We start from the raw sequence: 57,671 nt of genomic DNA, 5'->3' as shown, positions 1-57,671 counted from the left end.
CATCCAGCCTTGCACGGAGTTGAAACCCTGATTGATAAAACCAAGTTTATCAGAAGGATTACTGCCTGGAAGAAAGTTATTAACGGCTAAGAAAACCGGATTTTGAGTTATTGTACTAGAATCAGTACCACTAATAACTCCGTGAATTTTGCTGAGAAAGTCAGGCCCCAATGGCAGAATTCCATCTAGACAAACTAAAGCTACCATCCGCATTAGAGATGCATTTTGATAGTTGTTAGTCAGGGAATTAGCAAACTCTTGGGGATTAGGTTGAGGAATACCGTTTAGTTTGCAAAAGGCAATGATTTCGACGGCAATTTTCAATAATAAGTCAATAGATTGAGTGACATCAGCTTTAGGAGTAATTTTACCTAAAAAGGAGAGAAAGCCGATTTTTTCACTAACTTTATTCGCTAAAGCCGCCGCTGCCATCGCTGTGTCTGCCTTATCAATTGTTTGATAAAGTTTGATTGCGAACCCGTAGCCTTGTTGAGGATCTTCGTATAAGGTGACAGCGCGATCGCGGATTTTCTGAATTACCTTAGCATCAGTTTCTCCAGTAATGGTGCGGATACTATTGTCAAACCCCGTTAAATTGCTCCATTCACCTGGTGCTACATAATCAAGAGCTTTTAAAACTTTGACAGTAATATTGTCAGTCGGTAACTCGTCAACCAACTGAATAATTGATTTATCCATCAGCCGATCCTTAAAACTCCAGATATTGTTACAACACGGTTCAGAACAGCCCATATCTAGCGCTGGGCAATTACTAAACCGTATTTATAGAGTTCCCCAACCCGATCAAAAAATAACGATGTTAGTAACAGACGCTACACCTTAAGATATTGCATAGGCGATCGCATCCCAGACAAAACCCAAATGGATTGTGTATTATTTCGCCAAAACTACGCTTTGACGCACAGCACGCTTGCGATCGCTTTTACGAGTACCTCCAGCCATCTGATATTCATGGCTATTATTACCATATTTATAAGCAATACCACGCAAAATTTTCTCAGAATAGTCTGCTAAATCCTGTTCATTTTCGACGAGTTGGGTTAGTAAGACATCGATAGTAGAGAGGGTAGTATTGTATGCTTCTAGAGATTGCCGCATTCTTTCGATTTTCTCAGTATAATCTTTGACTGTTAGCCCCTCTCCGACATCGAGAGTTTGACTAATAGATTTAACGCTTGCTAGACGTAGTTCAGCTTTGCCAAGAGTACGTGAATTGCGTTTTCGCCTTCCCATAATTAATACTCATTTTCTTAATTTTTCATAACTCTATAGTGGACAATTGTTGAAAAGGTTGTCATACGTGGAATTGTTGATTTTTCTAAAAAAGCCTAAAATTTATTTGCCTTATCCTAATTAGTAATTACGAACTATGAATTACAAATTATGAATTGATATAATGTCAAAGCGGAAACTGCTACAGCTTGCGCGAAACACGGAAACGTTAAAGCAGAAGTTGCTGCAAGCAAAGCGGAAGCTGCTACAGCTTGCGCAAAACACGGAAACGTGAAAGCGAAAGTTGCTGCAAGCAAAGCGGAAGTTGCTACAGCTTGCGCAAAACACGGAAACGTTAAAGCGGAAGTTGCTGCAAGCAAAGCGGAAGTTGCTGCAAGATCGGACGCCAATTGATATTAGAGGTTGTTTGACAAGTGCTTAGGTATGATTTTAGGCACTCATTGATCCCCCCTAGCCCCCCTTAAAAATGGGGAAAGACTTCTTAAAGTCCCCCTTTTTAAGGGGGATTTAGGGGGATCTAAAACTTTTTGCTACCAACAACAGGACTTTTTAAACATCCTCTTAGAAAGCGATGGCTACGCCCGTCGCAGGCATCGCAATAACAGTAATTAATTTCCCTAAACAAAACTTCCCTGAGCAAAACGTTCCCTGAGCGAAGTCGTTCGCGTAGCGTCTTGCAAGGAAAGGAACATTCTAATTGCTTTTAGTACCAATGCCATCGCAGAGAGTGCGATCGCTTACATTGGGATTTGCACTTTTTACTCAGCACTTTTTACTCAGCACTCTTCATTTTTTACCCCTTATCTTTTTCCCCACTTCTGCAAGAAGTCTACTGTGCAACCCAAAACAACGGTTAATTTATCAATTAAATGTATTTAATAGCTGAAAGCAGCTATTATAAGAATCTATAAGCAATCAAATCTTAATTCTTTCATCTGGGTTGGAAAAGCATTGAGTGCCAGTCAAGAGACTTGATGAAATCAGTATAACTATTGATTGTAACTAAAACCGCTATGAACCCTAGTTTTTTAACTGCCCATACTCCAACCACGATCGCTATTGTTGGCGGAGGTTTTAGTGGTTCTCTAGTCGCTACCCACCTATTGAAAACTGCTACCCAACCCCTCACCATTAAGCTGATTGAGCGCAGCGATCAAATTGGCAAGGGAATCGCCTACAGCACCGATACCAACTGTCATTTGCTGAATGTATCGGCAGGTAACATGAGTGCATTTGCCCACGATCCAGGGCATTTGTTACGTTGGCTTCAGCACAACCGCAATGAGTTGACAGCATTTTTTTCAGAAGAAGTCAATGCCAGTACCTTCATACCTCGTAAAGTCTATGGTTTATACATTCAATCGGTTTTAGCAGAAGCAGAAGCCACAGCGCCCAGTGATGTGCGACTAGAACGCTTCACCGATGAAGTGGTAGGGGTACAGCCTGAAAAAAAAAGTGTAATGATTTCTCTGCGTAGTGGTCGCTGTTTTGCCGCAGACAGAGTTGTGTTGGCATTGGGGAACTCACCTTCTGCACCCCTCGCTATTCAAAACCCAAATAGTAATGATGAAAGTTATCTGCGAAATGCTTGGTCAGCCGATGCTTTAGCAGACCTTGATGCTGATGCACCTGTGTTGCTAATTGGTACGGGACTGACGATGGTGGACATGGTTTTATCTCTGAGCGATCGCCAGCATAGAGGTAAAATTTATGCTGTGTCCCGACGAGGATTATTCCCGCTCAAACATCAAGCGGCTCAACCTTATCCCTGCTTCTTAACGCTAGAAAATTCACCAAAAAGTGTGCGCGACTGGTTACGTCGGCTACGTACCGAGGTGGAAATTGCGGCTACCCAAGGCTACGACTGGCGGGCAGTAATTGATTCTCTGCGTCCGATGAATCAGAAAATCTGGCAAAAACTACCAACCGAAGAACAACAACGTTTCTTGCGTTATCTGACACCCTATTGGGATGTGCATCGTCACCGCATTGCTCCAAAAGTGGCGGATGTTGTCACCCAAATGCTGGATTCTGCTCAACTCACCATTGCCGCCGGGCGGATTCGAGAATATCAAGCTTTGCCGGACGGTGTAGCTGTTACCGTCTGCCAGCGCAAAACCCAAACTAATCATATCTTGCACGTCCGCCGAGTGGTGAATTGTACAGGGGTAGCAGCAGATTATCGCCGATCGTCTCATCCTTTGATTACTGATTTGCGATCGCAGAAATTAATTCGCCCCAATGCCATCGGTTTAGGATTAGATACAGATACCTACGGTGCTTTATATGCAGCAGACGGTAACGTTTCGGCGCTGTTTTATACCTTGGGAACCCCACGCAAGGGCGACTTGTGGGAAACTATCGCTGTACCAGAATTACGGGGACAGGCACAGGAATTATCTAAGGCGTTATTGCAGTCGCTACCAGTGCGTGTGCGTCCTATTCCGACGATGCCTTTGTTAAGCGATCGCAGTGCAGAGATACCGCAGTCAACTTTCCTATTTCGGCAGTTTTTTGACCCTGCAACTAGTAGTTATACTTACTTAATTGGCGATCGGCAGACAGGAGATGCTGTTCTAGTCGATCCTGTATTAGAGCAAGTTGACCGCGATTTGGAATCATTGGATGAACTGGGATTAAAGCTACGCTACTGTCTAGAAACCCACCTCCATGCCGATCATATTACAGGGGCAGGCAAACTTAGGCAAAAAACAGGCGCTCAAGCGATCGTTCCCCAGAATACTGCTGTGACAAAAGCCGATCGCTCCCTTGTCGGTGGCGAAATCTTAGAGGTGGGATCGGTAATCATCGAAACAATTTTCACACCAGGACACAGCGCCAGTCACATAGCATATTTGGTGAACAAAACCCATCTGTTAACTGGTGATGCCTTATTTATTCGTGGTTGTGGACGCACAGATTTTCAGGGGGGCGATCCTGGAACTTTATACGATGTCGTGACACAACGCTTATTCACCTTGCCAGATGATACCTTGGTATACCCTGCTCATGATTATAAAGGGCGCACTGTTTCCACTATTGGTGAAGAAAAGCGGCTTAATCCCAGATTTAGCGATCGCAGTCGCAGCCAATTCATTACCATCATGAATAATCTCAAATTGAGTTATCCCCAGAAGATGAATGCAACAGTACCGGCGAATGAATACTGTGGTGATTTTATTCCTCAAGAAAGCTTAGACCAAGCTACGAGTTCGGCAACAGATGAAGAACAGAAACAAATAGAACTCACAGTTATGACTAATACAGAAATATACAATGATTACTTTGCTATGTATATCTAGAGCAGAGTGAAAATCAAAATTTTTCCACCCAGGGACTTTCGTCAAAATGAGTAACATAGATATTTTTGCAGCTACAAGAGTTTCAACCCTCTACCTGCTCTATCTCTACACTTGTTCCTTGGTCTAGTTCTATGAACTTTGGCCCGGCAATCAAAACTACAATCATCATTAAAATACTCGTCACCATAATGATGCTCACGACGCTGGGATCTTCAAAATTACTTGTAGCTACTAATAATGCGGCGGCAAAATTACGTTGAGCTGTTCCCACTCCTAGCACTCGTTGGGTATCGATACCAGGACCGCCCAAAAGATAACCTACGCTAAAGGAGAAGACTATGAAAACGGCACAAACGAAAATTGCACCTGTTTGTAATAAGCTAATAATATCGTTAGTGTGAACTATCAGCCTGACTACCAGACCTAAAAGCAATCCAGCATTAGATAATTTGAACAAAATCGGCTGGATAGTGGGGGCGATCGCACTCAATTTTGCTTTGATGAATAACCCAACGATCAATGGGCTAACCATCATTAACAATAAGGGTTTGGCAATGTCCCAGGAGTTAATTTGCACACCTTCCACCACTAAGGGTAGTACAATCGGCATATAAAAAATTGTGCCCAGCATTAGCAACATCATTAATCCCACCGAGAAAGCGATATTGCCTTTGACTATGTGGGCAAGTTTCGGTAGTGCTGGAGGCCCTGATGCTACTGCCATAATCAGTAAGCCATCTCTTAGTGGTTCGCTTAAATGTACTACTTGCAATAGTAAATATACAAAAACTGGCACTAGTACAAAATTTGTTAGTAGCGATGATATGACTAAGCGGGGGTTGCGGAGTGGTTCCCAAATCTGTTGTACGGTGAGACTTAACCCTGCACCCAGCATGGTGAACACGATAAATGTGAAAAGTGCGAGTTTATCAATTAGTGACAAGATTTCGTTCATGATTTTTTTTCACGCAGAGACGCAAAGGGGCAGGGGAGCAGAGGAGCAGGGGGGCAGAGGGGCAGAGGGGAATGAGGAATAAATTACCCTTTAACCCTTCCCCTTTCCCCAATCCTTAGTCCCTATTACTTCAATTCCAGGGTGACTTGCTGTAAGTTGCCGGTGAATGCAAAGGGTGTTTGGTAAGTATCTACCGCAGGTGTGCCAGTATCTTGACCAACATCAAAGGTTTCATCTAAACCAAATCGGTAGCCTACAGTTTTATCAATGTGGCCTTCGGCAACCTGTCGATCGTTGATTGAGAGCTTACCAGTACCACCTGCTCCCGGAGCGCCACCATCATAAGTAAAGTCAAATTTAATTTGGGATTTACCGATCGCAATTGGTTGGGAAGATTGAATGATTGTGCGATCGCTATTTAACAAGTTGTAAGCAAAGGTGGGTTTACCTTCTTGCAAGAAGAAACTCCAACCCGCAAAACGTCCGCCTTGGGTAACTAAAACGCCTTCAGTACCAGATGAAGCAGCATCCACATCGGCAGTGATGCTAAAGGAGCGATTCTTAATATTGGGAGCGCTACCTTCGGGAATCCCTGCAACAGATGTGTAATAAGTAAACCTATTACGTCCTGTGATTAGGTTGGAACGGATTTTGACATCAAACCGTTGAAGTAAGCGATCGTCTAAGGGCAGAACTTTGTATTTCTCTGCTTCCTTCAGAAATAGATTTTGTAGTTGCGCTAACTTGTCAGGGTTCTGCTTGGCTAAATCGTTGGCTTCACTGAAGTCTTTGGTAATATCGTATAGTTCCCAATTATCTTCATCGAAGGTGGTTTTCGAGACACGCTCCCAAGGTAAGCGTCCATGACGGGCGGCTGCTACCCAACCTCGATCGTAAATGCCACGATTGCCAAACATCTCAAAATATTGGGTTTTGTGATGGGATGCTACAGCAGGATCGTCAAAGCTATAAACAAGGCTAGTACCTTCGATGGGTTGTTGTTTTACACCGTTGACTACCTCTGGTTCTTTAATCCCCACAGCTTCTAGAATTGTAGGGGCAATATCAATTACATGATGGAATTGGCTTCGCAATCCACCACGATTTTTGATGCGATCGCCCCAAGCTACAACTAAACCATTGCGGGTTCCGCCGAAGTGAGAAGCAATTTGTTTTGTCCATTGGAAGGGGCTATCCACTGCCCAAGCCCAAGCTGCATGAAAATGATTGAAGGTTTTTGGCCCACCTAAATCATCAAAAGCCGCGAGAACTTCTTGAGGACTTTCTGCTACGCCATTAAAGACTTTTAATTCATTAACACTACCTGTTAAGCCGCCTTCAGCACTCGCACCATTATCGCCGGCGATGAAAAAGACTAAGGTGTTATCCAATTCACCCAGTTGGTCTATAGCGTCAATGACTCTACCAATTTGTGCATCGGTATGGCTGAGGAAACCTGCAAATACTTCCGCCTGACGCGCATAAACTTTCTGCTCGGTGGGAGTGAGGGAATCCCAAGCTGGGAGTTCTGCCGGGCGAGGGGTCAGCTTCGTATCGGCGGGAATTACACCAAGAGCTAGCTGACGAGCAAAAATGTCTTCGCGTAATTTATCCCAACCTCGATCGAATTTACCCTTGTACTTGTCGATCCATTCTTTGGGCGCATGGTGTGGGGCATGGGTAGCGCCAGTGGCAAAGTAGGTAAAGAAGGGTTTATCTGGAGCGATCGCTTGTTGGGTACGAATCCACTTAATCGCATGGTCTGCTAGATCGGGGGTGAGGTGATAATCAGGGCGATGTCTACGACGGGCTGCGCCTACGCTTGGTTTCTGAATATGTTGAGTATTTTCTACCAAAGCTGGACTCCATTGATTGGTATCACCGCCCAGAAATCCATAGAAGTACTCAAAACCTAAACCTGTCGGCCAGCGATCGAATGGGCCTGCTGCACTGGTTTCATAGTCTGGGGTATTGTGCCATTTGCCAAAGGCCGCCGTGTTATATCCATAGTCTCGCAATACTTCAGCGATCGTTGCCGCACTTCTAGGTAAAATCGCAGTATAACCTGGATAGCCTGTGGCTAACTCCTCAACCACACCTGTATTCACAGAATGGTGATTGCGTCCCGTGAGCAATGCGGCTCTGGTAGGAGAGCAGAGTGCTGTAGTGTGGAATTGGTTATAACGCAATCCCCTTGCTGCTAGACGGTCTAAATTAGGCGTATCGATCGAACCGCCAAAGGTGCTGGTTTGTCCAAAACCGACATCATCAAGCAACACCAGCAACACGTTTGGTGCATTTTCTGGAGCCTTAATTGGTTTGGGGAAGTCTGGTTCGGATTCTTTGTAAGTAATGCCAATTTTGCCTTTAAAAGATGGTTGGGGTAATGGCAATTTGTCGCCGTAGTCCGCCCAAGCAGGTAGAGGTAAGAGACTAGAAAATATTAGCGTCAGGGCTGTCAAAAAGGCGATCGCACCAGAAGCTAACTTGAGAGATGCATACAAAGAATCTCTCTTGTGAGGATCAGTCAGTTGTGCCATTATTGTTGCTCATCAAAGATAGTGTGCTGGAAGGCAAATTTTTAACTAGCCGAAACCCGATATGAGTAGTTCCCGTATCGGGTGATTCTGACTCCCGCGCCGCCGGGCGGAAGCGGCTACAGTAATTGGGAGCGCAGAGATACGATCCCCCCTTGATTACGTGTAGTTGTGATTCATCGGGCTTTTTGGGATCAAAGCTTTGATTTAAGGCAATAGGATTAATTTGATCGGATTTGCGATCGCGTCCGACTTGAAAGAAATCAGTAGTCCATTCCCACACATTGCCAGTCATGTCATAGAGTCCATAACCATTGGGTGCAAAAGAACCGATGGGAGCAATGCCCAAGTGACCATCGGCTTTGGTGTTGAAAAAGGGAAAAATTCCTTGCCAAGTGTTGGCTCTATGTTCAGAATATTCATCGCCCCAAGCATAGATTGCACCATCCAAGCCACCACGGGCGGCGTATTCCCATTGGGCTTCGGTGGGTAGGGATTTTCCTGACCATTTAGCGTAGGCTAGAGCATCTTCGTAAGCTATATGAACAACTGGATAGTTGGATTTGCTAGCGATTCCACTGTCTGGCCCAAAAGGATGTTGCCAATTCGCGCCAGTAGTCCAATGCCACCAACTCAGAAAGGAAACTTGCTTGACACCCGGTTTTGCCATCTCAAATACTAGGGAACCTGGTAATCGCTGCTCATCGGGTAAATCGGGAAACTGTTCTTGAGATAAGGGACGCTCTGCAACTGTCACATATCCTGTGGCTTTGACAAATTCATCAAATTGTGTATTTGTTACCTCATATTTATCAATACAGAAGTTAGTCACCGTTATATCTCCAGGCGATCGCTCCTCCACAAAACTGGAATTATCAGACCCCATTTTGAACGTTCCTCCTGAAATCATCGCCATACCTTTGGGACAGGGATTGATTGTGGCTGCCAATGCGGTTGTATTGATGAATAAGAGTGCGATCGCTATTCCCTGAATGAATATTAGTGTGAGAAAGCAATATTTTTTTCCATCCCTAATATTCTCAATTTTGTTACTTTTAATTGAATGCCTGTAGTTCATCAATAAGATTCAACTTTTCTTAAAACTTATATTATTTTCAATCATCAGTTGTTTGAATGAACTTGAGAAGAAGTTATTTTTTCTCCTTCGTAAGCTAGGGCTTGGTCGCCTGCTTGGGCAAATGTTTGGGCGAGTTCAAGCAGTTTTTGTCGTTCTTGCTCGTTAACGATACCAGTCGGAGGCGGCATTCGTTTTTCTTTAATTTGGCGCACCGTTTCGTGTCGTAAAGAGAGCGCTTGATTTGGATAACTCAGCAATAATAAAGGATTCTGCTTCGCTGCGTTATCTGGACTATGGCAAACAATACAAGCGTGTTGACGTAGATTAACTTCAAATGCACGATAAGCAGCATCAACTTTAGCAACGTGTGGGTTTGATGGAGAAAACAAACGGGTATATAGTGTTACATAAGGTTGCTTTTTGCCATGAGCATCATTCCAAACCCAGCTACCATCCCATACATGATTTACTACTGGTCTTTGTGAGTCAACCACAGCTGAACGTAGCGCCCCTTTTAGCTTTTTCTGTTCTATAAACAGAAGTAATTCAGTACTTTGCTGGTAAGAATTCCACTTTTTCGATGAGTGCCAAAAAGGATAAGGATAAGCACCAATATCAAGCTGATTGCGGAACTGAATGGGAAGGTGAATCACAATTAAATTGTTTACCTGTTCAACTTTTGGTTCACCTTTGAACATAAAAGTGGGTAGGTATATGCGACGCCAAACTAATGGATCAAATTTAGTTGTTTGATTATCTTTGAGATTGTAATTACCTACTTTGCTTTGAGCGCCCCACAAAAAGGGTGCATTCATGGTTTCGCGGAGAGTTGTTAGGTTACAGCGCTTCCGGCTATTATGCAATACAGTTTTTCTCCTTGCCCTCTCCTATCAAAGCTTTCAGATTTGGGAATGTACCTCATAGCTGCCGTAAGTGCTGTAACGAGTTTGTCAGCGCATGAGTTGAAGGCAGCTAAATTTTTAGCATCAGAGACAACGGGACAAGCAGCAATAATTTCTTTACCTAATTTCTTAGCTAGTTCTATGTCCGGCGATGCTTCTTTTGCTAATACTATATTTTTGGGATTGAGTGCTTGTGTTGTAGATATCAAGAACGCGTTCGTCGAAGACGTTAGCAAAGCTATCGCTACCGCTATGCTCAATAACATAGATCGCGACCGAGAGTAAAATCTCCGAAGATTAGACATTGTAAAACTCTGAGACTAAATAGGATTTAAGTAAATATAGAGACGCGATATTTCGCGTCTCTATATTTTCTAAACAGTTAAAGCCTTAAATTGTGATTTTTGTACCATCAAACTTGGTGAAGGTGAAACCTGCAAATTTTTCGCGGAACGTTAGCTTTTCATCTCTGAGAATGCTGATGGCGATCGCTTCGCCAAGGGCCAACGACGCTGCTGCATCTGTGCGCCAGTGAATCCCAGCACTATCACGACCCAAGCCAATATTTGCCGCCAGTTTGTTCAATTCGCCGCCCACGGTCAGCAGTGGGCCTTGATAGGGAATCAACTTGGTGGGATCTTTGGGATCGGCTACCACCGGATTCGGAATCACATAACTCTCATCAAATAGTGCTTTCAAAATCGTGACACTGGCACCTGCGGACACCGAAGCACCTCCTGGATAAGAAGAGTGGAATGGTGCCCCTTCAGGAAAAGCTTGCGGTAGCAGATAGGATTTGTTTTTGCTGAAGAAGCGGTCTAGTACTTCTGAGTTAAAAACATCGGGGTGAATCGGATAGTTTGTTTTATTCACCTTGTTGTTGTGAACCAACCCACCATAAGCCTCTGCTCGCAGACGACGGTGAACATAGTACTTCTGCCAATAAGCCGCTCTGATTGCATGTGGAGCAACCCAAGCGATGAGAGATTGTGAATACCCTGGACCAAATGTCGCACTACCACCCGCTTGGGTCTTCGAGTTGTTATAAGGATTACCGGGATTGTAAGGTGAGCCAACGCCACCAGCTAGGAGGTTATCAATGGCTGGCTTGGCGAGTAGAATTAGAGCAGCATTTGCATAGACGGGTGGTGGCGTGTGGGCAATCTCTGACTGGTCGCGCCCGTTGATAAAGTAGCGACGGGTTGAGTCAAACTTAATCGTTCGACCAGAATCGCCACCATTTTGCACCAGCAACCACTCGTTATAGTTGGTTTGAAAACTGTTTTCGGGAATAGCTAGGGGAACACGGTTAAGCTGAACATAACTCTGTGTTCCTGCGGGCACAGGACGCAGTAAAAACTGGGAGACGTATGGCCCAACATCTACCCCTGGTAACGTGTAGTAAGTTGTTCCACCAGAGCCATTAACGTAAATCGCGGTGCCTCGAAATAGGAGTTCGGGTGTAACTCGTCCATTCTGTTTAGGCCCTTTGAATGCTGACAACCGATTCAGATCCTGAACTGCTGCCAGAATCAGCGGGTTAGTTGTATTATTGCGGAACTCGCTAAAGGGTACATCCTGCAACAGTTGTTGCCAAGCAATTTCGAGGAATTCAGCCGCCTGCTCTGCACTATCGAGGGTCGGTGGCACTGGAATTGTCAATTGGGTCGGATTCAGCCCACTCAAGCTAACCGCTAATGGACCGAGCGGTTGTACCAGCTTCCGTTTGCCACCCAGGATGATATTTTCATACTCATTGGGATCATCGGAGGTCAACGCATTAATAAAAGATTGATAAGCCTTCAGATCCACTTCGCCCAGCTTGTTATGGGGTAATCCTCGTGTATCCGTCGCAATTTTGTTAGCATACTTCGCCTCATCTCCATTGGTGGGATGAGGAGGAATAGGAATTTCCGAATTAACCTTGGCTGCTCTTATACGTACTTGAAAAGCTCTATTACGAAAGTTGCTATAGTTAAACGTTGCAGGAGTAAACGTTGCAGGAGGTCTTTGGGCCTGGACAATATTTCCTCCTTTCTTCAAGGAAAGGGATGAGCTGAAAACCCCTGCCACAACACTAGCTGCACTAAACAAACCGGCGCGACCGAGAAATGAGCGTCTGCTGGTACGACTACCAAAAAAACGTTTGCTAGCTACACGGGGTTGTTTCAGTTTATCTATTTCGCTATTAACCTGAGTATCTTGCTCGGAACCTTGATGAGAATTTGAATCTAATTGCATGAGATGTTCTCCACTAGAAAAAATAATGCAAAAATTTAGTCATAAGTGAATACATGAGCGTCTGAAAACTAGAACAACCAGCCACACACAAAATGCCCACCTCTAGAGAAACAGGGTAATCTAACGAGATTTGGTGATGATATCTGGGGTTACTTTACTGGAAGGTAACTTACATAGGAGTGATATCAGGTTCGGTTAAACATTTAATAATATCTGTAGGTTGGGTTGAAGAACGTAGAACCGAATGGGAATAGCGTCTACTACAGAAGGGGCTTCCCGCAGGGGAACCCAACATTTGATCCTTGTTCATCTTGGGTTTTACTGCCGTTAAACTCAACCTACATTGATAGATTTTATTAGAAGTAATCACCCAAACTTGATATGATTCTCCTGACAGTCATACCAGCGCTGAATGCCGATATTATTTATGCCTTCATTGCATGGCTGTTATAGTTTTGTAGTTGTAATCAGTCCGATCGGATGTTGCCGGGATTAAAGCACAGCTAAAACCACCGCTTGCTTCCAGTCAAGCTAAATAATCCTGTAAGTCTATCGATTTACCGTATTTTAGATAACTTAAATCAGACTTTCTCACAATCGGTGATAAAAATCAAGAGGTTTTTACAATAAACTCAGCAAGAGCGTGAAAGCCCCAGAGAAACAGGCGCACAGCATCGTATTCTCTGCTTGAGACTGTGGATGAAACGCGACGCAGTGGGTTTTGATCGAGTATTAAAGGCGGTTGTTGTTGAAAGGTTGAGTTGAGAGAACTAGGTGTAGTCCGTCGTAGACATCGCTTCCAGACAGTTTCAGAATCTGGATTCGATTATTGTTTTCCGAGGGTGAGAAACCAAGGTTAAGGAGGGATAGACGTTTCTAGTTGTTAGGGCGTAAGTCCGCTTTGCGTTCACTCTGTTCATAGTGCGAATGGCACGCTTGTTAAGCGTAAATCCCTGATATTTCTGGATGAAAGGGTGTGGGGTTGCAGGTTCGGGTGTAGAGAATTAAGAAGATGTTGAACTACTTGACGCATGACGCACTCGCATTCAATTGTCTGGAACACTATACCCAATACCCTACCCCCAACACCCTGCCCTCACGAGGTTCCACATGAGTCTTAGTGCCGAATGGCACGCTTGAAAAGCTGAAACCTTCTTGCTGGCAGGGTGTGGGAGGTGTGGGAGGATGGGGAGGCAATGCAGCATTTGTTGATATGCAGTTATTCAATTTCTCCTCTTTCTCCCCACACTTCCCCCACTCCCCACACTCCCCACACTCAAAAATCTTGTTATATCAGGGCTTTGCGATTAACAAGCGTGCCATTCGTTCATAGTGCTTTTTCCTTACCCCTGGATTAAGATAATTTGCACGGATGAGGACATTGGTAGAAACATTGCATTTCAACGTCTCGACTAATTTTTTTGATGAAGTTTTAGCAGACTTGCATATCACCAGCCTTGAAATAGTATCAGCAAAGCTTAATGTTAGCAACTCAGAAAGTTTGTATGCTTAGTATTAAAGCAAAAAAACAGTCCACACTACGACCGGAATGCATACTATACCTGCACCGCCAACTGCGCGAGAAGCTAGATGAATAACGTGCCAATCATTAGCATATCCATTTGTACTGGAATATTGGCACATCGGTGAAACGGCGATGCGGTTGCGAAAAACAACTTCACGAATCTTGAATGGTTCAAATAGATGTGCCATTAATCTTAATTCCTTCTCTTGCTACGTAAAATAAGTCGGGCAGGGATTTGCAGCATGAATTCGATTTCGCATTAAACAACTGGAGATTTTCTCTTTCGTACACTGAAATGAGCGATAAACGCCACAGCCAACAAAAAGAATCCCAAAGCACAAACGCCTGATTATGTCTAGCTATTTATTTAGTTACACTAATAATTAGGTATGCATATTTTCATAAAGACTGTATACTATTTAAAGTACATTAAATCGACCGACAAGCTGTAGTATATCATCTGACTGACATAGATACCTGCCAGTCAATTATTTAACTGCACTAATCAGAAAACAGAATGGTTTCTTTCATCCATAGTGGGCGATCGCTCATGAACAGCTTCTGTTTTATTGCTTTAGTTTGAGTTGTGCAATCTCAAATAGTCTGCATGTCACGATTATTACAAGGAAAAGATTTTATGAGCAACATCCAACTATACTTCGCCAAAGCCTCTACCTTCTCTCAACGGACTCGCGTCGTCTTACTGGAAAAAGGCATTGACTTTACCCCGATAGAAATTGACTTACAGAACAAACCAGATGGGTACACTCAGATTTCCCACTATGGGAAAGTTCCGGCTATCAAACATGGGGATGTGGAAATTTACGAATCCGCCATTATCAATGAATATCTAGATGAAGTTTTTCCCGAACCACCTTTGTTACCCCGCGATCCCGCAGCTAAAGCGATCGCTCGGATTTGGATAGACTACGCCAATACTCGCCTTGTCCCAGCTTTTAACAAATTTCTGCGCGGTAAAGATAGTCAAGAACAGGAACAAGGACGAAAAGAGTTCACAGAAGCACTTCTATATATTGAACAAGAAGGATTAGGCAAAGGTGATTATTTATTGGGAGATCAATTTAGCCTAGTTGATATCAGCTTCTATCCTTGGTTTGAACGTTTACCACTCTTAGAACACTTCCGCAAATTCACATTACCGGCAGAAACACCTCGTTTGCAGACATGGTGGAATCTGGTAGGCGATCGCTCCTCAATCCAAGCAGTAGCAAACCCTGTGGATTTCTATTTGCAAAGATTCGCCAAAGTTCTCGGTGAACCTGTTCCTGTTGGTGCATCTCAAAAATAGGACACGAAGGTATGGTAATGGGAGTGAACCGTTAACTGTTAAGTATTGACCAAATAATTAACCAAAATCCAAAATGGGATGACCTATGAGCTTAAATAACCAAGTTCTAGATAGACCGATTTCCCAAGAACTGCCATCCGTAGAGGCTAACCTCAGTTACCTGGTTCCAATGGCAGAAAAACCTGTTAACTATACTTATGAACCGCCAGCTGGGATTCCCCGCACGAATGCAACCTATCAGACGTACAAACTGCCAATTTACAATGCTCGCTCCATCTCAGAGAACATCTCGTTAGATCGAGAAGGATTCGCCTTTACTGGACATAATACTAATGTCCGCAACTTTTACGATGAAGACGAAGTACGCGGCGTCTACTATCCAGAAGCCGAGCAATTGTTAAAAGAGGTGACAGGTGCAACGAAGGTAGTGATATTCGATCACACCCTTCGTAACGCTGGTAACTCCAAGCCAGGTGAGAATAATATTAAAGAACCCGCCAAGCGCGTACACAACGACTTCACCGCCAAATCTGGCTATACTCGCGCCCGTTTGGAACTAGCAGCGCGAGGCATAGATGATGATGATATTGAGACGTTACTAAAACAACGATTTGCCATCATCAATGTTTGGCGAGCGATCGCACAACCAATCCAAGAGTCACCCTTAGCACTGTGTGACGCGCAAAGTATCGCACCCACAGACCTTGTAGCTGGCGATCTTGTGTACCGCGATCGGGTTGGTGAGACATACGGTGTCACATATAACTCCCAACATAAATGGTTCTACTTCCCACAAATGCACAGAGACGAAGCACTATTTATCAAATGCTTTGACTCCGCAGAAGACGGATACGCCCGTTTTGCCGCCCATACAGCTTTTGAAGATCCCACCAGCCCAGCCAACGCTCCTCCACGAGAAAGCATCGAACTCCGAACATTGGTCTTTTACCCCGCATAGATCGCAAAAACTTGTCTCAAACTCCTACTCTCTGCGCCTCTGCGTAAAACAATTTACAGCAGTTTTCATCTATTTGAACCACACCGTTCGTAGGGGCGCAATTTGCGTCCCTACCACGTGGTCTATTGACTAATCAAGCGATCGCCCACATAAACTCAAAATGAGCCAAATTGTAGAAGAAGTTCTGGCAGCTAACCTTAGTTACACTGATAAATTCGGTGATAAAGGTAATCTCACCATACCCCCATCTCGTCGGTTTGCAATTCTCACGTGCATGGATGCTCGGCTTGATCCAGCTAAATTTGCTGGACTAGCTGAAGGAGATGCCCATGTAATTCGTAATGCAGGTGGGCGTGCTAGCGATGATGCGATTCGCTCTTTAGTGATTTCTTATAAATTACTTGGTACGCGTGAATGGTTTGTAATTCATCACACTAATTGCGGGATGGAAACCTTCACTAATGAAATCATCAGTAATTTACTTTCTAGTAGCCTCAAAACAGCCAAGCTAGATGAAATAGGTTGGTCATGTAGACAAATAATTCGATTGAACAATTTTAGCACCTCAAATGCTTGTTATTTCGTGACAAATAAGAAATAACGGTTCAACAATTTCATTCATGACTTTGAAAGATACTTGATTCTTAGTCTAATAAACAAATAAAACGATTAAACAATTTCTGAAAAGCTTTATATAACAAGAGTTTGACGGACTCTCCAAAATTTTAAACATCTTCTAATTCTATTGCTGGCATAGTAGTGTTCACAAAAATACCTCAGTGGCGATCGCACTCTATTTCACTTTGCCTATAGCCAGTTGCATTGAGCGATCGCTTCTCTAGCATCATCTTGTCACTTCAAAACAAGATTTACTCTGAAGTCTTTTTTAAGACTTCTAGCACATAAACTTGCTGAAATACTAGTAATCCTTCATGGCGGGAATCAAAATCTCGACTTTGCGATCGCATATCTGCTTAATACAAGCGATCACTCTGAAATCTACCCAGAACAAAAGTGCTTGAAACGCATATTACAAGCTGATTTCGGCTCCATGTATTCCCAAGTGTAAATGAAGGACTGGTACGCTTCTGGAAAACTTGTTAGTCTATGACATTTTCTTACCGTAAATAGCGAAGTTTGGTATAAAAATGACAACCACACCTCGTCTTTTAAGTATAATAATTGTATAATTTATTGTGATAGTGAAGGTATGAAAGATTGTACTGACCAAAGCGTGAGTGTATCTAATAGCTCGTCTATAAACGCATAAATACACACACTAAAATCAAAGTACTTATAATTGCAATGGCAAATTACAAAGAGTGGAATCAAGCGCTTGTATTTTATTTTACCACTGGCTTGCCACGGGGTAAAAGAGTTTATCTGAGTGTTGACAATGAAATTTTAGGGCAAATTGGTCAGAAGTTCAACCAAAAAATTGAAGATAGCAATTGGAGTGATGACTTCCGTAGAGCCGTAAGAGAAGAAATTGTCACACAAGGACGAGTTAATTTGGCTAAATTGCAGGGACGTAATTTAGACGGCTTACCGCAAGGAGTTGCTTTTTTAGGTGCAATGGTTCTGGCAGCCAATGAAATGGTAGATGAAGAGGAAATCTCAGAAGAGAACTATTTTAAGCGTCTAAAAGCAGTATTAGGTTTGCCAACATCAGAAAATGGTCGTCCGCCAGGTATGAAGTTTGGTAAACAAGGAGAAGAACCCTTATGGGAAGACTGGAATCTTTGGTTGATGATAAATGGATTCATGCCTTCAGCACATCGAGGTTGCGGAGGAAGAATCTATATTAATTATTCAATTTCTCAATCTCTACTTCGTCGTACAGATAAAAACCGACTTGTACAACTGTTTAATGAGAAACAATGGACAGCGCAGTGGGATGCCATGACTCTGTTTGCTTGCGTGAGACGAGAAGCGCAGCGACTATCTACACATCTCAAACAATTAATAACTGAGAACAGGGAACGCTATGAAGCAGTAGCCGAATCTATTCATGAAGTTTACCAGCAGTGGCAAGCACAAGGACGGCCAGCAGTAGTAAAAGCAGGAGTACGTAATTGGAGTCGAAACATATTTGCTGGTTTATATCGCACAGAAGATCCGTTTTTTGGTGATGTTAATTACTATTCTTACCCAAAAAAAGTGCGGGGATGGGAGTTAAACACTATAAAAATCCAGTATGGAGAGAGAGATCAACGGTTAATAGATGAACGCCCTGGCTGGTATTTACCCTTAGAATTTCCTCTAAGTTTAAGTGAACTGGAACGCGGTGCTAAATACCCAATTACTCTGCAATGCGACCTTGATTCTCTGGTTTTACCTTCTCGTGATTTTTGGATGTTAATTCCCGATCCAGATGATACAGATACAGGAGCCTATGCTACTTGGGGTCAACCATCACTCGGCACTAAATTTATCCTGCTATGTAAAAAAGAACTACTTCCAGATATCAATCGCTTGCGAGATGAGCGGCTAATAGAGTGGAGCGGTGAACCTCAGCCTGTATTTAATGATTCAAACTGGGTAGAGCTTCACCAGTGTATGGTTATTTCCTTGGCTTGGAATGGAATATTTATTAGCAATCAAGAACTTAAGGATGCTTTGCAGCCCAATGTTTGTTTATCTATTAGCTTTTCAGGCGGGTTACGTGTTCCGCACCAGAACGCATGGTTGGAGGGTCATAGTCCTCAAGTTACCATCTTTGGTTTTTATCCCACTGTGATGCTACAAATAACTCGATTATTGGATAATTTACCAATAATTGAGCGATCGCAAAGTACAAATGCGCCAATTTCGGTAAATTTCCCAAGTTCAGGAGATTATGTTGTCAAGGCAACTTGTGCAGGAGAATCCACGGAACGTTTGGTCAAAATCGTCGATTGGAGTTGGCTTGGTATAGAAAAACCACAACGTTGTGAAATAATGCCTATTAATTCTGGGAATTATATATGTGGTAGCGTCATTCAGCCAGTTTCTGCAAAAGAGTAAAAGCAAACCAGGTGCATAATGCCACAAATCCAGCGCTGGTATAAAGGTTTTTCTTACAGGGGAAATCCACAAGAACTTGTCAAGCAAATTTCCGAGCAAGTCCAACGCCACAATCTTGGGAAGTTCGTTCCACTTTTGCGAGTTGAAAAAGGAGCAAAATCACGCAAACAGTTTTACTTTTTTTTAGCGGTTGAAAGTTTACAAGAAGGTGAAATACCAACGGAAGTTCAATCAACCCTACTTAAATTATCTTTTTTTACGTCTGCTATTAAAGGCAGCCCCAGCTTGAGTTATGAACAAATAAAATCTATGGTTGGGGTCGCTCATGATGTTTACGAGTATACTAACAATATTCCTTATCAGCCTGTACATGAATTAACCTGTGATAATCCATTTGACTTAATAGAGTCAGTATCTATAAATAATTCATTCATTAATATTGATATATCCCGTCGATACGAGCAACTTCTTTCCTGGCTATCCGCTCTTGGTAGTGGGACTTGGGAATCTTTCAAAAAAGCTTGTGCTGCCCTAAAGATTGAAGAACCTAAAAGAATTTTACGAAGGTTAAGATTGCTCGGACATATAGAGTTTTCTCCAGATGGTTATCGATGGTCTATCGCTCCTATTGCTATTGTTAAAATTACATCAGAGTCAAACTTCCAAGAATTTATATTGTGCGGTTCACGAAGCATAAACTTACTTGAAAAACTCAAGCAACAAACATCATTAGAATTGATAAACCAACCAACAGGAGAAGCTCCTCCTTGTGTTCGCATTCAAGCTGAGAACCCAAGTATTGTACCTAATTTAGTTGAACAATTAAGCAAAGAATTTTCTATTATTAACGCAGGTGAAGTATCGAAGCTGTTAGCTAGCATCTTGCCTGAACTAACAACTTGGAAGCAAAGCCTTAGAAATTTACAGGGAATTGTACCAAGTCTCTACGAGTGGGAGCTTTTTGATGGAAACGATTTTATTAGTTGCGCTTTACCCAGAGAGACTGGTATGTACCGGATGTACAACACAAAAATAAGCGATCGCCCCCTGTATACACTTTTTTACGAAAATGGTTGCTGGCTTCAAGGAGACTGGTACGGGCTGAGATTTTTGGCATTACAACATAGTGATCAACAATGTATTGCTCGTTACGAGGTTGAAACAAAACGTTTAGCAATCCCTGTGTCCCAAAGATGGCCAGAAATTTACGAACGCGCTTTGGTGCTGGCATCTGGAATACTACCTAAATATTCTAATTCATGGTTGTTATATGAAAATGTAGATCGAGACATGATGTTACAAATATGTTATAAACTGCATATCAATTGTGTCTGGGAATCTACTGATGTATGACCTAGTAGGTGCGTATCAAAGACTCGACCGGATTTATCAGCTGTATATTAAAAGCGCTTTTCCGCTACGTTACCGTGCTTTGGCTGAAGAACGCGATCGCCTACTACAACAACCAGGCATCTTGAGTCAGCCTCCTTTAGTTGAGCCTGTCCCCATTTATCCGTCGTCAGGAATGAATTTGTCAGCCGCAGCCAATCAACTGCCTGGATACCAAGATTTAGCACAACTAGGGCAAATGATTTTCGATCCGGGAGTCCAACTTTACCAACACCAGTGGGAAAGCCTTTTCCAAGTGTTAGTCAACCAGCGAGATATCGTTGTTACCACTGGTACTGGTTCTGGTAAAACTGAGTGCTTTCTGTTACCGCTTTTAGCACAGTTGGCAAAGGAATCCCAGACTTGGGCAGCTACTCCTCAACCGCCAAACAATCATCGCTGGTGGGATACAAATGTAAATCTTAATGGTGATCGCGTATCGCAATGGGGGCACGTACCCCGACCAAAAGCTATGCGTGCCTTAATTCTGTATCCTCTCAATGCTTTAGTTGAAGACCAGTTGCGTCGATTGAGAAAAGCACTAGAAGCGCCGCAAGTACACCAGTGGTTAAATCAAAACAGAAGGGAAAACCGAATTACTTTTGGACGCTACACCGGACAAACCCCTGTTTCAGGCATCCAGAAAGACGATAGCATCAGACGACTGAAAAACGAATTAAGTGAACTTGAACGGCAACGACGCGAGGTAGATACGGCTATCCAAAACAATCCATCTCTGCTTCAGGATATGCCCGACTTGCCTTATTACTTCCCGCGACTTGATGGCAGCGAGATGCGATCGCGTTGGGATATGCAAGACAGTCCGCCGGATATTTTAATTACTAACTACTCGATGCTCAACATTATGATGATGCGGAGTATTGAGAAAGATATTTTTAAACATACTCACGACTGGCTGGCTAGTAATCCCGAAAATCAATTTTTCCTAATTATTGACGAACTGCACGCCTATCGCGGCACGCCAGGGACGGAAGTTGCTTATATCTTGCGATTGCTGTATTCGCGTTTGGGGTTGACACCAAATTCACCGCAGTTAAGGATTTTGACGACTACAGCCAGTCTTGAACCAAATCAGCAAGGTAGAGACTTTCTGCGTGAGTTTTTTGGGCGGGACAATTTTGAATTTATCTCTGGACAACAAATACCCCCCATTTCAGGAGCGCGATTCAATCTTTCTGCATATCAAAGTGCATTTGCTCAGTTTGCCCAGTCAGTGCAGGCAGATCCATTTCAACCAATGCAGCCACCAGATTCAGTGTCAAATCAGGTACGGAATGCAATGTCTGATTTGGCTATGCAGATGGGACAGCCTACTGTATCTGGACTGAGTGCAGAGCAATACCTTGGCGAAGCACTAGCTACTGTAGGTGCAGCCGATGCTCTACGGGATGCTTGTCGGGAAGTTGACCATTTGCTTAACCCAAGTAATCCCAATCCTACAGTTCGGGCTATAAAAGTTAAAGATCCAAATAACTTAAATGCTCCAGTAGATTTAGACCGTCAACTTTTTCCAGGCGCAGCAACTAATAGGGTAGTATCTGATGCAATGCGGGGACTGCTCCTAGCACTAGGAATGTCTCAAAGATTAAACATAGGGCGATCGCCCCAACCCGTGCGCGGCCATTTATTCTTCCACAACCTGCAAAACTTATGGGCTTGCTGTAATCCCGGTTGCACTGACTCAGCCGTAAATCTTCAACGTCGCCAAAGCGATCCAACTCCGCCAACAGTTGGTGCTATCCATACTACTCACAGCTTAACCTGTTCCTGTGGCTCTCGCGTTCTTGACTTACTTGTATGTGAAGTTTGTGGAGATGTGTTTCTTGGTGGCTACAAAACAACTCGCAGAATAGGCAACACCAACGTCGATATTTTGACACCCGATCAACCTGATTTAGAAGGGATTCCTGATCTAGTTGTACTCAACCAAAGTTACGGAAACTACCGTGTATTTTGGCCTTTGCCCAACGAGATACCAACTTGGAGTACCCAACCTCAAGACTTGGAATGGCAGCTTGACAGGATAAAACGCAAATGGGTTCATGCCAAGCTGAACCGTGTTACAGGCATACTTAGACAGAATAACACCGTACCACAACCTGATGAAATACCGGGCTGGCTGTATCAGGTGGTAGGCAATCATCCAGAAGTACGAGCATTACCAAGCAAGTGTCCTCGCTGCGATGCCGACTACGGTAGGCGGGACAAATTTCCCACACCTCTGCGTTTTCACCGCACCGGCTTTCAGAAAGCTTGCCAAGTGCTTGCCAGTGGATTATTAAGAGAAATGCCAGCACCACCAAGTCTTACCAGTCGGTCATCTCGCAAGCTAGTAATATTTTCCGACAGCCGACAGGATGCCGCCAAGTTAGCAGCAGGGATGGAGCGCGATCATTATCGTGACATGACGCGGATGTTGCTGATACAGTCTTTCCAAGATTACTGGAATGACCTAGTAGCCTTCCTTCGCATTGATTGTAGGAATAACCAACTAGCATTAGCTAGGTTGCAGACTTTGAATCCTGATCTTCACGCTGCTGTTATTGCAAGTCCGCAGCCTGATGATATGGTTCGGCGCAACCGATTTCGCAACGCTAATCAGGCTTTAAGCAATGAAGCGAGAGACTGGATTGATGATTTGGGTTCAAGTAATCAGCAGGCTCGTGACGAATGGCTTGGCTTAATCCAACGTTACCCAGAGCGAATTCCCCTGTTAAATTTAAGCGAGAAAGTACAAGATGCTCTACTAACTTATGGCATTTGTCCAGGCGGATCGAGTTTTGAAGCTAAGAACTACAAAGTTGGTCAAGGAAGTGGGCTACAAAGGTTTCCTTGGTTTGATTGCTACAACTGGAATGCGAATCCAATCGCACGAGTTATTCCTGGCTCACAACCACAGAGAAATCATGCCGATCTCCTGGAAGCTTTTTTAACCGATGAATTAATGTATGCTATTTTCCCCCATATCGCCCGAACACTTGAAGGACTTGCACAGGGTTGGGTTAGCTATCAACCGCAAGGAAATCCATCACCAACGCTGATAGAAGCGACAGAAGCAGTGATCCGGCAATTAGGAACTCGGAAATTGCACCGCTATTTTGCCTATTACCGCCCTGGCAATAACTCAGATTTACCCAACTTTGCTCTGCGATACATTAATAGAACTGGTTTAGCACCAACTGGTATACAGCAGCAGTTAATTCAATCGCAAGCTTGCATACCGAGTAGTGGCGGACTTGCACTCGATCCAGCTCGACTCTATCTCGTTTTGCCGCCCAACCCTATAAACGGCTCTCGTCCAGGATACCGTTGTCTGCAATGCAACGCTTTATTTCTCCAACCTGCGGCTAGAGTTTGTCCAGAGTGTAACAGCGATCGCCGTTCTGACAATCCCAACTTTCCTACGATTCAATTAACACCAGGACAGACAACCCCTGATTTTGATTACTATATCTATTTGTCAGAACAATCGGGTCAACCTTTCCGCCTAAATGCAGAAGAATTAACGGGTCAAACTGACAAAGGCGATCGCACTAAACGCCAGCGCTGGTTCCAAGATATTTTTATCGAGAATGAAATTAAGCGTGTACAGGGTATCGACTTACTGAGCGTCACAACAACAATGGAAGCAGGGGTCGATATCGGTGCATTGTTGGCAGTAATGATGGCAAATATGCCACCCCGACGCTTCAATTATCAACAGCGAGTAGGTCGTGCAGGCAGACGTTCTGCGGGAGTCTCATTGGCTGTTACTTTCTGTCGTGGCAGAAGCCATGATGACTTTTATTTCCAACGTCCAGAAAGCATCACAGGCGACCCACCGCCACCGCCCTACGTCGATATGACGAGTCAAGAAATTTTTCAGCGCGTCCTCATCAAAGAAGTGTTAAGACAAGCCTTTACAGACACAGGTATCAGTGCATTAAGTGCATTATTGGGTGGAACTGATAACGTACACGGCGAGTTTGGTGATGTTGCTGATTGGGGGAATTACGAATCGTTAATTGCAGATTGGTTGAATAACTCAGCAAATGAGCCAGTGATTTTGTCAGTTTTGGATATTTTGCGAGAACAAACAACATTACCTCTTGCCAGTAATTCCCAAATGTTGAATTATCTCCGCAATAGTCTAATGCCTGACATTCAAAATATTGTGAATGATCCTAGCTACAGCCAAGATAAACTGAGCGAACGTTTAGCCAATGCTGGTTTATTACCAATGTTTGGTTTCCCGACGCGGGTGCGATTGCTTTATACCCGGTGGCCTTCACCTGGTTCTCAATGGCCGCCTGAAACCGGGGTTGTGGATCGTAACTTGGATGTGGCTATCAGTCAATTTGCTCCTGGGTCGCAAACTGTTAAAGATAAGGCAGTTCATACGGCTTGTGGTGTAGTTGAATTGCGTCCTCAAGGCAACACCATTGCTTCCTATCCAGGGTTTTTCCCAGCACTCCCAAATAGCAACCAATCTCTTGGACTCTGTGGTAACTGTCAAGCAGTTGTTTATCAACATACACTAAATCCATCAATCGTTGGAAGTCAGACACAAAAAGTTGAATGTCCAGTGTGTCATGCGATCGAGTTGCGTTGCATAGATGCCAGAGAACCCAAGGCATTTTTTACAGACTTGCAGCCAGAGGATTTTGACGGACAGTTTGAATGGCAACCGAGATCGACTCGACCTTCTTTGAGTATTGGTGCAAATGTTGGTACGCCTTCATCTATCCTCAATGCTTCTGTCTCTGCATTTAACTGGGATATCCTTTCTGTTAATGACAATGGTGGTAACGGAGGGTTTGATTTCCAGCAAGCAACTGTTTTTGGAAGAGGAAGACAGGCTGGCGCGTATGCCGTGTCTCCAGATCCTAATAGTCAAGTAAGTACATCTGGAGTAGCTTACCGAGTGGCGTTATTGTCCCGCCGGAAAACTGATATTTTGCTAGTAAATATCAATCAATGGCCTAGCGGTGTATTTGCAGATCCCAGAACTGTTCAAGGTCGTGCAGCTTGGTATTCTTTTACATTTTGGTTACGGATAGCTGCTGCTGCTCACTTGGATGTTGATTCACTGGAATTACAAGCAGGTTTCCGTTCATTAGTGCAGAATGGAGCAATCATAGGTGAGGCTTTCCTGTGTGACCAACTAGAAAATGGGGCGGGATATTGTCAGTTCCTTGCCCAGCCGAACGAATTTCAACAACTAATAGCTCAGGCAGACCCAACAATTCCAAATAGCATTGCCAGTCAGTGGATAAATCCTCATGAACATGGGAGTGAGTGCGATACATCATGTAACTTGTGTTTGCGGGACTATCAAAACCTTGCCTATCACGGCTTATTAGACTGGCGCTTGGCTTTGGATATGGCACGGTTAGTATCTAATCCCTCATCTGTAGTCGATCTCAACTCTGCTTGGGTAAATTTCCCGAATCCTTGGCTTAACCTAGTCCAAAACCGGATTCCTCAGACACTCCAGCGTTTGGGCTATAGTTCTTCAGTGCAGTTTGGAACGCTCACTGGCTATGTTCACCAGAATCCTCAACGTCGGACTATCCGCATTTTGCGTCATCCTTTATGGAACGATGAGCATCCAGAGTGGATTGCAGCTTTAGCAGATGCACAGGCTCAGTATCCAGCTTATCAAGTTGAGCCTGCCGACCCGTTTATGGTTCTCCGCCGACCAGGGGATTGTGTGTGATATCGAAATATAGCAATGATTTGGTAGGATAATAACTTCGTCTTGAAATGTTTGCATAGATAATTAAGAATATAATTAGCACTTGATGCCTTGGACTGAACACTTCCCTGATGGATGCCCACCGGAAAATGCTCACCCAGTCTCCGGTAAAGTCTACCGCTTTGTTGATAACGATATCCCAGAGGCAGATGATTTTCATTCATGGCGCGAACAGAACCCTAGTCAACCTTGCCCTCCAGGTTTAACAGAATGTCAAACTTGTGGTCTTTCTGTGTTTACTACAGAAGAAGGTGTCTGTACTGCTCTCCGAAGAAAACCCTTCCTGCGGAAAAAGAAACCAGCATTAGGTACTTTAACGTCTGAGTTTGGAGTGATACTGAATACGCCTTCCCAAGGAAAGAAAGGAACAGGTGAAAATCATCACACTTGGTGGGTTTCCCTGAATGCTGAACCCTGGAAAGTGTTTCATGTCATCACTGTTACTTGCCCAGATTCTGAATAAGGCATATTTATGAGACTTCTTCCACAACACACTCAGTTGGGAAAGTTAGAATTAATTGAGGTGTATGAATATTATGATACACCCTGCCTTTTTTCATGCAGGAATGCATCAGGGCAGCTATTCATATCTATTTTATTTGAACAAGAAAAAAGACTGGAAAAATGGCTTTATGCCTCCATCTCTCAACGTAGATTTGAAAATATCCGTGCAGGCTTGATTGATATACGGAATGCTTTTATAAATTCAGAAAATGGGTTTGTTTATGAAGTTATTATTAATTTAGATGATAGCCCTGATAGAGTTGAAATTATCTGGTGTGAAAATCTAATTGACGATTGGTTGCCTATGCCCAATGAGTTTATTGAGTTTGCTAACGAACCACTTCCCCTTTTGGAAGTAAAAGATGCACCTCGCACTGCAATGCAAATTCAACGAGAAGTTCTCAACCTGACATTTCAATTTCCTACCCCGAATCCAACTGAAGCACCAGTAGCATTTTTGGGAAGAATTTTAGAGTCTATACAAAGTGTATTTAATGCTCTTGGTCAAGCTATAGGTGGTACACCAACACTAACGGGGATAATACCTCATTCAATTACTGAAAAAATGCAGTTAACTGTACTAGGAACTTACCCTGGCTCTTTTGGTATAGAACTGGCAACATTACCTGAAAAAATAGAAAAAGATAGAAATAATTATTTAGTAAATAGTGTTATTAACGAATTTTTTGAATTAGTTAATATGAGTATTAATCCAGAAGATAATGCATATATTTTACGCCAAAAGCTTTGGACATTGAAAACTAGAGTAGCTTCTGGATATAGAGATTTTCTAGTGAATTTATATAAATCTGAAACTAATCTGCGTTTTAATTGGGGTTCACCTAATCAAGAACACAGGGATTTGGTAGAATTACATCTTTCATCCATCAAAAAAACATTGGAAATTATTACTATGACTGAAGATGAAATAGTAAAAGAGTCCGAAATTGTTAGTAAATTGATTGGACTGAATATACGGACTAAAAGTTATGAAATTTTGAGTATTGAACATAATAAAAAATACTCAGGGCGTATTATTGATGAAGCGATATCTAGAGTTGAAACAGCAACTTTAAGTGAAGTTTACGTTTCAACTATTCGGGAGATTAAGGAAATATCACCTACTCTTCCAGAAGGAAAATTGAAATATCAGCTTATTGCTCTGCGTCCCCACATAAGCTAAAGATATCAACCTAAAAACTTATCTAGCTGGTGTTATCATCTACATTCAAGAAAGATTAATCACGGTGACGAAGCGTAATCTCTAAGTATCCCTTTTTGTGCAAAGTCTTTAAAAGTTTCCATACATCCTGATTATCTGGTAAACTTTGACAAACCTGGCTAATTGTAAGACCAGTTTCTACCGTGCTAATGACATTTAAAAACTGTCTTTCTTCTTCTAGAACATTTTCATCCTTTGGAAGGTGAATTTTGCTCAATTCCTCACGCAAACCCAGACATTTATCAAAAATAGATTTGATTTCGTTAACCTGGGCTTCAAGGTTTTCAAAGTCTATGAGTGCTTCTTTACACAAGTCTATTTTTGATAGTAACTGTGTTTTTAAATTGCTAACTTGATTCAAAAGCTCAGTCACATCTTGTTCGCGGTTTCGGGCAATAAAGTATAAATCTCTTTCTAGTTGCTTCCAATCGAAAATCCAATTTTTGCACTCCTGGAGTAGTTTTTCCCAAAAAACTTGTCTTAGGGCTTCATAAGACCCTTCACGGTCTTCATCATCAAATTTACATCTGTCTTTCAAATAACGTTCATCAGGAGCAATTAGACACAATAAATCTTCGTATTGAGTTAATCGTTGCTCGAAAGCATCTCGACGCGATCGCCTCTCACCCTTAATAATAACTTCAATTTCAGCCAAGGGTTTTTGCAGCAGATCGTATTCTCTAAAACTTTTGACCCCATGACGGCTAAAATGCTCTACCACTCGGTCAACAAACTCATCGTTATACCGCACTAGATGTTCTGAATCGTTACTCAAACTGTTTCGTAAATTCTCAGCACCTGTCAAAATAATTCGCCACTGTTCGAGACCAGCTACTAAATCCTGTAGTTTTTTTTGAGTGCTTTCGTTAGTTTGCAAAAACTGCTTACAGTGATTGAGTTGATGATGCAATTTCAGAATGTCTGTTTCTTCTAAGGCAACCGAACTGGCTATATTCTGGCAATCTTGATCTAGCTGTAAAAATTGTTTTTCTAAAGTCTTTCGATGGTCATTAAGACAATCTTCTAAACCACTCATAGTAAGAATTGCCTGACTAACTTTAGAAGCCTTCAATCTGAGTGTGAAATTTTCTAAATTCCGTGTAATTTCACTTAGTTCTTTTTGCAGAGTATGACGTTTATCCCGGCGAAATACCTCAAGGCGATCGCTTAGGTTTTGTATTGTTCTATCAACCCCATCAAGAACCACATCATCATTGTAGTGCGCGAGATTATGTGCAGTCTTTACGCCATCAAAGTCTTTTAAGAAAGTTAGTTGTATGTCTTCAGTTGTCTTAAACCCCTCTGGTGAAGTTGCTACTGAAGAAAGAGTTGTTTCTGCTTCATTGAGTTCGCTAACAACCTCCTGTAAAAGTTTCTCATGAAAAATGTCTAGTAACGAAGAAACCTGAGTGCGAAGTTCATTTAACTGACCCTTCAAGTCATTAGGGTCTAGTTCTGCCACAGAAGTGCGAATGATTCCCCTTGGTCGCTCCCATTCTACATAGCGACGGCGTTGCAACCATTCCAGTGCTTCCTCAAACTCTTCTTGAAGATAGCCAAGTTTTTTGACCTCTTTCCATATCTCTAAACAATTTACTTCTTGGAGAATTTCCTGCTCCTGTACATTTTCAACTGCCTCTTTTGATTTCAGTTTGTTTTGAATAAAGGATTCCAGAGGATGAACAGCAAATTGAACTTGAGAAGTTTCTGTTTTCTTACTAGCAATTTTGCATTCACTAATCAAACCGTGCTGTTTCAAAATTGCCAAAAGGCTAGGCAGACCAGAACCCGCAATTTCAAATATCTTTTCAAAGTCTTCCTTTGAGGCTTGATAAAACTGACGGCCCCGGCGAACAGACAACGAAATTTTCTCAAGCGCTACCTTATACTTGAGAAGTGCTGGACGTAGATTTGTGTAGAAAGATTGATAGTTCGGAAATAGAGTTTTACACTTTTGATAAAACACAGATTCTATCAGTTTTGTTTCCGTACCATTGACTGCCTCTAGACCGCGAATTTTCCAGGTTTCTGATGCAATTGATGGGAATAGCAGCCGCAGAGCTAAGGCGTGGCACTCCTGACGGTGGTGTTCTAATCTATCTTTATCTGCTTTACTGACTTCAGGACGGTTTGAGAGCCAGTTTTGAATATGATCAGATAAATTAAGCAACGTACAAGCTGAACACTGTTCGGCTACCATGATTTTGCGGAGTAAGCCGAAAGCTGCGGGATATTCCCTTTCGCTTCGACCAAGCTGAAGGTGGAAATCTACTTGACCTGTCCCCGCGATCGCAGTTAATCTTTGTGGAATATTAGCTGCATTCTGGTCATAGCTCAAGTAAAATCGCCAGTCTAAGTGAGTTTCTTCTGGCGGAGTAAATCTCATCAAGTCAGAGTCTTCACCACCAACACTAATGACGACAGAACGGTTGGGAAACTCTAAATTGTATCTTTCAGGAGAGCCGTTCAAAAAATTATAAAATCCAAATCTATCCTCTTGCCATTCACCTTTATAGCGCCAATTCCAATTGGCTTTCTGACTAGAGCGAGAAACTGGGAAAAGTAAGGGGAGAATTTCCTGGCAGAAAACCGTTGTTGCTATCTTTTCTTTTTGAGCATCATTCCACTCTCCAAACCAGCTACGACGAAATGACCCAAGAATTTTATCAATGACTGTAGGAGGAGTTGTTTGAAGAAGAGCAACTAAGGCAAAGCTATGTTCGGTTGGTTTTACAATGTACGAACCATAAAAATCGTCGTCTTCTGCCAGCTTTTTTAAACTCTTTAACAGTCCGAAGCTCTCAGCGATACTTGCGTTCACACCCGATGGAAAACTAGCAAGAAGCTTAATTACTTCTCGTCCTTGTCGATGTTTTTGAAAGGAAATCACTGACTCGACTTTGTTAATAGCATCACTAATTTTGTGCTGTTGCGTACCGTATAGCTGCACTCGTCCTTCAAGATAATCCTCAATCAAATCCAGAGGAGTATACGGCTTCCCTTTTTCTTGAGCAAAAGTGACTATGCGTTTAAAGACTTCGATGACGGTGCGAGGGCCGTTTCCCAGGTCTTTGCGTTCGCACAACTGTCCCAAACTTTCAAGCGTTGCTAAATCTACTAACTGGGTTCTCTGGAACTTATCCTCTGGCAAAAACTTCTCACACAAAAAATCCCAAAGCTTACTCGGAAAATCAGATTTATAAGCGTCAGTTAATCGCAGCGATACTTTCTGCTCCTGCATCCGGTGGATAATATCACCAGCCTGTTCTTCAATCGCTGATTCAGTGGGCGTGGTAGGCATTCCCAGAATGAGTGCGACAGGCGTAGAACCTAAAGCCCGCATTCCTTTGACTAAATCGCTCAAAATCTGGATACGAACGCTAGATCCCTCTTCAGTCCGCAGGAATTCTTGACATTCGTCAGCAAATATTGCTAAACCCTTAAAACCTGCTTCGCGCAGTATAGAAACGCTTTCCTGCCAAAAATTCAGAACACTATCAGTATTGGTGGTGTCAGTTTTTAATTCTTGAACAATTTTTAGCACTTTATCTTCAGATACTTTGTGCTTGCGGGCTATTTCTGCGGCTTGCAATGCTTGAGACTTGAGTCCGTACTTGGAATACAGTGCCTCAATTTCAGGAACAAGAGCAGGGCAGGATTTTTCTAAACTTGCCTTAATCCAGCCATAAGTGGCAACCATTAAATTGCCCAATTCTTTAAATTTGAACGGTGGCACGGCGACAATTTTATTCTGTCTGCACTCAGACCACAAATAAATCAGGGTTGCTGTTTTACCATAGCCATAGTCAGCACTTAAGTAGCCATTGACAGGCTTTCCCTTACCAATTTCATCAATTAAACGGTCTCGAAGTGTTTTAACTTGTTCGAGTGGGTCGTAGCTGGTAGCATATAATTCATAATCATGTGCTACACTTTCAAGTTCGCTTTCAATCTGAAATGGACTAACGGTATCTACAATTGCTTGAATTGATTCTAGTTGCTCTAATAATTTTTTCATAAATAGTCGTTTCATATATAGGTTTGAAGGGAATATAAATTTTTAAATTAATTGAGTCCACTCTGGGGATTTAGTTAACATAATCCACTGTCCATAGCCCCCTTCATACCCACAGTCAAAGAACCCTCCTTGGTCATAATCATAGGTGCATTTTGCATTATCTAGAGTGCCGTCTAACCCACTCGGATCTAGCAAAAGCATTTGACAGATAGCGTCTTTAATGTCTTCGCGTAAGAAAATCTTAGTTCCATAGGTTCGTTGCCGTTGTTTGTAAATCGCGTCTACCGCCATTAGAAAAATAGGAGCAGCGCAGAAGTAGCGACGACTGAAGTATTCGGATTTTCCTTCTGATTTAATTACACAGGGTGATAGAGAATGTAACCAGTTCAAGACACCAGTGACACTGCTATCACTGAATGCTATTTCACTGGCAGGAAGTTCAAAGTTCACAGCAGCTTTTTCAATCACTTCTCCCACTATGGACTTTTTTTCAGCAGGTGATAAAGTAACTTCTTTTCGCAACCACAGTTGTTGTACGACAGTTGCATAAGCCCAGGAGAACCTTTTATCAGGGTCGAAAAGATGTAGGTGATAAATTACCAAGTGTAAAAAATCGCCTAGTAAAGCTGGATTTGATTGTTGAATATCAGCCGCTACTTTCCCTAGTGGAGTTAAACCAGATGGATTCTTTTTGTCGAGAATAGAAAGGTTACGCAGAAAGGGAAAAACATTTTTTTGTAAAACAGTAGCTCCAAGTTGACAGAGAGCCGCTAACTGGTCAATATCTGTTTGTTGAATAGAAAAATTTTCCAGAATAACCGCCACTCTTGACAAAGTGGTGTTTTGCTGTAGGTGGAGAGTCAATCTTTTGTTCATAAATCACGCTCCAATGTATCCAACCAAGCGACTAGGTTGTGCATAATTCGATGATTTCGGCTAGTTCTTAATTGCTCAATACTTTCACAAAAATAACAGGAGTGGTGAGTATCTCTTTTGAGCTTTTCTACACCCGCTTTCGTGGTTTCAAAACTACGTCTCACTGTAATTTGAATTTGAGATTTATTAGGGAAAAAGATACTGCCAAAGCCTCCAGCTTTCCACCAAGTTGTGCTATCGAGAGTATCGGGAATTAAGTTATGTCTGCGGAGGCGATTATAGCTGTTTGGCCCGCCAATCCCAAAACAGTGAACGAGCATTCCATGTTCTCTAGCAATATCACAGACTTTTTTAAATAATGCCAAGCTCTCTTGAGAGATCATATTGACACTTCCGTTAGGGCCTGATGTTCCCCAAGAACCAAAGCCAATTCTGCGAATGCCAAGCCTTGCATAGGTTTCGATACAACGATTGATTTGCTTGATAGTACGTCCCTGTACGGGAGCGATCGCACGCTCTTGTACATAATTAGGCATTTTGCTATAAAATGCCTCGCAATGGTAGAGAGTGTCACGGACTTTGTACTCTACAATCTCATCATCATCTGTGCTTAAAGGTACAATGTCAGGCAATACATACCCATCTGCCCACTGATTTTCTTTATAAAATTTATCTAAAAAGGCAAGAAGTTCATCATAAGTTCGTTTACCTTGCTGTACTTGATAAGCACCACAATCTAACCAGACACTTTTAATGTTTTCTACATCTTTTTGTTGCTGCAAAAATTTTGTAGTAGATGGGGGGCAAGTGATAGGTGAATAAATAACGTAAGCAAAGGGATTACGTTCCAAATCATCGCCTGATTTCCATAGCTCAAAAAGGCGCTGCAATTGGGAACCGCCAGCACTAAAAGATGCAACAAATTGAGAACTTAATGGTGTCGCAGGCACTAATTTTTTGTGCCACACAACTAAACTGCGTTTTACTCCTGGTTCAATATTGACTCGACTAAAGCCCATTCGGCAATAAAAACCATTAGCTTCCAAATCTAATGGACATTTGAGGCGTAAAGTTTTTATACCGGATGTTCTGCTATATTCTTCCCATGCTCTAATTAGTTTAAAACCTACCCCTTGTCCGCGGTGAGATGGGGAAACAGAAAGATGGTATAAAGTGGATATCTTGTCACGCCTGTGATGAAAATGCAAGAAGCCATGAGACGTACATAAAATTTCCTTATGAGCTATTGCCTCAGCCAAAGTAGCTCTATTAACAAAACCTATCTCATGGCGATGGGCATCTGCGAGAGCCTTGACAAAAGGTAAGTCTTTTTCTGTTGCAAATGTCACTGTAGTTTCTAAGGATTTAATCTGCACGTACTCCACCCAAGAACCTTTTTTAACTCCATATATCAATAAAGCTTTTATAACTTAACATCTTTACATAACCACTTTGCCAAGTTAGCCTGCTTTACTATAGGACTCATGTTTGATTTTTGAAATATACGCAGGGTGTGAAAGCGTTGTGCTACGCACCGTCTGAAAGCTTTGGTGCATTACGGACTCCGACGTAACGCACCCTATTTATACTTAGCTTTTTTAAAATTTAATGGATCGCAATATTACAATATACTTTGGGTAATTTCAACCAAGTACCTAGGACTTTTGTTCAAATCATATCTCACCTAAACTATGAACCAATTGTCGTATTAGAAAGGCTACTCGCAAGTGTTTGGTATTGAAAGCATCTGGAAAAACATGATCAACTCCAACTGGATTTTCCCTGGTTCTCACAGTTGAGTTATCCTTAAGCCTAATAATCGGACTAGAACTCTTAAAATCTCGCTGATGTACGCGAGTTATTCCAACAAGGCTTTCTAATATCGAAATTATTGCCAAGGAGAACAGTAAGGGACTCCAGAAATTAAATCTATCCTGATGCGATCGCTTTCATCTTAATCTCCTCATTTTTTGTAAACTGTAGTAGCCCAAAATTCTGACGCTTGTTTACTACTGTAGCTATTATATGAGTGAGAAGGGTAAAAAAGAAACTAAAATGTATATTTATGTTGCAGATGTTGTATTCGTTGCTTGGAATAACGAGAAGGGTCAGCTTCTAAAGCGATTGCGCGGTAAAAAATCGCGGCAGAAACTAGCTGATGAAATTGCAGCCGCAGGAGGGGAATGCTCCCATCAGAACATCAAAAAACTAGAGTACGGTGAGTCAGAAAGTGTTTCTATTAAAGTATTAGAGGCTATTTGTGCTGCATTGGATATTTCTCTAAGCGACTTCCTTAGCACTCTTGAAGTAACTAATTAAAGTTTTAGATATTTTCTTGATTTTTAGCTACTTAAGTAACTAATATATTGATGAAAGCAAAAAGGCGATCGCCCTCCGTCCAAAGATTGCGATCGCCTTTTGTTAAACCCCATCAATGAGGTTACTCAGATGATTGTACAAGATGAGTTTGACAACCAAGCCTCGGCTCAAGCAGAGTTTGAGGAATATGTTGACCACTTAGCTGACGCAGTAGCGCCAGAAATTGAAATTGACTCAGTGCCAGATGATTTGGGAGAACTGTATCGAGTTTGGAACGGTTCCCAACTTCTGGGAACTTTTTACCAGAATCTTGAAGGCAAATGGATAGCGCAACCCTGTAATAGCGAGAAAAGACATTGCTGTGACACTTCTGATTCAGCGCTGCTTTTGATTATTGCTGTCAACGGCTTACTGGTCGCGGATGTAGCTTAGAACTCAATATTTATCTCATCACTTAGAGACGTGTTAAATCCACGTCTCTTTCTTGTTTGAAGCTTTTGATCAACAGAACTATGATCTAGAAAGTGTTATTAACTTAATTCGGTTGCTTGTAAAGCTCATTTTCTAGAGCTGCTTGTACTTTCTGTGAGCAATTTTCTCGTAGCGCAGCCAGTCTAATCACCTTCCAAGGCTGAATTTCTTCTCCGCAATCATCAAGTCGCTTAATTGCCCACTTAATACGTCGAATCTGAAAATCCTCTACAGTTTCTGTGACTGATTCTAAATAAACCTTAGTCAGTGGCATTTCTGCCAAATGTTTTTCGAGTAGTGCCAGTAAGCCAATACTTTTCCCTATCCTACAAATAGTGATTCTCGCGGGTTTTTCTGCGCTCAGAAGTGTTTGGACAGCAGTTTTTACCTTTTCGAGAACTTGCTTGTCTCTTTCTGCCCAGTCAACTTTACCGACGCAAGGCAGAGGCACTTTTAAAGAAGGCGAATTTTTGTTGAGCCACTCTTTGTCATTTCTGTATAGCCAAATATAGGCTCCCTTGCCTAATCCCCTCAAAGTAGTTTTTGAGGCTTCTGGGTACTGCTGTTGTAAAGCTTTCCAAACTTCCCTGTATTTGATTTTGTCATCACTGGCTAAATTTAGATTAGAGTCTAAAACTTCCTGTGAGTCTACCAGCTGATTTTTCTTAGAAGATTTCCAAAAAGTTTTTAGCTTAAGTATGGCAGTATAACGTTTTACTGTTCTGGAATCGACCTTGAGTTGTCTTGCTGTCTCTCGTAGACCTAACTTTTGGATTTCTACTAGTTCTTTTAGCTTCTGCTCCCAGAATTGACCGTATGTCAAGACTTTGCCAATTCGCTGCTTATCTTCATCAGTTTCATCAGGGCCAGTTCTGCAATAAACCATCCCACAGGAACAAGAAAAAGTACCTAACGGCTTTTTGTTATCCAAACAGTGAGTGACAACAAGATTAGTTATTACTGGCTTAAGATAATGGTCTATCGCAGCATTTAGACACAGCCAAGGCCCTTCACCAAAAGGTTTATACTGGTAATCCGTGTTGAAAAATTCCTCGATAGAATTCGTCAGGAATCTAATTACGAGTAGATGTCTGATGGGATGAAATGACTTTCTATGCTTCCTAACAATGCTGAATAGCCAGTTTTGTTCATTTTCGTAATTCACCATTGAGTTAACAGCCTCAAGCATTTCAGCACCATAAAAGAACAAGAAATTATCTAGTAGCCTCTTCTGGTTTACTCGCCCGGTTGCCGTTGCAAAATTTTTTTCAATCAATAAAGCTATATATTTTCTTTGAAACCACTCTAGTTCTTTAGAGAAAAGATTACTAGTTATCAACCATGAAATATCTTGAGCCAGCAGTCGCAACTTCTTTAAAGTCTCTTGACTGTAAGTCTGTTGTATCGGTACAACAGGACAGTTTTCTTGGTTTGTAGCATAGTATTCATGCCTGTTAAAACCTTGCATAAAAATTGTACTATCTTGCAAAGTGACACCATGAACTGGGCAAACTAGAACCCCTGGTGTTTGGTGTAATCTATGCCAGTAGGACTCCCCATAGTTTTGCAAATCTTCTTCCAAACATTTTGGGCAAAATCGCAGATACCTCTGCATCTTCAACGAACTCGCCATAATTCCGGTTCTGGTATGAATATCTCCTCCGAAATCTGCTTTCATAGACTCCATCACCTGACTGGCTCTTTTCGGCGGTAAAAAAACACTGTAGAAAGGATAGAGGGTATATTTATATATCAAATCTTCTACTTGATAATTCGAGATAAATTGTAGATTCTCAATCAACGAATTCAGGTTAGAAGGTAAGTCAACAGTAGCTATTACATCTTGAGAATTAAATAGCTCTCTTAGAGTTATTTTTGGACTTGTGTTACCACTCCTAATGTGGTAGCGAGCCAAGATACTGTATAAAATTTCATCTGGATAAAGGACTGGAAAAAAGCCAAGCATAGATTTTTTCTCATGTTGAAACCTGAAAAGAATATTTTTGTAATATTCCAGGGTGTTTCAAGTTTGTGGCGATCGCCTTCCACACCTTTCTCTGCACAGCAAACAAAACTATGAGGATTTTTGTCCTCTATCATCAAACTTTTAGGTATTACACAATGCCTATATTATCAATAATTCAGGTATTACACAATAACTAAATATGTTTGAGCAATTTATAGAATCTACCCGTAGTCCTTGCTGTTGACTATGATTTAGGAGGTGTGTAATAGCTGGGTACTAATGGGAAAGAAAGGGCAGAAAGGACAAAAAGACGTACCAGAGATGTACGACGAGGTGAAGAAAAGGGTTAACCTAGCCCTTACCCCCACTGGTATTGAAGGATTAGATGCGATCGCCTCCAATTTTGATATAAGCAGGTCAGAGCTTGTAGAGAGAATTGGCAGACGACTGATTTGCCTAGATATAAATTCCTTTACTGAGGAGGAGATGGAAGCTATAAAAAAGCACTGGCTGAATTGATTGCTATTTACAGCGATCAGTTGAACGATCAGGGTTTGTTTACTGGTCTTGGTGCAGTTGAGGGCGATCGCAAATTGCAACTACAGAAGCAGATTGAGCAATGGGAACAAATCCGCACAAAAATCTCGCATGAAGAGGGTTGAGGGAAGTTTTTGAAGCATAAACTATGGCAACGAGAAGCAGGATCTTGTTTAACGTCTGACGACATCTAATGTTAAAGAACTTCTCCGAATTGATCTTGCAGATATACGTCGTAGCTCTGCTCAACGTCTGACGACATCTAATGTTAAAGAACTGGCTACCGTCAAATTTCCCAACCAATTCAACTTTTCTGCTCAACGTCTGACGACATCTAATGTTAAAGAACAGTCACTAGGGTTGTGATTTAAATGGGCAACTGTCTGCTCAACGTCTGACGACATCTAATGTTAAAGAACAGCGATGGCTAAATATCTTAATCCATCAAGTCTTCTAGATAATCTTACAAGCACCTGTCATTATGAGGCACTAAATTTGCAAAATTTAATGGGCTAGGCTAGCTTAACAACACCCAGAAGGCTTATTGTTGGAACTTTCTGAGGAATTGCAAGCATCCTGAATCATAATGAAAATGCTGAATTGCTGATTCAGCAAAGAATACCGACTTTTTATCTCTTTATGTCGGCTCAACAAGCAGATATCCTTGTCAAAATTTAAATATCCTCCTTTTTTAACTAGTTTGAATTGTAGTCCATGATAAATCCGGTGGTTGCCATACTTGGGACTCTTGAAGCTCATAACACTGCCAGCGTGTTCTCTTAGACCCAACATGGTCAACCCAGTAGGGTAAGGTTAGCGAACCATCTTCATCTGTAACTAACCACCATAAAGACTCACCATGATACTTCTCAGGTAAAAGGGTAACAGTATTGACTAGATCCCGACTTTCACCTAAACACAGTCCACCAAATCGATTAATAGAAGGTGGGTTCGCAAATGCCTGCTGCAAAAGTTCTGGCAAAGTAGGCTTTGCTTTGTCTGTTTTCACCCAAACTACAAACTCAACGTTTGTGAGCAACTCTTGGTAATCAGGTTTAGCATTCTTAGGGTGGTGGATATCTTTCGTTTTGAACCTACGAAAAGTCCGAATTACAATAGATTTTTCTGGTTTAGACAAGAGCGCGATCGCTAATTGAGTTCCACAATGCTTATAACGATCTGTCTCACCAATCAGAGAAAGTAACATCCCGTACACCGTAGAAGGTGGTGGCACTGGATACGTTTCAGCGTATTCTCTAGCACGGGATTGACGAAAACAAGCAATAGGTACTTCAACTTTCAAAGCAATTGTCGTCACGTTAGTCGCTCCCTGATGACAACTGCAAATCTTCAGCAATGACCTGTTTTAATGCTTTGACTGCCGACTTCACTCCAGGAAACACATTTGCTCCCAAATCTTCTAAACCCTGAGAAATTAAGCCTCCAATCCATAATTCTTTGGGGTCAATATCTCCTACTTCTACCTGTCGCACTAAGTTTGATACTGACATATTTCCCAGTTCGTCTTGCTCAAAGCAATATAGAAAGCGAGGAGAAAAATCATGTGTCCACCGCAGTACAATACTTTCAGGGGAGAAATCATACAAAAAACGGGCATGATTTCCCGCCACTTCACCAATCGAAATCAAACCATCTAGAACAGGATGGATGCGAGATTTATCTTTGAGGCTATCGGGTGTCAATGCAAAACCATATTGATAACGAGTAGCATGGATCTCTGTGGCATAAAGAGAATTTCGTCCTTTTACTCCACTAACAGCATTGAAGGTAATGTCTCCCGTAAATGGTATCATTGATACTGCACGGGTAACTTCTAATACACCTCGTCTAGCAGTTATTTTTCCTTTAGGCTTTTGCTTTCCCTTACGTGGAGAAGTTTGCTTATCCTTACCCTTAGAACTTTTTTTGTTATCATCTTGAGATGCTTCCTCGGCAGCGCCTCCAGACTCATCTGACGCTTCCACTTTTGCTGCTTCAGCCTGCATAAATCCCAAAATATCATCATCAATAAAGCGAATATCATCAAAGTTGGGGTCTTGCAAAACATGAGCTGCTACTGGTTGAGCATTCTCATACCAATGTCGATTCACTGGATAGCCAACATTTTGCCAGTAGTACCTTAATGCCCAACGAATCGCCTCAGATGAAATGGTAGTATGAACTTCACCTTTCCAATTCAATTTTTGTAAAGGAGTTATATTACCTTCATTTTCCCCACGATTATTAGCTGCGGTTCCATAGCTAGTCAAAATATTACCGAATAAATGAAACATTTCAAATTGCCTATTAAATTCATATTTTGTGTTTTATTAAGCAAAAAGATGTGTAATTATTCACTATTAGAATCAGAAATTTCCAATATTTGTTTCTCAACCATATTGCTTTTTGGATAACTAGCAAGAGCAATAAAAGTTAAATCTCTGGCAACTTTCCAATCCATTATCCCAGAAGTTAATGGCAGTAACTCTTCCCAATGTTTTTCTAGAATGGAAAGTTGACCTGCTCTTCCCCAAAACTCCGCAATGAATTTCCTAAAGTTTTCAGCATTTGTACAACGTCCTAGTTGCGATAAAATACGTGTGTTTTCTCGTTCAATTTGAGCATATTGACCTTCATTTGCTCGCCCATAAATTTTAGCGTATATTTTCTTCAATGCCTCATGACAAGCTTTAATAAATAGCTTTTGACTTTCTAAATTCCATTCAGAGTTTTGAATCATCTTATAAACTCCATCATTAGTAATGAGTTTCAATAAACTTTCATGTTTAAAAATTTTATATAAATTAGCCCACCAAGGAAAGTCTTTTACTAAGTTATTGGCAATTGTTCCCCTAAACAGATTGCAAATGATAAAATTTTTATTTTTATACTTAACAATTTGGTACTCTGGAAAAGAAATCCGACTAAGCTTATAGATAAAATCTATTATTTCAGTCGCTTCTACCACTGCTATTTCTATGCGAGTTTTTTGCTGCTTTGACCAAACTACCGTTCCAAATAATATTACTTGGCATCGTTTTACTTGATCGGGTATAGCCAATTCCATAATGGTTTCGTAAGTAAGGTATCTTAATGCAGCATCTCCTAAGCTAGATACATTGAAATACTTGTAATCTAAGTTTCCCAAATTCCAGTATTTCTGGGCATAAATTTCTAAGTCAACCACTTCAGGTATAACTAGGGCATATTGTGTATGTTCCAGTTTGGTATGCGATCGCAAAACAAAGTAGTGGCAAGCAACAGGAGCATATAAAAGAGCAAAAGCCAATTGTGGTTTCTCTTCAAACTTAGTTTTTTTTGTAAAAGCAACATGACGAACTACAGACCCCGGATATAGCCACCCTGCTACACCAATTGATTGTCCAAATAATTGGCCTTGTTTATCACAGAGTTGTTTGGCAAAATCTTGATGAGCATAGGAAACTGCTTTCTTATACTCGACATCGATTTCTATACCATCAACTATTAATGACCAGGATTTACCCCCGTCAAATTTAAAAACCTGGTTATGTTGGAGAAACGTTCCTGTTATTCCCAAGTGAATATTAATTTGGGTTTCAATATTCATTGAATGCGTATTTAAGCCTGTCAGCGAAATTAGACCTTCTTCATTAATCTGAAAAGATTGCTTTAGCAGCCAGTCTAAAACTACGAAATCCTGCCCTTGCCATTCAAGGCTAATACTGCGAGGAGTCAGCAACCAAGTTAAATTACCAGGTCGTTCCGCAGGTATTGGGTATAGTTTTTCTAGTTGCTTGAGCGTCATCCACAGCCCTGCTATGCCAGCACGATGTATCCAAGTTATGCTTGGATCGCCCAAATTTAACTGAATTTTGGGGTTGACAACACTAGCTACTAGGGACATCTTATTTATTTCTGGGAAATACTCTCAAACCTATATTGGGGTATTGGGGCCAAAACCAGCTTTAACTTGCGTTTCCCTTTCTCTTCACAGGCACAAAAATGCCACAGCCCATCTTGTGCTTTCCCCCAATGCCATATCTCAGCAATGTTAGCGAATCTTCATCGCTGAGATTAATGATTTCTAACCCAAAACCCACAACCGTAAAGCGCTTGATTTTAATAGTTCTACGTTTTGGGCTACCATCAGTATTTTTGGTAATAAAGGCTTTTCCCTGAATATCCAGTTGTTCTAACTGACGCTGTGCTGCTGCTAAAAATGACTCCGGTTCTTGATAACGCTGGATAATCACTATACGCGATCGCAATCTCTCAGCAGGCTCAAGCAAATAAATTTCAGGAATCCCCAAGCGAATTTTATGCTTGCCAATTTTCAGCGACTTACCTGCTAACGGATAGATTAGACTTATTTTGTCCACAGGTAGGCGAATATGAAGCCTAGAATTATCAGTCAGATGAATCTGACCATCCTCGCTGGGAATACCTGCAATAGTGTGAATACCCAATGTATCTATGTCGTGAACTTGGGATTGAAAATGAGCGATCGCAGAATACAACCCATAACCGTGATCCACAGGTATAGTCTGACCAATGATGCTAAAACGTAATTCAACCCAGGGTAACTTAGGCGTTAAAGTTTCTTTTGGGTAGATTTTGGTTAAAGTTTCTGTTATGGGGGTTTGGGTAGGTAAGCTAAAATAGCTACTCATCTCTTTCACCATATCTTGTTGAACCAAACACACAAAATCTTAGGCTACTCATTCTTATTACCTTAGAATACCTGATAGTTTTATATATAAGTTTTTATTAAGCGAAATTAACAATAATAATATTTTGTAATAAAAATGGTTTTAACTATAAACCTGCCAACTAATATTTACCTAAAAAAATTTTCTAGAGAGTTAGCTAGAAAATTTATAATTAGAATATGTATGATTCGGTCAATGACTGGGTTTATATCACAGGCTAGCAGGCAATTAGAAAAATATTTATCGGGATTTTTAATACAATTTTGATTAATAGTTTCAAAAAAGTCTTGTCCATAAAAGTTAAAGATAGATTTAGAAAAATCTTTCTCTTTAAATATAAATTTACTACCTGGAAAAAGTGTGATTAATTTTTTATTAACTAAATAATGCTTATATTGGCTGCGAAGCCAAGCTAAACCTTTAAAATCCATATTATTACTAATTAGCCACTCAACTTCCCTGGCTAACACTATTAAGTTTCGTAAAGTTCCTTCTGTATAATTTATTGTGTCCGTATTGAGAATACAATTATCTGGACTTGCAGCATGATAGTGTGTGTTTCGCGTTTCGACAATAACTGAGCTATCATATAGAGCTGAATTATGAACAGAGCAAACCATTACACCAGGAATTTGGTGAAACCGATGCCAGTAACCTTCTCCAAATTTTTGCGTATCTTCTTCCATACATATAGGACAAAACTTGAGAAACTTTTTTGCTCTATCGGTAGAATTAAAAGCTACTTTAGCCATCTCTAAGATAGAGCCATTTAGTTTTTTCTTCATTGACTCTCTTACTACCCAAGCTTCCTGTGGAATTAGAAAAGTCGCATAAAAAGGGTATAAACTATGATTTTGAATTATATTTTCTACAGTCTGCTTTGAACGCAAGGGTAAGTTATTAACTAGATAATTTAAGTTACTAGGTAAAATAACTCTACATATTTGTTGAGAATAATATCCAAATAGCTCTATTTCTGTTTGCCTGAAGCTTGTGTTACCACTCCTGATATGATACCGAGCTAAACCACTATACAAAAGCTCATCAGGATAAAGTTGTGGAAAAAAACTGAGCATAAGCCTACTCAATATTGATAAAGTCTTGAAGTGGATTTTTAATTATATCTGCTGCTTTTAAGTCTTGATAAGCAGGAATTTTTTTATTCTTGGCATTTTCGACAATTTGCCGAATATCATTACTCTGATATTTTGGCTTTGTTTTGCGTATGTTCGTCTTTGCAGTGCCTTTCTTAACTGGCTCGCCTTGCAAAGCAGAAATATATGCTTCTTTTACCAACGAAGGAATATCTGCATTATCTTCATTAATTGCAAGAACTTTTTCAGCACACTCTTTAGCTACAGAAGGCTCTACATCTAACTTCACAAGTTCAACAATAATATGACGTAGCTTTACTGATTGATTTCCCCTGTTTTGCTGCTTACGTGCTAATCTGCGAACTTCTTCTAAGTCCCTAGATTCAAGCTCAGACAAACACTTGTTTTTGTATTCTATAGCATCAATGGGAGCAATATCTTTGTATTTAATCATCCAATCCTGATCTCCTGACCTTATAGCATCCAGCATTGGTTTGACTAAATATAGTCCGTCTTTCGCTGATTGGTGAATTAGGTCAACAGTAATTTTCTCATCACCTCCGAGCGAAATTGCCCTCCATTGAATCATTTTATAGAGCTTGATAGCAATATCAATAATTCCTTGACACTCGTAGTAGAAAGCTTCGTTAATTTCATCAGAAAAATCAACAGGAGTTTTTGTCCACTGATACTCCCATATTCCCGTGAGGAAGAAATCCCAGTCATCATCTTGAAGCATTCTCTCCCAAATGACACTTCCTTGCCCTGTTCCTCTTCTAGCATTCCGAAAATTACCTTGTAAAATTGGAAAAGCCTCGTTTGTTCCCACTCGAATTACTGGAACTCCGATAGTGTTATCCATTTTGACTAAAAAATTTAATAAATCATCTCTATTCCTTCTTGCGTTCACCAAATTTTGCATTTCATCTATAACCAAAACTCCTAAGTGATGGGTATGAGCAATTTGGGCAACTTGAGCTAACATATAGTCTTCTGAATTACCTCTAGAACCAAATTTCTTGAAGTAGCTAGTTCCAAGAAGCCTGTCAACAGCAAGAAAAATATCAGTACACAAACCTTTCAAAGAGCGGGGACAATCAACTTTCAGCCAAACAATTTGGAAAGTAGTATATTCTGGATGAAGAATGACCTGCGGGTATAAAGACAAAATATTCAGCAGATTAGTTGACTTGCCCATTCCTGATGGACCAATCAGTGTCAGCCCTGATGCAGAGGTAGGAACATAAACATAATTTTCCAATGTTTTACCGCCGCCATCTTTTATAGCATCATAGATTTGCCTTGACCTACGTGTATATTCTGGCTTCAAAATATTTCGAGCTATATAGCCTTGCATAATTAACACAGCAATTACCTTCTGTAGCTCGATTGTCTTGTTCTGTGGATCAAAATATCTCGATAATCGTTCAATGCAATGAAATCTATACTGTGGCTCTAGCTCCGTCTCTACAGAATCATAATCAGGCACTTCTGTCACTCTTTCAACAAACTCATCTCTTGAAAGGATAGGAGGTAATGCCTGAACTAGGGGATTAATATTATATTCAGCTAACTTATGGTCACTATATTTAGCAATAGCAGCCCAATCACCATTTGGAATTTCAACCCATTCACGCTCATTCTTTCCGTCCACGTTTACGCTCCAGTCGTTTCTGCTTAAGAATATCAAGATGATTAGGTCGCAACGATTTGGGTGGTTTTAAGCTTTCATTGTTCGTCTCTACAGCTTCCGTGCTAGTTGGAGTTTCTGTTTTTGCTAGCTCAAATCCCTCATTTTCACGTCGTTTAGCCTTTTCAAAAGCCCTATTTTCTCTAATACCAGCAACTTTTTTGCTCTTACTTAATGGTTCATCCTGAGCCGCCTCAGTCATGTTTTCTGCTTTACTAACTATATGTTCTATATCTGCTATTAAATCAACTTTTTCTTGTAGTGTTTTGCCTTGAGCTTTCTGCTGTTGTAATTCTTCGTAAGCAAGCATATACTCAATATCATAAAAGTTTTTGTTAATGTATCTACCTTCTGGGTCAATAAGATAACACTTTTCAAAATTTCTACCATCCTCTAATGGGAGGTAAATAAAATTAGGGTTCCTAATATCATAGGAAACTATTAACGATTTCTCTGATTTAGAGAGCATATTGCTTCTAGCTTTTTCAAACCATTGTTCCTTTTGTGCTTGATCGCAGCTATAGTACATATCCTTGCCTCTGAGTTTAATGCCTTTAGCAGTGATGGTGGCTTTTTCAGTTGGCATTAGATTTAATTTGACAATATCTTCAGGAAAGCTTCTAAGTCTACCAGAGCGATTAGCGATACCCCACTTCCATAACTCTCTAGGGATAGGAGGTACATCATCAGCAATCATCGCTTCATCCCTCTCATATTCATTAAGAGGTTTATTATTATGGAAAATAATTAAACGAATAATAATTTCAGCAAATTGGTCTATATCGAGTTTACTATCTAGTCGATAATCTCTTGCGCCTCTTTGTCTAAAATCTGTATCCACATAACCAGGTAAGAAAGGCTTTACATACTCATGAATAATACGAAAGTGCCTTTCGACTAAACCCTTCCAATCTGCTCGGTAAGAAGCTGCATTTTCGATACGAACATAAAGATTAGGGATTAATGGCTCTACAGCCATTCCTGCCAATTCTCCCCTGTCTCCTAAAATTGCATCTGGCATTTGATTACAAGACCATTGTTCTTCAGCAATATCAATGTTATATTCCTGACAAAGCATGACTTTATCTGCGGCTACATTAGTTAAAGCCATCATTGCTCCTATCCAAGATGGCCCCTCTAAACCGACATAAAAACCCGTTATCATTCGACTAAAAACATCAATAATTACGTATATAACTGGTCTGCCAATTATCCAGTTACGATTGTATTTAGAAACTAAATATACATCTCCGACTGTAGCATCAATTTGATATCGAGAACCGGGGCCAATAGTTTCCATCTTAGAGGTTCCCAAAATAGCTCTGTTTTCCAGAGCAAATTTCTTCGCTCCTATTCGAGATGTCAAAGTTTTTGTTACATCATATTGCTCAATTTGATACCAATATTTGAATTGGGTAATTGTAGGTATTTTCTCAGTCGGAGTTAGAATAGATTTTCTAACACCATTATCGTCATATCTGATTCCTTCTTTATAAAACTCCTTTACCATTAACTCGTAGGCAGTTGTGAAATAGTTTTCCTTTGGATTATTGTAAAATCTGCTAATAGCTATTCTAAAGATTTTCCTATCCTCTTCCGTGACATTGACCCCTTCACCTATTTCTGGATCGTATGAATATTTTTTAGGTCTTCCTCTCTTTTTGCTTGAATCCCCTCTAATTTTACCCTTACCTGATGAATTGATAAAATCAGGTATCAAAGCATTTTTGGTTTTCCCCCTTTGCCAAAATCGTCTCATGTATCCATAAACAGTTTTTTCTACTAATTTATCTTTTTCTCTTCCTTCGTTATACTTTTTAATAACTTGCTTTACCAGAGAACCTCGAATATTCCTATAATATATTGAAGGTTCCTGCACAACTAAAGATGAAATTATTTCCCAAGCTTTATCTCTATACTCTTTATCTCTATCTGTTAAATTTTCCTCACGAATTATTCTTGCCCAAGGGTCTTGTTTCTGCTTAAATGCAAGACCTTCAGACATAGCTTCTAAAATTTCAGATACTTTCTTCGGTTCTGGCAAACCTTTTTTAGAATTAATATCAAGAACAAAGGCAATAACATAACCTTCGTCGATCCAAATAATTCTTTCGATCAGTTGACTATTTCCATCTGATTCCCACTCGATAAGGTCATTGATAAATAAATCTTCATGCATCTTACGTATCAAATAATATTTCTAAAATATAATTTTTTCGATAACTTTGCTGGAAGGACAAGCAGATATTTTTGTCTCCAACATATTTATAATGATTTTTTTTGCGGCAATTAAATGCTTAAACATGTAAAGTGATGTACCAGACTTGATATTCATTTCTTTATCTAGAGCGGTAGTTACTCTATTTATTGCCGTATCGTGTTCCTGAAGCTTGGATTTTAAAATAGTTCCTAGCTCATGCAATTGGGGAATATCCATTTCAGAATTTGCTTCTAAATTATAGGCAGAATGAATCCACTCAACATTTTCCGCTAATAGCCTTGGAATTTCATTTTCTGTAACAATTCCCCAGTCTATGCTTTTTGCTAAGTAGTACCGCCTCTCTAATTCCAATTTTTCAATTACTCGCTTTTTCTCTAGCTCTGTTGATTGCTTAACTGTTCGGGCAATCTGAACCTGCTTTCCATTCTGATTTACTGTAAGCATGAAATCAGTTGTTAAGACATAAGGAGTACCACTTTGTAGGTCTACAGGATACTTTATACCCATCTCCGTAGCAATACTCATCGCTAGGTCAAGGTCGTCTAAAGGGAATTGCTCTCTTGTATCTGTGACGACATCTGACCACTCAAATAAATAAAATAATCGTTTTTCTTGGTCTGACAAGAAATGATGTACTCGGTTGCTTTTCCAGCCAGGAGTCCTAGACGACCGACCTTTCGAGGGAAAATCTTGGATTGTAATCCAGGGCTTATAGTCTTTACCACTCCCCCGCCCACGACCTTCTTTTCTATAGCGCTCAAATTTGGCTTGCGTCCATTCTCCTCTGCCTCTAACCATAAAAATAACCCCTGAGAGCGATCGCATATCTTCTTAATACAAGCGTACTCTGTAAAGGGTTATTGTTTAACCGAATTATTAATTGTTTAGCCGAGTTATTAATTGTTCAACCGAATTATTCCTCCACACAATTAATTTTGCGTATAAAATTATACTATTCCACGGTAACACTTTTAGCAAGGTTACGAGGCTGATCGACATCTAAACCTCGACGGGCAGCGATGTGATAAGCCAATAATTGCAGGGGAACTACTGTCAGAATCGGAGAAAGCAATTCTTCTACATGAGAGACGGGAAGAAGATCGTTAAAGATTTCCGCAGCTTCGCCATCGTTGACGGGAGTCACGCCAATTAAGCGAGAATCTCTGGCTTTGGCTTCCTGGGCATTAGAAATAACTTTTTCGTACACACTACCAGGGATTGCGATCGCAACTACTGGTACTTTCGCATCTAAAAGTGCGATCGGGCCGTGTTTCATTTCTCCAGCTGGATACCCTTCGGCGTGAATATAGCTGATTTCTTTTAATTTCAACGCCCCTTCTAAAGCAATGGGGAAGTTAATTCCTCTTCCTATAAAAATGAAATCTTGGGTTTCGGCGAATTCGTGGGCTAACTGTTCGGTTAAACGTTCCTGACTTTCTAAAGTTGCCTCAATTTCTTTGGGAATCTGCCGCAACCCATTAATAATTTGATCTAATGTATCTTTTGAAACTGTCTGACGACGAGCCGCTAAATCCAATGCCAAAGCATAAAACGCCATCAGTTGAGCGGTAAAAGTTTTCGTCGCTGCTACCCCAATTTCAATTCCCGCTAGGGTACTAATAATATGCGGCACCAGATGACCAAGGCTGCTTTCTGGGCGATTGGTAATGCCCAGTAGTCGCGCTTGATATTTAGCTTCTTTCCCTTGGCGACGTTCTTTTTCCATCGTCAAAGCTGCTAGAGTATCGGCTGTTTCACCTGATTGGGTAACACCAACGATTAATGTGTTAGCCGTCACGGGTGATGGTGCATAACGATACTCAGAAGCATAATGTACTTGAGTTGAAATTCCTGCTAATTGTTCGAGTAAATATTTTCCGATTAATGCTGCGTGCCAACTGGTACCACAGGCGAGGATCTGGATTTGTTCTAAATCAGTGTATAAATCCGCAGGTAAACCAAGATTGATTGGCGATTCGGTAGATTCGGTTGGATTAAAGTAAGCGTCTAAACTAGCTCTTACTACTCCTGGTTGCTCATGGATTTCTTTGAGCATGAAGTGTTTGAATCCCTGCTTTTCAACCATTGCCGGATTGAAGTTGAGCAGTCGGGGTTGTTTTTTCAGTCTGTCGCCAGCAAAATTGTAAATCTCAGCGCCCAAAGGTGTGAGGCGGGCAATTTCGCCATTTTCCAGAGGTAGTACGGCACGGGTGTAGGCAACGATCGCTGGCGTGTCAGAGGCACAAAATAACTCCCCTTGCCCAAAACCAATTACCAAGGGTGCTTGTTGGCGAACAACAATCAATTCATCGGGGTAGTCAGCAGAAATAACTGCGATCGCAAATGCCCCTTTTAGGTGGTTAACAGCTTGGCGAATTGCTTCTAGGAAGGGAGATGAGGAAGATGAGGGAGGAAGATTCTTTAAAAATTCGGCTATTAAATGGGGAATTACTTCTGTATCGGTTTCAGAAAGAAATATGTGTCCTTTGGCTTTGAGTTCTTCGCGTAACTCGCGGTAGTTTTCAATAATGCCATTTTGCACCACCGCGACTCGTTTTGCTGTATCCAAATGGGGATGGGCATTATACTCTTCTGGTTTACCATGAGTTGCCCAGCGTGTATGACCAATACCAATTTGGGCAGGAGTTTCTATTTGTTCCAGTTTAGAACGCAGGTTATGGAGTTTTCCCTTTGCCCGCACACAATTTACCTCACCTTCCCAAACAGTGGCGATTCCAGCCGAATCGTAGCCCCTGTACTCTAGTTTCTCCAGTCCAGCTAGTAAAATGTCTGTCGCCGCTTGAGTGCCTATATATCCAACAATTCCGCACATTCTTCACGCCACTTTTTTTTCAGGATGATTAAATCCAGTATAGTAGGTAGCATAAAGTGGACGTTTTGCAAAGAAAAAAGGGAGTAAAATACTCCCTCTACCACTAGGTATTGTTATAGATTTTAGGTTTTTTTACAGCGGATTCCCCGTCAGCTTTTGACCTGACGGTACAAATACGGCTTCTAGGATTTAGATACCCAGAGATTATATCCCCAATCTAAAATTGCGATTTTGTAAGGCGGGCAATGTCCACTTTACGATCGTAAAGGTGCTTGCTATTGAGACACTTAAAAGTCTTGAGTGCCGAGTTCCGAGTTCCGAGTGAAGAACCAAAAAATTGTATTTCTGATTTACTTCTTTTTATCTCGGCACTCAGCACTCAGCACTCCGATCAGCACTCAGCTTTTTAGTAAGCTAGACCCATACTGCGAGTTGTTTCAGCGCCCAGGTAAACCCGGATGCTCAAAAAGTCGGTGGGACAAGCGGTTTCGCAACGCTTACAGCCCACGCAGTCTTCTGTACGGGGTGAAGAGGCAATTTGAGCAGCTTTACAGCCATCCCAAGGAACCATCTCAAGTACATCAGTAGGGCAAGCGCGGACGCATTGGGTGCAGCCAATGCAGGTATCGTAGATTTTTACGGAATGAGACATTGAATAAACGGCTCCTTTCGAGTGTTCTTCTCTGCGAAAGAATCATAATCAACGCATAGTCTACCGCAGTGGTTGATAGGCCGTAATCAAAAGGCTACATAACTTCAAACAATGTAATAAGCACCCTTAAAATTTGTTTTTGCGAGATTGTCCCTATTGACTGATAATTAGCAACATCATCAGAGCGTATTTACCACAGTGATATACCATAATGGGGTTGAATCGTAAAGATAGATGAAACAAAATTAAAAGGGATTTGCGATCGCCACATCCCCGTGTAAACGAAAACAGTTTGGCAATCTAAATTACGCAAAAACTTGTTTTTATTACTGAATAAAACTGCTTTTGCAATGTAAATGATTAATTTAGAGACTGCGATGCCTACGGCGGGCTGCGCCTACGCTCACTAATAACTTGTATATTTAATTTCTTAGGGCTGGCAATTTCATAATGTTTATTCGTACATATCAAAGGATTTCAGAAATTGCAAATTCATCATTTATAGTAGAAATTTGTGTTTGAATATTTGGCAGTGTAGCGGTTATTTGCAGTTGTTCATCTAAATTTTTAGTATCAGTAAATTTATCTTTTACATACTCACTTTCTCGGATTTGCCGAACAATACTTTCTAACAGCCAAAGTTGTTCTTCTACAGACAAGGCAAGGATAGAGCGTTCAATTTCTAGTAAATTCGGTGAGATCATTTTACTTTTGATTCCTAGTAAGGTGTATTTTTCAAAGATATTATATTCAGTCTATCTGGTTAACCTAGAGCATCGCCAATTCCTCATCATTTTCCCCACGCCTATCATTTCACAAATCATCAGAGATTGCTATAAATAACTAGAAAGCTATTTTATGACTTTTTAATTAAGTATTACTGCTGAAGCAAAATGTGCGCTAAACTGACTACATGAATTACGAAACAGCTAGGAAACTCCTCATAGATCAGACAATCACAACCGAGGAAAACCCAGATGCACTGTTAACGCGTATGAAACAGGGCAAACCGCCGGTACCCGGTCAGATCACTTCGATTTTGTTGGCATTGAAAGTGGTGTTTGAAGCCCTCAAAGATGCAAAGAGCCTAGACCGAGAACTGGCTTTGGCCCTTTATCAATTAAGCATTAAGGCGCAACAGCTATTTGGTGCAGGACGTAAAGCCGGGGTTGATTGGCCACCACTACTCAAAGAAGATTTACTACGAATTTCCTTAGCAGCTGAAAGTATTTTTTCGGGTATATGGCAAACCTTAGCTCCGATGGAGTTGGGGAAGAGATGAGGGAGCAGGGGAGCAGGGGAGCAGGGGAGCAGGGGAGCAGGGGAGCAGGGGAGCAGGGGAGCAGGGGAGCAGGGGGATAAGGAAAATAATTCCTTACTTCACTTTTAACTCAGAACTCAGAACTCAGCACTCAGCACTCAGATGCCTATTAACGAATTTGCAGTTCATTTTCTAACTTGTCTAGATCGGTTTTGAGCAAAACCGTCATTTGACCGGTAAAAGCTTTGCCATTCTTGGGTTGGGCAACTTCCACCCAATATACATAGCGATCGCCTACTCGTAATTCTCCCTTTAAGGCTTCCCGAATCGGAGTTTTGGCCAGACGCGCGGAATTAACTACCTTCTGGTTGGGATATTGATACACGACTTGGGCGCGATCGTAGTCTTGATAAATCTCCAAGCCATAAATTACCCGCAGGGATTCTTGGAGACGCGTAAATGTCATGCCGTTAATAGCATCATACATAGTAATGCGCTCAGTCCGAATTGTGCCGCGGTCTTTGGAAAACTCCACTCTACCAGGAGGCAATACCGAGGCTTGAAAAGTAAATCTTTGGGCAGCAGTATCAGTCTTTTGCACAAATAATTTCTCCCCTCTCCTGGGGCGGAGTGTCGGATGTGCTTTAATCCAAGTGCCTACCTCTTCTGTACTTTGTCCTGGTAAAGCATTGGCTTGGGAATCAAAAAGCGTTCCAACGCAGAGCCAGGGCACTAGAGAAAAAGGTAAAATTAAACAGTTAAGTAGAGATTTTTTGAGCATTTTGCTGTTCAGGATTTTTATAGAAATTTCCCCATGTGGGATTAACCATAGTCTTCCCGTTTTTCAGCAAAATTACTTCAGTGGATTGTAGCGATCGCGCATCGAAGCCTTTATGGATCGCTCAACTATAGGACTCATATCAATACTGTTCGGTTAAGGTAAGAGACGCGATGAATCGCCGTCTCTACAAAACGACTGATTATTGTAGAGACGGCGATTTATCGCGTCTTTGTGATGATTTATCTAAGCACTTCTCAAAGCCACAATCGGGTCGAGTTTAGCAGCTCGACGTGCAGGAACAACGCCAAAGAATAAACCAATAGCCCCAGAGACACCAACTGCCATAGTAATCGCTACAGGAGAAAGACTCGCCTCCAAAGGAGTCAAGGCTCCCACTAATAGGATGCCACTGATACCAACCGCAGTCCCAACTAAGCCGCCGGCTGCGGAAACAATCACTGCTTCAATGATGAACTGTAGCAAAATATCTTGCTCAGTTGCCCCGATCGCTTTTCGCAATCCGATTTCTTGGGTGCGTTCGGTGACGGAGACTAGCATAATATTCATGATGCCAATGCCACCGACAAACAGAGATATACCTGCGATCGCAGCTAGCATAATTGTCAATGCACCTGTAATTTGACCGACAGTTTGCAAAGCATCTTTCTGAGTGCGAAGAGTAAAGTCATCTTCACCATTAATTTTGTGTCTTAGACGCAGCAAATTAGTAATTTGAAATTCTGCTGCATCCACGCTATCGGAATCACGAGCGGCAGCAACGAGATAATCTAAGGCAATACCATAAGGAGAATTTTTGCCCACCAGTCGGTTTGCTGATGTGGTGATTGGGATTAAGGCAGCATCATCATAATCTGCTCCCACGCTGGAACCTTTAGCTGTTAACGTTCCAATCACTTGAAAGCTGGTATTTCCAACTCGCAATTGCTGTCCTACAGGGTTACTATTACCGAATAGTTTTTCTGCCAAGTCTCCACCTAGCACCACCACTTGGTTACTTCGCTTGATGTCTATTTCAGAGAAAAACCTGCCTTTATCAGTTTCAAAATCCCGCACAGATAGAAAACTCGGAGTTGTGCCAATAATATTGACATCGGTATTTCTGTTGCGGTATGTAATTACCTGTCTTCTATTTAACTCTGGTGCAACTCCTACTACTGTCGGTACTTGAGAGGCGATCGCATCCGCATCTTGCAACACCAGAGTTTTTGGCACTTCAAAGGAGATCCGCTGAGTTTCTCGATTACCTGGCAGTACAAATAGCACATTTGGCCCTAATGACTGCAACTGTTTATTCACATACTTCTGCCCACCTTCGCCAATGCCAATCATGGCAATCACCGAAGCGTTGCCAATAACTATACCCAACATCGTGAGGGCGCTACGCAGTTTATTTGACAGCAGGGTTTTCCCCGCCATGTTCATGCTTTCGAGGAAATTCATATCTTAAATTACAAATTACGAATTATTTTGTTCTTTAGCCTTTTCGATTTTGTAGTCTTTGGGTGGGTTAACAAAAATGCGATCGCCTTCTTTAACTCCCCCTAAAATCTGAGTTTGGTCTTGAATTTGTGCCCCAACTGTAACTTCGCGGAACTGGGGTTTATTCTTTGCATCTGGTACGAGTACGCCAGTTTTACCCTTTTCGGTGACGATTGACACCGTTGGTAATACCAAGGCATTATTAACGCGATCGCCTAAAAAAGTCAGATCCACATTTAAGCCAGAACGCAGTTTATCTATGCCAGTATCGAGAGCAACCCGCACCTGGAAGGATGTCACACCTTGTTCTACCACGGCTTCGGGAGCAATCAGGCGTACATGACCTTTAAAAACTCGATCGGGATAGGCATCGGCGACAATTTCCACCTGCTGTCCCTGTTTTATTCTGCCAAGATCGGCTTCGGGAACTTGAGCTAATATTTCTAAACCGCGTGCTACGGCGACAATTGAACTGGAAGTTGCCGACGCACTAGTAGAAGCAGAAGTTGTGGGTGTGACGAACGCGCCTGGTTCGGCATACTTTTGGGTAACAATTCCCGACAGAGGAGCGCGAATAATAGTATCTTCCAACTGTACTTGTACGCCCTTTAACTGAGCCTCAGCGGATGCAACAGCGGCTTGACGCTGAACAATTTCTTCAGAACGGGTTCCATCTTCTAACAGTACCAATGCTGCCCGTGCTTCGTTAACAGCAGCTTGGCGTTGGTCAATTTCCTCACTCCGAGTCCCACTTTGGACTAAAGAAAATCGTTTTTTTGCTTCTTCTAAATTGGCTCTAGCACTTTTGTCGTCGCTGATGGCTTGATCGAGTAATTGTTTTTTCTCTGCTCCTTCTTTATATAGATATTCGTAACGCTTTACCTGTTCGTTGGTGTAATTCACCCTTGCTTGAGCCGCATCTACTTGAGATTGAGATTGAGCAATCTCTTGGGGACGATTACCAGCTTTAGCTGCGGCTAATTGAGCTTGAGATTGTGCTAATCGCGCCTTAGCTTGAGTGATTTCTTGAGGACGACTACCAGCGAGGGCTTGGGCTAGCTGTGCTTGACTTTGGGCTAAGTTGGCACGATACTGGCTCCTTTGAGCCTCAATACCGGCGCTATCCATGCGGGCGAGAATTTGCCCTTGTTGAATGCGATCGCCTTGTTCGACATATAATCGCGACAGCACTCCAGGGTTCTTCGGACTAATATTTACGCTCTGAACTGGTACGACTTTGCCACTAGCTGTAATCCGCAAGGTGACGGTTTGGGCTGCAACTGGCACAGTTAGTTGAGCAATATCTTCTTTATTTGTCCCTTGATTTACTAAAGTGTAAGTTGTTATAGTACCCACAACCAAAGCACTCCCCGCCATTAGCCCTATCAGCCAGCGCAATGGATACTTAACTTTGCCAATAACTGGAATTTCTATGTGCGTAGCCATATTATAGAAGCCTGTAAATCTTGCGGTATAAGAATATTTTTTAGTTAGAGGACAAGTGGAGAATACGGAGTTGTTAAAGCTTTGGGATTAAATTTTTATGAGTCAATTAACAACTAGACGCATAATAAGCTTCACAGTTGCTTAATCTTCCTTCATACTAGGCATTAGTATTTCTGTATGTCTTCACCTGAAAGGGTGACTTTAGCCACAGCATATTAGTGCAATTCTGAACTATTTGTGAGAAACAAGATCCCCGACTTTTTTGAGAAGGTGGGAATCTACGGCGGGCAATTCTCACAAATCAGATAGGATTGCTATAGTGCGATCGCGCTTTAGTTGCTCTGTATCCTTTGCTTTTTCCCTACTCCCCATTCTCTACCGCAAAGCAGTTTGTAATTATTGCTGAAATTGGGTTAACAACCAAGCACCAACTTGACTTTGATTTATTTGACGAGTTCGGCGTAATGCATCGTTTAATAAAGAAATAGCTAATCCTGGTAATACCTGAGATTCTGTAATCCGCCTACTACCTTGGTTTTCAATAGCAAAAGCCATAACTTGGACATTCTGGACATTTAAAATCCAGTATTCTTTCACTCCTAAATCTTCGTATAAAAGTCGTTTTTCACCTTGATCGTCAGCAAGTGAGGTATTAGCCACTTCAATAACTAAATCTGGTGCTGGATAGATATCTAACCTGATGATAGAAGTACCGTAGGGAATGACATCAGCATTTTCACCAATATAGTAAGACACATCAGGTTGAGCTTCCTTGAAGCCTGTTTTCCGATATGTACAATTAGTTAAGCCTTTGGCAGGGATGCCTTTGATTGTGCAAAAAAGGTTAACAGCAAAGGCAATAATTGTGTTGTCGCAGGCGTGGTCATGGCCGAGTGCGTAGATTTCAATCCTCATCTGTCCATTGTGGTAGTAGCCCTTGGCTTTTTCGTAGTCAGGATTTTCAATTATTTGGATATATTCATCCCAAGTTGCTGTTATCCAGGTATCGCTTGCTAGTTGGGTCTGTAATTCGCTCATAATATTGCGAAAGAGGAACTTTAACAACCATCATACAAGTTTCATTTTCCAGCACTGAGCTGACAGCAAAGCTTTAACTGCATCCTTGCTAACAATTTTCGTAGGGTGTGTTACGCCGGAGGCTAACGCACCGATGGTCTACTTTTACAAAACCAGTCTTTAAGGCGGATTCATCCAGTTCAAAGGTGGATAAACGGAGTTCTGAGGTGGATTCATCCAGTTCAAAGGTGGATGAATGGAGTTCTGAGGTGGATTCATCCAGTTCAAAGGTGGATGAACGAGTATCTGAGGTGGATTCATCCAGTTCAAAGGTGGATGAACGAGTATCTGAGGTGGA

42 protein-coding genes and 1 pseudogene (1 of these 43 running past the window's edge) are annotated in these 57,671 nt (G+C 41.5%); 15 read left to right on the top strand and 28 right to left on the bottom strand.

Going from position 1 to position 57,671, the window contains the following annotated elements; all coding sequences use genetic code 11:
- Positions 1 to 699: the 5' portion of a Tudor-knot domain-containing protein gene (locus V7K84_RS06570; protein WP_334837013.1), read on the bottom strand. Its footprint begins 615 nt before the window's first position; 699 of the gene's 1,314 nt are visible here — the first part of the coding sequence; the start codon lies at positions 697 to 699; its stop codon lies beyond the left edge, outside the window.
- A gap of 195 nt (positions 700 to 894) precedes the next feature.
- The gene (locus V7K84_RS06565) at positions 895 to 1,254 is read right to left on the bottom strand and encodes a hypothetical protein (protein ID WP_334837012.1); all 360 of its coding nucleotides are present in this window, start codon (positions 1,252 to 1,254) and stop codon (positions 895 to 897) included.
- 1,013 nt (positions 1,255 to 2,267) lie between these two features.
- Here V7K84_RS06565 and V7K84_RS06560 point away from each other — a divergent pair.
- On the top strand, positions 2,268 to 4,556 hold the full coding sequence (locus V7K84_RS06560) for an FAD/NAD(P)-binding protein (RefSeq protein ID WP_334837011.1): 2,289 nt from the start codon (positions 2,268 to 2,270) through the stop codon (positions 4,554 to 4,556).
- A gap of 82 nt (positions 4,557 to 4,638) precedes the next feature.
- On the opposite strand, the gene V7K84_RS06555 is transcribed toward V7K84_RS06560, so the two are convergent.
- The 4 genes from V7K84_RS06555 to V7K84_RS06540 all read right to left on the bottom strand — a co-directional run bounded on the left by V7K84_RS06555 (position 4,639) and on the right by V7K84_RS06540 (position 9,941).
- Positions 4,639 to 5,511: a bile acid:sodium symporter family protein gene (locus V7K84_RS06555; protein ID WP_334837010.1), complete on the bottom strand. Its 873-nt coding sequence runs from the start codon at positions 5,509 to 5,511 to the stop codon at positions 4,639 to 4,641.
- Between the two features lie 125 nt (positions 5,512 to 5,636).
- Positions 5,637 to 8,051: an arylsulfatase gene (locus tag V7K84_RS06550; RefSeq protein ID WP_334837009.1), complete on the bottom strand. Its 2,415-nt coding sequence runs from the start codon at positions 8,049 to 8,051 to the stop codon at positions 5,637 to 5,639.
- Positions 8,035 to 8,934: a formylglycine-generating enzyme family protein gene (locus tag V7K84_RS06545; RefSeq protein WP_334837008.1), complete on the bottom strand. Its 900-nt coding sequence runs from the start codon at positions 8,932 to 8,934 to the stop codon at positions 8,035 to 8,037. The genes V7K84_RS06550 and V7K84_RS06545 overlap by 17 nt, the downstream gene beginning before the upstream one ends.
- A 236-nt stretch (positions 8,935 to 9,170) precedes the next feature.
- Positions 9,171 to 9,941, bottom strand: coding sequence for a hypothetical protein (locus V7K84_RS06540; protein ID WP_334837007.1), 771 nt, complete (start codon positions 9,939 to 9,941; stop codon positions 9,171 to 9,173).
- Positions 9,942 to 9,983: 42 nt separating this feature from the next.
- On the opposite strand from V7K84_RS06540, the gene V7K84_RS06535 reads away from it, so the two are divergent.
- Entirely contained in the window at positions 9,984 to 10,313 is a 330-nt protein-coding gene (locus V7K84_RS06535) for a hypothetical protein (protein ID WP_334837006.1), read from the top strand.
- A 105-nt stretch (positions 10,314 to 10,418) separates the two neighbouring features.
- On the opposite strand, the gene V7K84_RS06530 is transcribed toward V7K84_RS06535, so the two are convergent.
- Together V7K84_RS06530 and V7K84_RS06525 are read right to left on the bottom strand one after the other, a co-directional pair.
- Complete coding sequence (locus tag V7K84_RS06530; RefSeq protein WP_334837005.1) at positions 10,419 to 12,269, bottom strand: vanadium-dependent haloperoxidase; 1,851 nt, start codon at positions 12,267 to 12,269, stop codon at positions 10,419 to 10,421.
- Between the two features lie 1,554 nt (positions 12,270 to 13,823).
- Positions 13,824 to 13,982 (bottom strand): annotated as a pseudogene (locus V7K84_RS06525) (oxidoreductase); the annotation flags it as partial.
- Positions 13,983 to 14,431: 449 nt separating this feature from the next.
- Between V7K84_RS06525 and V7K84_RS06520 the strand changes: the two are divergent.
- From V7K84_RS06520 to V7K84_RS06485, 8 genes are all read left to right on the top strand, one after another.
- On the top strand, positions 14,432 to 15,103 hold the full coding sequence (locus V7K84_RS06520) for a glutathione S-transferase family protein (RefSeq protein WP_334837004.1): 672 nt from the start codon (positions 14,432 to 14,434) through the stop codon (positions 15,101 to 15,103).
- A gap of 85 nt (positions 15,104 to 15,188) precedes the next feature.
- Positions 15,189 to 16,061: a CmcJ/NvfI family oxidoreductase gene (locus V7K84_RS06515; RefSeq protein ID WP_334837003.1), complete on the top strand. Its 873-nt coding sequence runs from the start codon at positions 15,189 to 15,191 to the stop codon at positions 16,059 to 16,061.
- A gap of 160 nt (positions 16,062 to 16,221) precedes the next feature.
- Entirely contained in the window at positions 16,222 to 16,662 is a 441-nt protein-coding gene (locus tag V7K84_RS06510) for a beta-class carbonic anhydrase (RefSeq protein ID WP_334837002.1), read from the top strand.
- A 704-nt stretch (positions 16,663 to 17,366) separates the two neighbouring features.
- Positions 17,367 to 19,067, top strand: coding sequence for a hypothetical protein (locus V7K84_RS06505; protein ID WP_334837001.1), 1,701 nt, complete (start codon positions 17,367 to 17,369; stop codon positions 19,065 to 19,067).
- Positions 19,068 to 19,202: 135 nt separating this feature from the next.
- Positions 19,203 to 20,420, top strand: coding sequence for a hypothetical protein (locus V7K84_RS06500; protein ID WP_334837000.1), 1,218 nt, complete (start codon positions 19,203 to 19,205; stop codon positions 20,418 to 20,420).
- A complete protein-coding gene (locus V7K84_RS06495; protein WP_334836999.1) occupies positions 20,413 to 26,175 on the top strand; it encodes a DEAD/DEAH box helicase in 5,763 nt (1,920 codons plus the stop codon). Before V7K84_RS06500 ends, V7K84_RS06495 begins: the two co-directional genes overlap by 8 nt.
- A gap of 85 nt (positions 26,176 to 26,260) precedes the next feature.
- Positions 26,261 to 26,677 carry a hypothetical protein gene (locus tag V7K84_RS06490; RefSeq protein ID WP_334836998.1) on the top strand — a complete coding sequence of 139 codons (417 nt, stop codon included), beginning with the start codon at positions 26,261 to 26,263 and terminating at the stop codon, positions 26,675 to 26,677.
- A 9-nt stretch (positions 26,678 to 26,686) separates the two neighbouring features.
- Positions 26,687 to 27,901 carry a DUF6575 domain-containing protein gene (locus tag V7K84_RS06485; protein ID WP_334836997.1) on the top strand — a complete coding sequence of 405 codons (1,215 nt, stop codon included), beginning with the start codon at positions 26,687 to 26,689 and terminating at the stop codon, positions 27,899 to 27,901.
- A gap of 55 nt (positions 27,902 to 27,956) precedes the next feature.
- Here V7K84_RS06485 and V7K84_RS06480 read toward each other — a convergent pair whose 3' ends face one another.
- From V7K84_RS06480 to V7K84_RS06470, 3 genes are read right to left on the bottom strand one after another with little or no spacing between them, the layout of a single operon-like run.
- Positions 27,957 to 31,958, bottom strand: coding sequence for a hypothetical protein (locus V7K84_RS06480; RefSeq protein WP_334836996.1), 4,002 nt, complete (start codon positions 31,956 to 31,958; stop codon positions 27,957 to 27,959).
- 42 nt (positions 31,959 to 32,000) lie between these two features.
- Complete coding sequence (locus tag V7K84_RS06475; protein WP_334836995.1) at positions 32,001 to 32,834, bottom strand: hypothetical protein; 834 nt, start codon at positions 32,832 to 32,834, stop codon at positions 32,001 to 32,003.
- Positions 32,831 to 34,210 carry a GNAT family N-acetyltransferase gene (locus tag V7K84_RS06470; RefSeq protein ID WP_334836994.1) on the bottom strand — a complete coding sequence of 460 codons (1,380 nt, stop codon included), beginning with the start codon at positions 34,208 to 34,210 and terminating at the stop codon, positions 32,831 to 32,833. Before V7K84_RS06470 ends, V7K84_RS06475 begins: the two co-directional genes overlap by 4 nt.
- 679 nt (positions 34,211 to 34,889) lie before the next feature.
- Here V7K84_RS06470 and V7K84_RS06465 point away from each other — a divergent pair.
- Both V7K84_RS06465 and V7K84_RS06460 read left to right on the top strand, forming a co-directional pair.
- A complete protein-coding gene (locus V7K84_RS06465) occupies positions 34,890 to 35,153 on the top strand; it encodes a helix-turn-helix domain-containing protein (RefSeq protein WP_334836993.1) in 264 nt (87 codons plus the stop codon).
- Positions 35,154 to 35,282: 129 nt separating this feature from the next.
- The gene (locus V7K84_RS06460) at positions 35,283 to 35,585 is read left to right on the top strand and encodes a hypothetical protein (protein ID WP_334836992.1); all 303 of its coding nucleotides are present in this window, start codon (positions 35,283 to 35,285) and stop codon (positions 35,583 to 35,585) included.
- Positions 35,586 to 35,688: 103 nt separating this feature from the next.
- Here the strand turns inward: V7K84_RS06460 and V7K84_RS06455 are convergent, their stop codons facing one another.
- Positions 35,689 to 37,590, bottom strand: a complete 1,902-nt coding sequence (locus tag V7K84_RS06455; RefSeq protein ID WP_334836991.1) for a TnsD family transposase — start codon at positions 37,588 to 37,590, stop codon at positions 35,689 to 35,691.
- A 279-nt stretch (positions 37,591 to 37,869) separates the two neighbouring features.
- Between V7K84_RS06455 and V7K84_RS06450 the strand changes: the two genes are divergently transcribed.
- Together V7K84_RS06450 and V7K84_RS06445 are read left to right on the top strand one after the other, a co-directional pair.
- On the top strand, positions 37,870 to 38,109 hold the full coding sequence (locus tag V7K84_RS06450; protein WP_292736648.1) for a hypothetical protein: 240 nt from the start codon (positions 37,870 to 37,872) through the stop codon (positions 38,107 to 38,109).
- Positions 38,106 to 38,252, top strand: coding sequence for a hypothetical protein (locus tag V7K84_RS06445; RefSeq protein WP_334836990.1), 147 nt, complete (start codon positions 38,106 to 38,108; stop codon positions 38,250 to 38,252). The genes V7K84_RS06450 and V7K84_RS06445 overlap by 4 nt, the downstream gene beginning before the upstream one ends.
- A gap of 566 nt (positions 38,253 to 38,818) precedes the next feature.
- Here the strand turns inward: V7K84_RS06445 and cas5 are convergent.
- The 11 genes from cas5 to V7K84_RS06390 form a co-directional block, all read right to left on the bottom strand.
- Positions 38,819 to 39,445, bottom strand: coding sequence for a type I-MYXAN CRISPR-associated protein Cas5/Cmx5/DevS (cas5, locus tag V7K84_RS06440; RefSeq protein ID WP_334836989.1), 627 nt, complete (start codon positions 39,443 to 39,445; stop codon positions 38,819 to 38,821).
- Position 39,446: 1 nt separating this feature from the next.
- The gene (locus V7K84_RS06435; protein WP_334836988.1) at positions 39,447 to 40,421 is read right to left on the bottom strand and encodes a DevR family CRISPR-associated autoregulator; all 975 of its coding nucleotides are present in this window, start codon (positions 40,419 to 40,421) and stop codon (positions 39,447 to 39,449) included.
- Positions 40,422 to 40,477: 56 nt separating this feature from the next.
- Complete coding sequence (gene cas8a1, locus V7K84_RS06430; protein WP_334836987.1) at positions 40,478 to 42,013, bottom strand: type I-MYXAN CRISPR-associated Cas8a1/Cmx1; 1,536 nt, start codon at positions 42,011 to 42,013, stop codon at positions 40,478 to 40,480.
- 61 nt (positions 42,014 to 42,074) lie between these two features.
- Positions 42,075 to 42,806: a type I-MYXAN CRISPR-associated protein Cas6/Cmx6 gene (cas6, locus tag V7K84_RS06425; RefSeq protein ID WP_334836986.1), complete on the bottom strand. Its 732-nt coding sequence runs from the start codon at positions 42,804 to 42,806 to the stop codon at positions 42,075 to 42,077.
- A gap of 140 nt (positions 42,807 to 42,946) precedes the next feature.
- Complete coding sequence (locus tag V7K84_RS06420; protein ID WP_334836985.1) at positions 42,947 to 43,894, bottom strand: TnsD family Tn7-like transposition protein; 948 nt, start codon at positions 43,892 to 43,894, stop codon at positions 42,947 to 42,949.
- 4 nt (positions 43,895 to 43,898) lie between these two features.
- Positions 43,899 to 45,566: an ATP-binding protein gene (locus V7K84_RS06415; protein ID WP_334836984.1), complete on the bottom strand. Its 1,668-nt coding sequence runs from the start codon at positions 45,564 to 45,566 to the stop codon at positions 43,899 to 43,901.
- A complete protein-coding gene (locus V7K84_RS06410; protein WP_334836983.1) occupies positions 45,550 to 47,781 on the bottom strand; it encodes a DNA-binding protein in 2,232 nt (743 codons plus the stop codon). Before V7K84_RS06410 ends, V7K84_RS06415 begins: the two co-directional genes overlap by 17 nt.
- Positions 47,782 to 47,802: 21 nt before the next feature.
- Positions 47,803 to 48,447, bottom strand: a complete 645-nt coding sequence (locus tag V7K84_RS06405) for a TnsA endonuclease C-terminal domain-containing protein (RefSeq protein ID WP_334836982.1) — start codon at positions 48,445 to 48,447, stop codon at positions 47,803 to 47,805.
- A 328-nt stretch (positions 48,448 to 48,775) separates the two neighbouring features.
- Positions 48,776 to 50,656, bottom strand: a complete 1,881-nt coding sequence (glmS, locus tag V7K84_RS06400; protein ID WP_334836981.1) for a glutamine--fructose-6-phosphate transaminase (isomerizing) — start codon at positions 50,654 to 50,656, stop codon at positions 48,776 to 48,778.
- Between the two features lie 406 nt (positions 50,657 to 51,062).
- A complete protein-coding gene (gene psaC / locus V7K84_RS06395) occupies positions 51,063 to 51,308 on the bottom strand; it encodes a photosystem I iron-sulfur center protein PsaC (protein WP_015175986.1) in 246 nt (81 codons plus the stop codon).
- Between the two features lie 467 nt (positions 51,309 to 51,775).
- Complete coding sequence (locus tag V7K84_RS06390; RefSeq protein ID WP_334836980.1) at positions 51,776 to 52,012, bottom strand: hypothetical protein; 237 nt, start codon at positions 52,010 to 52,012, stop codon at positions 51,776 to 51,778.
- 209 nt (positions 52,013 to 52,221) lie between these two features.
- Between V7K84_RS06390 and V7K84_RS06385 the strand changes: the two genes are divergently transcribed.
- Positions 52,222 to 52,590 carry a Dethiobiotin synthetase gene (locus V7K84_RS06385; RefSeq protein WP_094351640.1) on the top strand — a complete coding sequence of 123 codons (369 nt, stop codon included), beginning with the start codon at positions 52,222 to 52,224 and terminating at the stop codon, positions 52,588 to 52,590.
- A gap of 148 nt (positions 52,591 to 52,738) precedes the next feature.
- Here the strand turns inward: V7K84_RS06385 and V7K84_RS06380 are convergent, their stop codons facing one another.
- The 5 genes from V7K84_RS06380 to V7K84_RS06360 all read right to left on the bottom strand — a co-directional run.
- The gene (locus V7K84_RS06380; RefSeq protein ID WP_334836979.1) at positions 52,739 to 53,350 is read right to left on the bottom strand and encodes a hypothetical protein; all 612 of its coding nucleotides are present in this window, start codon (positions 53,348 to 53,350) and stop codon (positions 52,739 to 52,741) included.
- Between the two features lie 243 nt (positions 53,351 to 53,593).
- A complete protein-coding gene (locus V7K84_RS06375; RefSeq protein ID WP_334836978.1) occupies positions 53,594 to 54,811 on the bottom strand; it encodes an ABC transporter permease in 1,218 nt (405 codons plus the stop codon).
- A gap of 15 nt (positions 54,812 to 54,826) precedes the next feature.
- Positions 54,827 to 56,296 carry an efflux RND transporter periplasmic adaptor subunit gene (locus V7K84_RS06370; protein WP_334836977.1) on the bottom strand — a complete coding sequence of 490 codons (1,470 nt, stop codon included), beginning with the start codon at positions 56,294 to 56,296 and terminating at the stop codon, positions 54,827 to 54,829.
- Positions 56,297 to 56,692: 396 nt separating this feature from the next.
- On the bottom strand, positions 56,693 to 57,334 hold the full coding sequence (locus V7K84_RS06365) for a Uma2 family endonuclease (protein WP_334836976.1): 642 nt from the start codon (positions 57,332 to 57,334) through the stop codon (positions 56,693 to 56,695).
- Positions 57,335 to 57,422: 88 nt separating this feature from the next.
- Positions 57,423 to 57,671: hypothetical protein (locus V7K84_RS06360; protein ID WP_334836975.1), on the bottom strand; the 249-nt coding region annotated here is incomplete at its 5' end.

Source organism: Nostoc sp., assembly GCF_036917315.1.
Taxonomy (GTDB): Bacteria; Cyanobacteriota; Cyanobacteriia; order Cyanobacteriales; family Nostocaceae; genus Nostoc.
This window is presented reverse-complemented; position numbering and strand designations above follow the sequence as displayed.

Excerpts from the sequence above, each read along its gene's own strand:
- V7K84_RS06565 (WP_334837012.1), bottom strand. The coding sequence starts at position 1,254 with ATGGGAAGGCGAAAACGCAATTCACGTACTCTTGGCAAAGCTGAACTA.
- V7K84_RS06560 (WP_334837011.1), top strand. The coding sequence starts at position 2,268 with ATGAACCCTAGTTTTTTAACTGCCCATACTCCAACCACGATCGCTATT.
- V7K84_RS06555 (WP_334837010.1), bottom strand. The coding sequence starts at position 5,511 with ATGAACGAAATCTTGTCACTAATTGATAAACTCGCACTTTTCACATTT.
- V7K84_RS06550 (WP_334837009.1), bottom strand. The coding sequence starts at position 8,051 with ATGGCACAACTGACTGATCCTCACAAGAGAGATTCTTTGTATGCATCT.
- V7K84_RS06545 (WP_334837008.1), bottom strand. The coding sequence starts at position 8,934 with ATGGGGTCTGATAATTCCAGTTTTGTGGAGGAGCGATCGCCTGGAGAT.
- V7K84_RS06540 (WP_334837007.1), bottom strand. The coding sequence starts at position 9,941 with ATGAATGCACCCTTTTTGTGGGGCGCTCAAAGCAAAGTAGGTAATTAC.
- V7K84_RS06535 (WP_334837006.1), top strand. The coding sequence starts at position 9,984 with ATGCAATACAGTTTTTCTCCTTGCCCTCTCCTATCAAAGCTTTCAGAT.
- V7K84_RS06530 (WP_334837005.1), bottom strand. The coding sequence starts at position 12,269 with ATGCAATTAGATTCAAATTCTCATCAAGGTTCCGAGCAAGATACTCAG.
- V7K84_RS06520 (WP_334837004.1), top strand. The coding sequence starts at position 14,432 with ATGAGCAACATCCAACTATACTTCGCCAAAGCCTCTACCTTCTCTCAA.
- V7K84_RS06515 (WP_334837003.1), top strand. The coding sequence starts at position 15,189 with ATGAGCTTAAATAACCAAGTTCTAGATAGACCGATTTCCCAAGAACTG.
- V7K84_RS06510 (WP_334837002.1), top strand. The coding sequence starts at position 16,222 with ATGAGCCAAATTGTAGAAGAAGTTCTGGCAGCTAACCTTAGTTACACT.
- V7K84_RS06505 (WP_334837001.1), top strand. The coding sequence starts at position 17,367 with ATGGCAAATTACAAAGAGTGGAATCAAGCGCTTGTATTTTATTTTACC.
- V7K84_RS06495 (WP_334836999.1), top strand. The coding sequence starts at position 20,413 with ATGTATGACCTAGTAGGTGCGTATCAAAGACTCGACCGGATTTATCAG.
- V7K84_RS06490 (WP_334836998.1), top strand. The coding sequence starts at position 26,261 with ATGCCTTGGACTGAACACTTCCCTGATGGATGCCCACCGGAAAATGCT.
- V7K84_RS06485 (WP_334836997.1), top strand. The coding sequence starts at position 26,687 with ATGAGACTTCTTCCACAACACACTCAGTTGGGAAAGTTAGAATTAATT.
- V7K84_RS06480 (WP_334836996.1), bottom strand. The coding sequence starts at position 31,958 with ATGAAAAAATTATTAGAGCAACTAGAATCAATTCAAGCAATTGTAGAT.
- V7K84_RS06475 (WP_334836995.1), bottom strand. The coding sequence starts at position 32,834 with ATGAACAAAAGATTGACTCTCCACCTACAGCAAAACACCACTTTGTCA.
- V7K84_RS06465 (WP_334836993.1), top strand. The coding sequence starts at position 34,890 with ATGTATATTTATGTTGCAGATGTTGTATTCGTTGCTTGGAATAACGAG.
- V7K84_RS06460 (WP_334836992.1), top strand. The coding sequence starts at position 35,283 with ATGATTGTACAAGATGAGTTTGACAACCAAGCCTCGGCTCAAGCAGAG.
- V7K84_RS06455 (WP_334836991.1), bottom strand. The coding sequence starts at position 37,590 with ATGCTTGGCTTTTTTCCAGTCCTTTATCCAGATGAAATTTTATACAGT.
- V7K84_RS06450 (WP_292736648.1), top strand. The coding sequence starts at position 37,870 with ATGGGAAAGAAAGGGCAGAAAGGACAAAAAGACGTACCAGAGATGTAC.
- V7K84_RS06435 (WP_334836988.1), bottom strand. The coding sequence starts at position 40,421 with ATGTTTCATTTATTCGGTAATATTTTGACTAGCTATGGAACCGCAGCT.
- cas8a1 (WP_334836987.1), bottom strand. The coding sequence starts at position 42,013 with ATGTCCCTAGTAGCTAGTGTTGTCAACCCCAAAATTCAGTTAAATTTG.
- V7K84_RS06420 (WP_334836985.1), bottom strand. The coding sequence starts at position 43,894 with ATGCTCAGTTTTTTTCCACAACTTTATCCTGATGAGCTTTTGTATAGT.
- V7K84_RS06410 (WP_334836983.1), bottom strand. The coding sequence starts at position 47,781 with ATGCATGAAGATTTATTTATCAATGACCTTATCGAGTGGGAATCAGAT.
- glmS (WP_334836981.1), bottom strand. The coding sequence starts at position 50,656 with ATGTGCGGAATTGTTGGATATATAGGCACTCAAGCGGCGACAGACATT.
- psaC (WP_015175986.1), bottom strand. The coding sequence starts at position 51,308 with ATGTCTCATTCCGTAAAAATCTACGATACCTGCATTGGCTGCACCCAA.
- V7K84_RS06390 (WP_334836980.1), bottom strand. The coding sequence starts at position 52,012 with ATGATCTCACCGAATTTACTAGAAATTGAACGCTCTATCCTTGCCTTG.
- V7K84_RS06385 (WP_094351640.1), top strand. The coding sequence starts at position 52,222 with ATGAATTACGAAACAGCTAGGAAACTCCTCATAGATCAGACAATCACA.
- V7K84_RS06380 (WP_334836979.1), bottom strand. The coding sequence starts at position 53,350 with ATGCTCAAAAAATCTCTACTTAACTGTTTAATTTTACCTTTTTCTCTA.
- V7K84_RS06375 (WP_334836978.1), bottom strand. The coding sequence starts at position 54,811 with ATGAATTTCCTCGAAAGCATGAACATGGCGGGGAAAACCCTGCTGTCA.
- V7K84_RS06370 (WP_334836977.1), bottom strand. The coding sequence starts at position 56,296 with ATGGCTACGCACATAGAAATTCCAGTTATTGGCAAAGTTAAGTATCCA.
- V7K84_RS06365 (WP_334836976.1), bottom strand. The coding sequence starts at position 57,334 with ATGAGCGAATTACAGACCCAACTAGCAAGCGATACCTGGATAACAGCA.